The 57,671-nt window shown below is 70.8% G+C and carries 49 protein-coding genes, 2 tRNA genes, 1 pseudogene and 1 riboswitch (2 of these 53 running past the window's edge); of the genes and pseudogenes, 34 read left to right on the forward strand and 18 right to left on the reverse strand.

The window, feature by feature from the left end; genetic code table 11:
- The 7 genes from ACIGYR_RS27095 to ACIGYR_RS27125 all read left to right on the forward strand — a co-directional run.
- Positions 1–231, forward strand: the 3' portion of a protein-coding gene (locus tag ACIGYR_RS27095; protein ID WP_399603814.1) for a hypothetical protein. 129 nt of this gene lie to the left of the window's left edge; 231 of the gene's 360 nt are visible here — the last part of the coding sequence; its start codon lies off the left edge, out of view; its stop codon occupies positions 229–231.
- 187 nt (positions 232–418) lie between these two features.
- Complete coding sequence (locus ACIGYR_RS27100) at positions 419–1,834, forward strand: cell division protein FtsK (RefSeq protein ID WP_399603811.1); 1,416 nt, start codon at positions 419–421, stop codon at positions 1,832–1,834.
- Positions 1,835–1,875: 41 nt separating this feature from the next.
- A complete protein-coding gene (locus ACIGYR_RS27105) occupies positions 1,876–2,613 on the forward strand; it encodes a DUF2637 domain-containing protein (RefSeq protein WP_399603808.1) in 738 nt (245 codons plus the stop codon).
- A gap of 154 nt (positions 2,614–2,767) precedes the next feature.
- On the forward strand, positions 2,768–4,225 hold the full coding sequence (locus ACIGYR_RS27110; protein ID WP_399603806.1) for a replication initiator: 1,458 nt from the start codon (positions 2,768–2,770) through the stop codon (positions 4,223–4,225).
- Positions 4,222–4,428, forward strand: coding sequence for a helix-turn-helix domain-containing protein (locus ACIGYR_RS27115; protein WP_266499569.1), 207 nt, complete (start codon positions 4,222–4,224; stop codon positions 4,426–4,428). The genes ACIGYR_RS27110 and ACIGYR_RS27115 overlap by 4 nt, the downstream gene beginning before the upstream one ends.
- Positions 4,422–5,810 carry a tyrosine-type recombinase/integrase gene (locus tag ACIGYR_RS27120; protein WP_399603802.1) on the forward strand — a complete coding sequence of 463 codons (1,389 nt, stop codon included), beginning with the start codon at positions 4,422–4,424 and terminating at the stop codon, positions 5,808–5,810. The genes ACIGYR_RS27115 and ACIGYR_RS27120 overlap by 7 nt, the downstream gene beginning before the upstream one ends.
- A gap of 162 nt (positions 5,811–5,972) precedes the next feature.
- Positions 5,973–6,356, forward strand: coding sequence for an STAS domain-containing protein (locus tag ACIGYR_RS27125; protein ID WP_399603799.1), 384 nt, complete (start codon positions 5,973–5,975; stop codon positions 6,354–6,356).
- Between the two features lie 170 nt (positions 6,357–6,526).
- Here ACIGYR_RS27125 and ACIGYR_RS27130 read toward each other — a convergent pair.
- Positions 6,527–6,615: transfer RNA gene (locus tag ACIGYR_RS27130), tRNA-Ser, on the reverse strand.
- A gap of 180 nt (positions 6,616–6,795) precedes the next feature.
- On the opposite strand from ACIGYR_RS27130, the gene ACIGYR_RS27135 reads away from it, so the two are divergent.
- Positions 6,796–7,242: a hypothetical protein gene (locus ACIGYR_RS27135; protein WP_399603798.1), complete on the forward strand. Its 447-nt coding sequence runs from the start codon at positions 6,796–6,798 to the stop codon at positions 7,240–7,242.
- A 72-nt stretch (positions 7,243–7,314) separates the two neighbouring features.
- Here the strand turns inward: ACIGYR_RS27135 and ACIGYR_RS27140 are convergent, their stop codons facing one another.
- Positions 7,315–8,841, reverse strand: a complete 1,527-nt coding sequence (locus tag ACIGYR_RS27140) for a S1C family serine protease (RefSeq protein WP_399603795.1) — start codon at positions 8,839–8,841, stop codon at positions 7,315–7,317.
- A gap of 239 nt (positions 8,842–9,080) precedes the next feature.
- Between ACIGYR_RS27140 and ACIGYR_RS27145 the strand changes: the two genes are divergently transcribed.
- The 3 genes and pseudogenes from ACIGYR_RS27145 (at position 9,081) to ACIGYR_RS27155 (ending at position 11,890) form a co-directional block, all read left to right on the forward strand.
- Positions 9,081–9,908, forward strand: coding sequence for a glycerophosphodiester phosphodiesterase (locus ACIGYR_RS27145; RefSeq protein WP_399603793.1), 828 nt, complete (start codon positions 9,081–9,083; stop codon positions 9,906–9,908).
- A gap of 107 nt (positions 9,909–10,015) precedes the next feature.
- Positions 10,016–10,630 (forward strand): annotated as a pseudogene (locus ACIGYR_RS27150) (ATP-binding protein); the annotation flags it as partial.
- Between the two features lie 297 nt (positions 10,631–10,927).
- A complete protein-coding gene (locus ACIGYR_RS27155; RefSeq protein WP_399604144.1) occupies positions 10,928–11,890 on the forward strand; it encodes a DUF5926 family protein in 963 nt (320 codons plus the stop codon).
- Positions 11,891–12,152: 262 nt separating this feature from the next.
- On the opposite strand, the gene ACIGYR_RS27160 is transcribed toward ACIGYR_RS27155, so the two are convergent.
- On the reverse strand, positions 12,153–12,719 hold the full coding sequence (locus tag ACIGYR_RS27160; protein WP_399603790.1) for a hypothetical protein: 567 nt from the start codon (positions 12,717–12,719) through the stop codon (positions 12,153–12,155).
- A gap of 55 nt (positions 12,720–12,774) precedes the next feature.
- Complete coding sequence (locus tag ACIGYR_RS27165) at positions 12,775–13,440, reverse strand: bifunctional DNA primase/polymerase (RefSeq protein WP_391845822.1); 666 nt, start codon at positions 13,438–13,440, stop codon at positions 12,775–12,777.
- 611 nt (positions 13,441–14,051) lie between these two features.
- Here ACIGYR_RS27165 and ACIGYR_RS27170 point away from each other — a divergent pair.
- The 3 genes from ACIGYR_RS27170 to ACIGYR_RS27180 all read left to right on the forward strand — a co-directional run bounded on the left by ACIGYR_RS27170 (position 14,052) and on the right by ACIGYR_RS27180 (position 18,785).
- Positions 14,052–15,488, forward strand: coding sequence for a PP2C family protein-serine/threonine phosphatase (locus ACIGYR_RS27170; RefSeq protein ID WP_399603787.1), 1,437 nt, complete (start codon positions 14,052–14,054; stop codon positions 15,486–15,488).
- A 293-nt stretch (positions 15,489–15,781) separates the two neighbouring features.
- Positions 15,782–17,266 carry an aminopeptidase P family protein gene (locus ACIGYR_RS27175; RefSeq protein WP_399603784.1) on the forward strand — a complete coding sequence of 495 codons (1,485 nt, stop codon included), beginning with the start codon at positions 15,782–15,784 and terminating at the stop codon, positions 17,264–17,266.
- 148 nt (positions 17,267–17,414) lie between these two features.
- Positions 17,415–18,785: a PLP-dependent aminotransferase family protein gene (locus ACIGYR_RS27180; RefSeq protein ID WP_399603783.1), complete on the forward strand. Its 1,371-nt coding sequence runs from the start codon at positions 17,415–17,417 to the stop codon at positions 18,783–18,785.
- Between the two features lie 173 nt (positions 18,786–18,958).
- On the opposite strand, the gene ACIGYR_RS27185 is transcribed toward ACIGYR_RS27180, so the two are convergent.
- Positions 18,959–19,402, reverse strand: coding sequence for an ATP-binding protein (locus ACIGYR_RS27185; RefSeq protein ID WP_399603780.1), 444 nt, complete (start codon positions 19,400–19,402; stop codon positions 18,959–18,961).
- Positions 19,403–19,588: 186 nt separating this feature from the next.
- On the opposite strand from ACIGYR_RS27185, the gene ACIGYR_RS27190 reads away from it, so the two are divergent.
- From ACIGYR_RS27190 to ACIGYR_RS27230, 9 genes are all read left to right on the forward strand, one after another.
- Entirely contained in the window at positions 19,589–20,446 is an 858-nt protein-coding gene (locus tag ACIGYR_RS27190) for a hypothetical protein (RefSeq protein WP_391845832.1), read from the forward strand.
- Between the two features lie 174 nt (positions 20,447–20,620).
- Entirely contained in the window at positions 20,621–21,349 is a 729-nt protein-coding gene (locus tag ACIGYR_RS27195; protein WP_399603778.1) for a YcnI family protein, read from the forward strand.
- A gap of 104 nt (positions 21,350–21,453) precedes the next feature.
- Entirely contained in the window at positions 21,454–22,107 is a 654-nt protein-coding gene (locus tag ACIGYR_RS27200) for an SCO family protein (protein ID WP_399603775.1), read from the forward strand.
- Positions 22,104–22,571, forward strand: coding sequence for a copper chaperone PCu(A)C (locus ACIGYR_RS27205; RefSeq protein ID WP_391845838.1), 468 nt, complete (start codon positions 22,104–22,106; stop codon positions 22,569–22,571). Before ACIGYR_RS27200 ends, ACIGYR_RS27205 begins: the two co-directional genes overlap by 4 nt.
- Positions 22,572–22,584: 13 nt before the next feature.
- Positions 22,585–24,669, forward strand: a complete 2,085-nt coding sequence (locus tag ACIGYR_RS27210) for a copper resistance CopC/CopD family protein (RefSeq protein WP_399603773.1) — start codon at positions 22,585–22,587, stop codon at positions 24,667–24,669.
- Between the two features lie 8 nt (positions 24,670–24,677).
- Positions 24,678–25,958 carry an iron uptake transporter deferrochelatase/peroxidase subunit gene (gene efeB, locus ACIGYR_RS27215; protein WP_399603770.1) on the forward strand — a complete coding sequence of 427 codons (1,281 nt, stop codon included), beginning with the start codon at positions 24,678–24,680 and terminating at the stop codon, positions 25,956–25,958.
- 240 nt (positions 25,959–26,198) lie between these two features.
- Positions 26,199–27,131 carry a prephenate dehydratase gene (pheA, locus tag ACIGYR_RS27220; RefSeq protein ID WP_391845843.1) on the forward strand — a complete coding sequence of 311 codons (933 nt, stop codon included), beginning with the start codon at positions 26,199–26,201 and terminating at the stop codon, positions 27,129–27,131.
- A 539-nt stretch (positions 27,132–27,670) separates the two neighbouring features.
- A complete protein-coding gene (gene serS, locus ACIGYR_RS27225; protein ID WP_391845845.1) occupies positions 27,671–28,948 on the forward strand; it encodes a serine--tRNA ligase in 1,278 nt (425 codons plus the stop codon).
- On the forward strand, positions 28,945–29,763 hold the full coding sequence (locus ACIGYR_RS27230) for an HAD family hydrolase (RefSeq protein ID WP_399603768.1): 819 nt from the start codon (positions 28,945–28,947) through the stop codon (positions 29,761–29,763). Before serS ends, ACIGYR_RS27230 begins: the two co-directional genes overlap by 4 nt.
- A 401-nt stretch (positions 29,764–30,164) precedes the next feature.
- On the opposite strand, the gene ACIGYR_RS27235 is transcribed toward ACIGYR_RS27230, so the two are convergent.
- The 6 genes from ACIGYR_RS27235 to ACIGYR_RS27260 all read right to left on the reverse strand — a co-directional run bounded on the left by ACIGYR_RS27235 (position 30,165) and on the right by ACIGYR_RS27260 (position 34,325).
- Positions 30,165–30,252 (reverse strand) — tRNA-Ser (locus ACIGYR_RS27235).
- A gap of 275 nt (positions 30,253–30,527) precedes the next feature.
- Entirely contained in the window at positions 30,528–30,746 is a 219-nt protein-coding gene (locus tag ACIGYR_RS27240) for a hypothetical protein (RefSeq protein ID WP_391845849.1), read from the reverse strand.
- A gap of 77 nt (positions 30,747–30,823) precedes the next feature.
- Entirely contained in the window at positions 30,824–31,543 is a 720-nt protein-coding gene (locus ACIGYR_RS27245; protein ID WP_399603765.1) for an ABC transporter permease, read from the reverse strand.
- Positions 31,544–31,553: 10 nt separating this feature from the next.
- Positions 31,554–32,465 (reverse strand): ABC transporter ATP-binding protein, encoded by a 912-nt coding sequence (locus ACIGYR_RS27250; protein ID WP_391845853.1) that lies wholly within the window; start codon positions 32,463–32,465, stop codon positions 31,554–31,556.
- Entirely contained in the window at positions 32,462–33,370 is a 909-nt protein-coding gene (locus ACIGYR_RS27255) for an ABC transporter permease (protein WP_399603763.1), read from the reverse strand. Before ACIGYR_RS27255 ends, ACIGYR_RS27250 begins: the two co-directional genes overlap by 4 nt.
- The gene (locus ACIGYR_RS27260; protein ID WP_391846282.1) at positions 33,360–34,325 is read right to left on the reverse strand and encodes an ABC transporter ATP-binding protein; all 966 of its coding nucleotides are present in this window, start codon (positions 34,323–34,325) and stop codon (positions 33,360–33,362) included. Before ACIGYR_RS27260 ends, ACIGYR_RS27255 begins: the two co-directional genes overlap by 11 nt.
- A 292-nt stretch (positions 34,326–34,617) precedes the next feature.
- Between ACIGYR_RS27260 and ACIGYR_RS27265 the strand changes: the two genes are divergently transcribed.
- The 6 genes from ACIGYR_RS27265 to ACIGYR_RS27290 all read left to right on the forward strand — a co-directional run bounded on the left by ACIGYR_RS27265 (position 34,618) and on the right by ACIGYR_RS27290 (position 41,259).
- On the forward strand, positions 34,618–35,460 hold the full coding sequence (locus ACIGYR_RS27265) for a M24 family metallopeptidase (RefSeq protein ID WP_399603762.1): 843 nt from the start codon (positions 34,618–34,620) through the stop codon (positions 35,458–35,460).
- On the forward strand, positions 35,457–37,211 hold the full coding sequence (locus ACIGYR_RS27270) for an SDR family oxidoreductase (protein WP_399603760.1): 1,755 nt from the start codon (positions 35,457–35,459) through the stop codon (positions 37,209–37,211). Before ACIGYR_RS27265 ends, ACIGYR_RS27270 begins: the two co-directional genes overlap by 4 nt.
- 86 nt (positions 37,212–37,297) lie before the next feature.
- Positions 37,298–38,251 carry a MerR family transcriptional regulator gene (locus tag ACIGYR_RS27275; RefSeq protein WP_399603759.1) on the forward strand — a complete coding sequence of 318 codons (954 nt, stop codon included), beginning with the start codon at positions 37,298–37,300 and terminating at the stop codon, positions 38,249–38,251.
- 121 nt (positions 38,252–38,372) lie between these two features.
- On the forward strand, positions 38,373–38,921 hold the full coding sequence (locus ACIGYR_RS27280) for an RNA 2'-phosphotransferase (protein ID WP_399603758.1): 549 nt from the start codon (positions 38,373–38,375) through the stop codon (positions 38,919–38,921).
- Positions 38,922–39,206: 285 nt separating this feature from the next.
- Complete coding sequence (locus ACIGYR_RS27285) at positions 39,207–40,109, forward strand: LLM class flavin-dependent oxidoreductase (protein ID WP_399603756.1); 903 nt, start codon at positions 39,207–39,209, stop codon at positions 40,107–40,109.
- A gap of 277 nt (positions 40,110–40,386) precedes the next feature.
- Positions 40,387–41,259 carry an HAD-IIB family hydrolase gene (locus ACIGYR_RS27290; RefSeq protein ID WP_391845867.1) on the forward strand — a complete coding sequence of 291 codons (873 nt, stop codon included), beginning with the start codon at positions 40,387–40,389 and terminating at the stop codon, positions 41,257–41,259.
- Positions 41,260–41,370: 111 nt separating this feature from the next.
- On the opposite strand, the gene cydD is transcribed toward ACIGYR_RS27290, so the two are convergent.
- Genes cydD through ACIGYR_RS27305 form a run of 3 tightly spaced genes read right to left on the reverse strand, consistent with a single transcriptional unit; the run spans position 41,371 to position 47,507 of the window.
- Entirely contained in the window at positions 41,371–44,913 is a 3,543-nt protein-coding gene (gene cydD, locus ACIGYR_RS27295) for a thiol reductant ABC exporter subunit CydD (protein ID WP_399603754.1), read from the reverse strand.
- Between the two features lie 50 nt (positions 44,914–44,963).
- Positions 44,964–45,983, reverse strand: a complete 1,020-nt coding sequence (cydB, locus tag ACIGYR_RS27300; RefSeq protein WP_399603753.1) for a cytochrome d ubiquinol oxidase subunit II — start codon at positions 45,981–45,983, stop codon at positions 44,964–44,966.
- A gap of 15 nt (positions 45,984–45,998) precedes the next feature.
- Complete coding sequence (locus ACIGYR_RS27305; protein ID WP_391845873.1) at positions 45,999–47,507, reverse strand: cytochrome ubiquinol oxidase subunit I; 1,509 nt, start codon at positions 47,505–47,507, stop codon at positions 45,999–46,001.
- A 210-nt stretch (positions 47,508–47,717) separates the two neighbouring features.
- Here ACIGYR_RS27305 and ACIGYR_RS27310 point away from each other — a divergent pair, with 210 nt between their 5' ends.
- Complete coding sequence (locus ACIGYR_RS27310; protein ID WP_399603752.1) at positions 47,718–48,095, forward strand: cyclophilin-like fold protein; 378 nt, start codon at positions 47,718–47,720, stop codon at positions 48,093–48,095.
- 13 nt (positions 48,096–48,108) lie between these two features.
- Here the strand turns inward: ACIGYR_RS27310 and hisC are convergent, their stop codons facing one another.
- Complete coding sequence (gene hisC, locus ACIGYR_RS27315; RefSeq protein WP_391845877.1) at positions 48,109–49,188, reverse strand: histidinol-phosphate transaminase; 1,080 nt, start codon at positions 49,186–49,188, stop codon at positions 48,109–48,111.
- A 454-nt stretch (positions 49,189–49,642) separates the two neighbouring features.
- On the opposite strand from hisC, the gene ACIGYR_RS27320 reads away from it, so the two are divergent.
- The 3 genes from ACIGYR_RS27320 (at position 49,643) to ACIGYR_RS27330 (ending at position 53,143) form a co-directional block, all read left to right on the forward strand.
- Positions 49,643–50,755 (forward strand): LacI family DNA-binding transcriptional regulator, encoded by a 1,113-nt coding sequence (locus ACIGYR_RS27320; RefSeq protein ID WP_399603751.1) that lies wholly within the window; start codon positions 49,643–49,645, stop codon positions 50,753–50,755.
- 264 nt (positions 50,756–51,019) lie between these two features.
- Positions 51,020–52,099 (forward strand): metallophosphoesterase, encoded by a 1,080-nt coding sequence (locus tag ACIGYR_RS27325; protein ID WP_399603749.1) that lies wholly within the window; start codon positions 51,020–51,022, stop codon positions 52,097–52,099.
- A 180-nt stretch (positions 52,100–52,279) separates the two neighbouring features.
- On the forward strand, positions 52,280–53,143 hold the full coding sequence (locus ACIGYR_RS27330; RefSeq protein ID WP_399603747.1) for a hypothetical protein: 864 nt from the start codon (positions 52,280–52,282) through the stop codon (positions 53,141–53,143).
- A 202-nt stretch (positions 53,144–53,345) separates the two neighbouring features.
- Here the strand turns inward: ACIGYR_RS27330 and thiC are convergent, their stop codons facing one another.
- Positions 53,346–55,130: a phosphomethylpyrimidine synthase ThiC gene (thiC, locus tag ACIGYR_RS27335; RefSeq protein WP_399603746.1), complete on the reverse strand. Its 1,785-nt coding sequence runs from the start codon at positions 55,128–55,130 to the stop codon at positions 53,346–53,348.
- Positions 55,123–55,300: riboswitch (TPP riboswitch) on the reverse strand. Its footprint overlaps the gene before it by 8 nt.
- 80 nt (positions 55,301–55,380) lie before the next feature.
- Here thiC and ACIGYR_RS27340 point away from each other — a divergent pair.
- Positions 55,381–56,802, forward strand: coding sequence for a YibE/F family protein (locus tag ACIGYR_RS27340; protein ID WP_399604142.1), 1,422 nt, complete (start codon positions 55,381–55,383; stop codon positions 56,800–56,802).
- A gap of 91 nt (positions 56,803–56,893) precedes the next feature.
- On the opposite strand, the gene ACIGYR_RS27345 is transcribed toward ACIGYR_RS27340, so the two are convergent.
- Together ACIGYR_RS27345 and ACIGYR_RS27350 are read right to left on the reverse strand one after the other, a co-directional pair.
- On the reverse strand, positions 56,894–57,331 hold the full coding sequence (locus ACIGYR_RS27345) for an SsgA family sporulation/cell division regulator (protein WP_399603744.1): 438 nt from the start codon (positions 57,329–57,331) through the stop codon (positions 56,894–56,896).
- A 99-nt stretch (positions 57,332–57,430) separates the two neighbouring features.
- Positions 57,431–57,671: the end of an IclR family transcriptional regulator gene (locus tag ACIGYR_RS27350; RefSeq protein WP_399603741.1), read on the reverse strand. It continues 512 nt past the right edge of the window; only the last 241 of its 753 coding nucleotides appear in the window; its start codon lies off the right edge, out of view — the gene reads right to left on this strand; it ends in the stop codon at positions 57,431–57,433.

Genomic DNA, 57,671 nt, shown 5'->3' on the forward strand with positions numbered 1-57,671 from the left:
ACGGTCACCCTCTTCTTCATGGAAGACGACCGCGCCGAGGCCATGAAGATCACCGTCCCGGAGAACGGTCTCCCCAACGGCCTCAAGCCGGGCATGCCGGTCATGCCGGTGGAGCTGTTCGCCACCCCGTGGGCCCGGATCTTCAACGGTCAGCTCTCGGACGGCATCGCCTACCGCGCCGAGCGCCTGGACCTGATCGGCGGCGCCGCTCCGGCCGCTGACGCGGCGTGAGCGTTCTCGACTCCTCCCACAACCGCCGCGACGACAGGCTTCGGCACGTTGCGGCGGTGTGGGAGCACGGAGGCTACTCGCCCGGTGAAGCGCTCTTCCGCGCACAGATCTGCCTTCTCATCGCCGGGCCCCCTGTCCCCTGGGCCGCTCGCATGGCCGCGATCCGCAAACGAAGGAAGGAAGCAAAGTGACCCTGAACGACGTGGGTGAAGCCATGGGCTACGCCCCGGTGCTGGTGGGCGTGATCCTGGCCTGCTTCGCGGTGTGGGGGGTGGTCTGGGTGGTGCGCTACCTGCTGGCCGACTCCATGATGCGGGCCAGCATCCGCCAGGCCGTACGGGTCCACCGGAGGTGGAAGCGGTTCGCCCCCATGGCGGGACTGTCCGTGACGGACAAGACCCCGGCCCCGCTGGCGTCCTTGAATACGGATGGCAAACCGCCCAAGCCCCGGGTGCTTATCCCGGCCCTGAAGGTGAAGCCCGACCGGTTCGGCGTCGTGGTCCGGGCGAACTGCCTGCCCAAGGTGGGCCTGGAAGAGTTCCAGAAGGCAGCGCCCTACATCGCGGACGCCTGGCGGTGCACGCGCGTGTCCGTCTTGCAGGACGAGCCCGGCCACGTGCTCATTCGCGGGGTGCGCGTGGATCCCCTGATCACGAAGACCACGCACACGCCGAGCGGGAAAGTGCCGGATGAGCTGGCTACCTGGCACCTGGGGGTGGACGAGTACGCCCAGGCGGTCAGCGTCGACCTGACGGAGGTGCCGGGCGTGACCGTGGCCGGCCTTCCCGGCTTCGGGAAGACCTCCCTGATCAACCGGTTCATCTGCGACACCGCGCCCTCCCCGGCGGTGCAGTTCGCGGTGGCGGACGGCAAGGTGATGGCCGCCCACGAGGGTGACTACGCCGACCTCATGGGCCGACTGTTCGCCTTCGCCGGAAGCGACCTCAAGGACGCAAACGCCCTGTTCTGGAAGGTGGTCAGGCTGCGCCGTGCCCGCTCCACCGCCATCAAGACCGTCCTCGGCCGCAAGGACATGTGGCACGGGGGCCCGTCCGTCGCCTGGCCGTGGGTCGTGCTGATCATCGATGAAGCGCACACCTACTTCCGCGACCACAAGGGCTCGGACAAGGAGTCCAAGGCGCTCGCCGCGCTGGCCGCGCAGAACGCCCGGCTGGTGGAAGAGCTGGTCAAGATGGGCCGCAGCGTCGGCATCCTCGTCATCCTCGCCACACAGAAGAGCACGGGCGACGCCATCCCCACCTTCATCCGCGACGTGTGCCCGGTCGGCCTGTCCTTCGCGCAGAAGACCGCTGACGCGGCCGTGGCCGCCCTGGGCGACGACATCCGCGAATGGCCCGACGCCAGCCCGACCCTGTTGCAGGAACCGGCGTACGTCGGCGTCGCGGTGATGAAGACCAACGGGCGGGCAGGTTTCACCCGCCTGCGCACCCCGTACGTCAGCGAGGAAGACTCCGCCCACGTCGCCGCACGGACCGCCCACCTCACCGCCGACCCGGCAGACCTGCTGACCGCGCAGCTCCCCGGCATCGACCTCACCAAGGACGACCCGAACGACAGCACCATTCCGCCGTTGGCGGCCTGACCGACCACAGCCTGAGCACTCGGAAAGGAGGTGAACCCCCAATGTCTGAGGACCGGATCACACAGCGCACGGTGACTGTGGTCATGGGCATCATCGCCGCCTTGGCGTTCGTCTTCTCCTTCGGCAACGTCTGGGCGCTGGCCCTGCGCCTGGGCGTCCCCGCCCCCATCGCACCCCTGATCGCCCCCATGGTCGACCTGTCGGTTGTCGGGCTTCTGGTCGCCCTGCGCTACCTCTCCCTGCGGGGCGTCCCGCCCGAGCAGATGAAGGCGGCAACCCGCCTCATGCACGTCTCCGGTCTGCTGACCCTGGCCCTCAACATCGCCGAACCCATCGTCGCCGAGCACTACGGCCGCGCCGCCGTGGACGCCGTGGCCCCGGTGCTGCTCCTCGGCTGGGGAGCGGTCGGCCCGCAGCTCCTGCGCTCCTTTCACGCGGTCACCACCGACGCAGCCGACCTGGCCCCGGCTGTCGAGACTGAACCGGCCGAAGAGCCTGCCCCCATCTCTGCCGAGCAGGAACCCGCCCCGACGCCAGCACCGCCCGTCGTGCCGGAAACCACCCCGGCCCCGCAACCGGCCCCGGTTGCTCCGCTCGCTGGTGCCCCGGCCCCCATCCCTGTGCCTGCGGTCAAGGTGCCTGAGCCGCTGCTTGCCGAGGCACGCTCCATCGCCGCATCCCACCACGCCGAGCACGGCGAACCCATCACAGCGGCACAGCTCAAGCGGCGACTCGGCATCGGCCTGCCCATGGCTACCGCGCTCCACGCCGCCCTGTAGAGCCGCGCTCTCCCCGCCGGCCTCCCGGCACCACCCCACCCCCGCGCCCGTCCCTGGGCCCAGTCCGTCATGCCTGCGGGCAGCAGCCCGAGCGCACTGAATCGCTGCTGCCCGCAGGTCCCACCCTCGCGCCAGGAAGGAGACCCCGCCACTCATGAGCCGCCCCCTCGACCTGCGGCACGTCATCAGCCCCGGCCTGCGGGACCTGATCGAACTGGCCAACACCCACGACTTCGACCGCGTACAGCAGCAGGTCCGCAACCTGCGCGGCTGCTCCCGCCCGGTCAACCTGCACGGCTGGACGATCACCACCGATGCGGCCACCAAGGAAGTGATCCGCTCCTACCGCTCCGAAGACGAACCCACCGGACGCCTGTTGACCACCTGCGGCAACCGCCGCGCCTCCCGCTGCCCCGCCTGCTCCCGCGTCTACGCCGCCGACACCTACCACCTGATCAAGGCCGGACTCTCCGGCGGCAAGAACGTCGCCGAAACCGTCCGCGACCACCCCCGCGCCTTCGTCACCCTCACCGCCCCCTCCTTCGGCCCCGTCCACCGCAACACCGACAGCGCGGGCAAGCCCCGCCGCTGCCGCTGCGGCACCCAGCACGCCGACGACGACCCGGCCCTGAGCACCCCACTGAACCCGGCCACCTACGACTACGCCGGGGCCGTGCTCTGGAACGCCCACGCCGGACAGCTCTGGGCACGCTTCACCACCTACCTGCGCCGCGCCCTGGCCAAGCACTTCGGCATCACGCAGAAGGCGCTGAACTCCGCCCTGCGCGTCTCCTTCGCCAAGGTCGCCGAGTACCAAAAGCGCGGCCTGGTCCACTTCCACGCCGTGATCCGCTTCGACGGACCCGACGGCCACACCACCCCGCCCCCGGCCTGGGCCACCTTCGACGCCCTCAAGGCCGCCGTGGGCCTGGCCGTCGAACGCGCCCGGCTCACCATCGAATCCGACTCCATCGGCGAACGCGTCATCGCCTGGGGCAAGCGGTACAAGGTCGACCCCATCACCGCCCTGGGCAACGGCGAACTCACAGACTCCAAGGTCGCCGGATACGTCGCCAAGTACGCCACCAAGAACGCTGAGGGCGCGGGCACCGTGGATCGCACCCTGATGTGCCGCCCATGCGCTGGACGCGGCTACACACGCGGGCCCGACGGCTTCCACGACCGGTGCCCCGACTGCGACGGCACCGGACAGGCGGAACCCATCAAAGACCTGCCCATCCAGCAGCACGTACGCCAGATGATCCGTACGGCCTGGGACCTCGGCCACCTGCCGGAGTTCGCCGAACTCAAGCTCTGGAAGTGGGCTCACATGCTCGGCTTCCGCGGCCACTTCTCCAGCAAATCCCGCGCCTACTCCACGACCCTCGGCGCACTCCGCGACGTGCGCCGCGCCTGGCGCCTCGCCCAGGCCGAAGCAGCACGCGCCCGCGCCGGCCTCCCCACCACCGACGAGACCACCCTCGTCACCGCCTCCTCCTGGACCTACCTGAGCAGCGGCTACCGCCCCGGCGAAGAACTCCTCGCCGCTCAGGTCCGCCACGACCTCAACGAAGCCGACCGCACCAAGACCGAAGGAGAGCCCTGGCTGTGACCACTCCGACCAAGGCCGATAGGCAGACGCTGAAGCTGGGGGAAGCGCTGGCTGAGATCGGGGTGTCCCGTGCCGCCTTCTACCGCATGCGTGCTCGGGGCCAGGCTCCGAGGCACCTGAAGCTTCCCAACGGGCAGATCCGCATACGCCGGGCCGACCTCGACGCCTGGTTCGACTCCTGCGAGGTGCGGGAAGCGTGCTGACATACGACGTGCAGATCTGGGGCATCCGCAAGCGGCCCAACCGTGTGGCGGCCTATCAGCTCCGCTGGCGGGTCGGCCCCCGGCCCTTCTCCAAGAGCTACAAGATCAAGGCCCAGGCCGACGGTCGGCGCTCGGAACTGCTGGCCGCACTGCGCAACCGTGAGCAGTTCGACACGGAAACCGGCCTGCCTGCCTCGGAGGTTCAGGCGCTCAACTCCACCACGTGGTACGCCCATACGCGCGCGTACGCGGAGATGAAGTGGCCCGGCGCCTCGGCCAAGCACCGTGCGAGCATCGCTGACACGCTGGCCACCATCACGCCGAAGCTGGTCAGGGACAACCGAGGGGCCCCGGCCCCCAAGGTGCTCCGTATCGCCCTCTACTCGTGGGTCTACCGGTTCGTCCTCGGCGGCGACGGGACGCTGAAGCCCCGTATCGACGTAGAAGAGCCCCCTGCCGAGATCGTGGCGGCGTTGGACTGGATCAGCCGCAAGTCCGTGGACATCACTGATCTGGACACGCCTTCTGTGGTGCGTACGGCGCTCGACGCGCTGAAGCTGAAGCAGAACGGCACGCCTGCTGCGGAGAACACGGTGAACCGCAAGCGGACGGTCTTCAGCAACTGCCTTCGATACGCCGTTGAGCGGGAGCTGCTGAAGACTCTGCCCCTCGACAAGGTCGACTGGACCCCGCCCGAGACCGATGACGAGATCGACTTCCGGTTCGTCCCCGGCCCCAAGCTGGCGAAGGCTCTGATCGACGCGGTGGGGGAACAGGGCGAGCGCGGGCGTCACCTAAAGGCGTTCTTCGGCTGCCTCTACTACGCGGCCAACCGACCCGGCGAGGCGGCCGGCCTGCGTGAAGACGACTTCACCCTTCCCGAAGAGGGCTGGGGGGAAGTGCTCCTGTCCACGAGCATGCCCCGCGTCGGCTCCGGTTGGACCGACACGGGCGAGTCTTTCGACACGCGCGGCCTGAAGAAACGGGCCCGTAAGGCGACCCGGCCGGTACCGATTCCTCCCGTCCTCGTTCGCCTGCTCAGGGAGCACATCAAGGAATTCGGTACCGCTGAAGACGGCCGGCTGTTCCGCGCGGCCCAGGGCGGCCACCTGCTGTCCAAGGAGTACGGGGAGGTATGGAAGGCGGCTCGACTCGCCGTGCTGACCGAAGCGGAGGCGGCCTCACCCCTGGCTGACGTGCCGTACTCCCTGCGGCACGCGGGCGTCTCGCTCTGGCTTGAGTCCGGTGTCTCCCCCGCAGAAGTCGCACGCCGAGCGGGCCACAGCATCGCTGTCCTGTTCCGCTTCTACGCCAAGGCAATCCACCGCAACCAGCAGCGCGCAAACGAGCAGATCGAACGCGCCCTCGAAACAGACGACTGACCTGGCAACGTCTCTCACAGTCCCGCTCACCCGCATCGAGGGTGAGCGGGACTCTGTTTTTTCCTCTCACGCCGTGATTGAGGCGTGGATCTCAGGGAAGTCGCCCTACGGGCGTTGGGACCACAGCGCCCCCTTCGCCTGCCCGAAGAACGGTGAACCGTTGTGACCGGTACTCCCTCGATCGAGAGAACTTTGCTGGGCGGCTGTCTTGTAGGCAGGGTCAGCGGCGAGATGGATTACCTGACCAGGATTGACTTCCTGGCACTCTTTGAGAGCCTGGTCGACACGCGGCCCAGGTCCTTGGTCCTTGATCTCTCAGGAGTGGCCTTCTGCGACTCAGCAGGACTTGGCGCCCTCCTGGGTGCGCAACGGATCGCACAGGCCAGAGACACAGTCCTCGCCCTGGCCTGTGTGCCACCGCCGCTGCGCAGGATGCTTGACATAACGGGCGCTGATCAAGTTCTGGCCGTCTACGACACCGTCACAGAGGCTGTGGCGGCACTGGGCGACGGAGACGCCGGCCTCGTGGACCAGGACGCGGTCTAGCTCAGAGCATGAGCCTGAGCTGCGCTTTTCTCTCCAAGTTTGGTCCACGCCTGGTCCACACGCACTGATCCACAACGCGACAGGGCCGGATCAAGGTGAGACAGGCCCCATGCAGAAGGGGCGCCCCCCCATCGAGGGACACCCCTTCTGACCAGCACGTCTCTGACCTGCGGAGGCGGTGGGATTCGAACCCACGGTGACCGTTCAAGGTCACTACGGTTTTCAAGACCGTTCCCTTAGGCCGCTCGGGCACGCCTCCCCGCGTCGCCGGTGACCGGCGACGCGGGTACACATTACCGGCCCGCCGCCCGGGCGCGGGGCCGTGGTTGGTCTACTGGTACCCGGCCGGACGTCGACGAGGGGCTGGGGCGTGGGAATTCGGAACTGGTGGGGGCGCTACCGGGACAGACGGGCCGGAACCAGGTACCCCGCTCCCGGGGTGGCTCCGCTTCCCGTCGCGGAGGTACGGGAGGCGTTGCTGGCGCTCAACGGGACGGGGGTGCCGTTCCGGGTGCACGCCTTCGACGGGGAGACGGTCGATCTGGTGGCGCAGTGGCAGGTCGTCCTGCCGGCCATGGGCGACCATGGCGCCGCGGACCGGGTCGAACGGACCATGAAAGCCCGGATGCGGCTGGTGTCCGCCCTGCGCGAGGTGCGGGTGCTGGACGAGGTGCGGGAAGTGGCGCTGGTCGGGAACCCGCCACGGCGTGGTGCCGCACGCCGATGGAGCCGCGGACCGTCGGTCCAGCGGCAGTGGACGTACGAGCGGGGCCCGGACGGCCGCTGGCACAAGGTGGTCCTGTTCGACTCGCGGGCCATGCGGGATCCCCTGCGGAACACCGTCCTCGACGCCGGGTGGACCTGGCGGGGAGTCTTGCGGCTCTGATCCGCCACCCGGGGGAACGGTGAAGGGGCACCTCTTCCACGAGAGGCGCCCCTTCGCCGTGCCGCCGGTGCGTCAGCCGTCGCCCTCCCGCGCGCCCAGCGTCAGCTGCACCGTGTGTTCCTGACCGCCCCGCTTGTAGGTGATCGTGACCTTGTCACCCGGCTTGTGGGTCCAGATCTCGCCGATCAGGGTGGGGCCGCTGTCGATCACGTGGTCGTCGAGCTTGCTGATGACGTCACCGGGCTTGAGGCCGGCCCGGGCCGCCGGGCCGCCGGACTCGACCGCCGCGGCACCGGCCGTGCCCTGGTCGGTGATCTTCGCGCCGTCGCTGGAGTCCTCCAGGGAGACGGAGGCGCCGATCTTGGCGTACACCGGCTTGCCGGTCTTGATCAGCTGCTGGGCGACGTACTTCGCCTGGTTGATCGGGATGGCGAAGCCCAGGCCGATCGAGCCGGACTGGCCGGAGCCGAAGCCGCCGCTGCTGCTGGACTGGATCGCGGAGTTGATGCCGATGACCGCGCCGGAGGCGTCCAGCAGCGGGCCGCCGGAGTTGCCGGGGTTGATGGACGCGTCGGTCTGCAGGGCGCTCATGTACGACGCCTTGCTGGTGGAGCTGCCGTCGCTGGAGGCCACCGGGCGGTCCTTGGCGCTGATGATGCCCGTCGTCACCGTGTTGGACAGGCCGAAGGGGGCGCCGATGGCGATGGTCTCGTCGCCGACGGCCACCTTGTCGGAGTCGCCGAGGGCGAGCGGCTTGAGGTCGGAGGGGGCGTTCTTGAGCTTGATGACCGCCACGTCGTAGCCCTGCGCGTGACCGACGATCTCGGCGTCGTACTTCTTGCCGTCGGGGAACGTGGCCGTGAGCTTGCCGCCGTCGACCGCGTCCGCCACCACGTGGTTGTTGGTGACGATGTGGCCCTGGGTGTCGAAGACGAAGCCGGTGCCGGTACCGCCCTCGCCGTTGCTGCTCTCGGCCTGGATGGTCACCGTGCTGGGCAGCGCCTTGGCGGCCGTGTTGGCGATCGTCCCCGGCGCGCGCTTGACCTGCGTGGCGCTGTCGGAGGCGGAGACGGTGGTGGAGCCGCTGCTGTCGTTGTCCTTGGCCAGGGTGTAGCCGAGGCCGCCGCCCAGGCCGCCCGCGACCAGCGCGGCCACCAGGACCGCCGCCACCAGCCCGCCGCGTCCGTTGCGCGGCTTCGGGGCGGGCTGCTGGTACGACGCGCCCCAGCCGGCACCCGGGGCCCCCGGGCCGCCGTAGGCCGGGCCCGCCGGGCCGCCGCCGTAGGCCGGGGTGGCGGGGCCGTCGCCGTACGCCGGGGTGGCGGGGCCGTCGCCGTAGGCCGGGGTGGCCGGCGGCGGGGGCGGCCAGGAGCCGTCGGGGGCCGGGCCGGCGGCCGGGCCCGGCGGGTAGGCCGGCCCCTGGTCGGGTGCGGTGGCGGCCGGGGCCGCCGGGCTCTCCTGCGGCACGGGCGGAAGCGGTGCCGTCGGCGCGTGCCCCTCGGGCGCCGGGCCCTGCGGGGCAGCGGCGGGAGAGGCCGTCGGCACGGGAGGTGCGGACGGCGCCGGGGGTACCGTGTTGCCCTCGTTCTCGGTGCTCACAGCTCTTCTCCTCGGTCCACGCCTGTTGTCATCGGTCGCACTGGTCAGCAGTCAGCTTTTCCCATGGGCCGTCAGAGCACCATAAGCGGTGACTGTGGGTCTGGTGATCCTCTTTATATAGGATCTATTACGACCTATCAGGCAAAAGTTACATAAACGATCAGGGTGTGTGGCACCGTTCGTCGCCCGGACGCAGCCGTGCCGCCCCATGTACCCGGCAACGATGGCACCATGACGCGGTGACCCACGCACCACAGCACGCCATCCAGGTCGTCGCCCACCGGGGCGCCTCCGAGGACGCTCCCGAGCACACCCTCGCCGCCTACCGTAAGGCGATGGAGGACGGCGCCGACGCCTTGGAGTGCGACGTTCGGCTGACCGCCGACGGCCATCTGGTCTGCGTCCACGACCGCCGGGTGAACCGGACCTCCAACGGCCGCGGCGCGGTCTCCGCCCTGGAACTGGCCGACCTGGCCGCCCTCGACTTCGGTTCCTGGAAGACGGGCGACATCTGGCGCGGACGGGACGAGGAGCCCGACTGGGAGCACCGCCCGGAGGACCGCGAGGAGACCTCCGTGCTCACTCTGGAGCGGCTGCTGGAGCTGGTCGCGGACGCGGGGCGGCGGGTGGAACTGGCCATCGAGACCAAGCACCCCACGCGCTGGGCGGGCCAGGTCGAGGAACGGCTGCTGACGCTGCTGAAGCGGTTCGGCCTGGACGCGCCGGCCTCGGCCGCCGAGTCGCCGGTGCGGATCATGAGTTTCTCGGCCCGGTCACTGCACCGCGTGCGTGCCGCGGCGCCGACGCTGCCCACGGTCTGTCTGATGCAGTTCGTCTCCCCCCGGCTGCGCGACGGGCGGCTGCCCGCGGGCGTGCACATCGCGGGTCCCTCGATCCGCATCGTGCGCAACCATCCCTCCTATGTGGAGCGCCTGAAGCGGGCCGGCCACCAGGTCCACGTGTGGACCGTGAACGAGCCCGAGGACGTCGACCTCTGCCTCGAGCTGGGCATCGACGCCATCATCACCAACCGTCCGCGCGCGGTTCTGCAGCAACTGGGCCGCTGAGCCGGCGCCGGTTCCGACCCTCCGAATCCAGCCATAACGGCCGCTGTCGGGCAGGCTCCGTCACGGGGAGTGCTCCGGCGCGTTCGCTGTGTGTACCGCCGGTTCGAATGCGTCACCGGAAGGGGATTGGCCGGTTTCCGGTACAGGCCAAGAGGGCATCCACTCCGTGGCGTGGGGCGAAGGAGGTCTCGGGGGTGGCGTTGGTGGTGGCACAGGAAGTGCCGACGTCGTCGAGCATGGCCGTACCCCACGGCCCTGCGGGCGTGGGGAAGGCGCGGCACCGGATGCGGGCACAGCTGCGCAGCGGTGGCGTATCGGAACCGGTCATCGACGATGCCGTACTGATCCTTTCCGAACTGTTGAGCAATGCCTGCAAACACGGGCGTCCTTTGGGGAACGCGCCGGCCGGGGACGGCGACGTCCGCGCCGCATGGCGGGTCGACGCCCGCGGGCGGCTCGTCGTGGAGGTCACGGACGGCGGCGGCCCGACCCGCCCGGCACCGGCCACCCCGTCGGTGACCGCGCACGGCGGCCGCGGGCTGAACATCATCACGGCCCTCGCCGACGACTGGGGCGTCCGGGACGACGTCCGGGGCGAGGTGACGGTCTGGGTGCTGGTCCACGAGGACGTCCACGATCCCGACGCCGGGTGCCGCCGCGAGGCTTTCGCTACGCGCGTCACCCGTCCAGTGGCATCCGGGCTGCCGCTCACGGACCTGGCGGTGCCAGGCATGACGGCCGCGGACCTGCCGCTGTCGGGCATGACGGGCGTGTCGGCCTCGGACCTGACGCTGCCGGGCATGCCGGCCTCGGACCTGACGCTGCCGGACCTGTCCGGCCTGGACTTCGCGGACGTGTTCGAGGATCTGGACTGACCTCGGTCGGCCCAAGGACGTCGCCCATCGGCTCACACCAACGGCGTCGAGCGCGCGTGCGTTGTCCACAGGTTCGCGTCGGCCATGGCTCGAACGGCTAGGCTCCCGCCGTACGAGAAGAGCCGTAACCGGGAGACGCCCACCATGGCCAAGAAGCGACCCCAGACGAAGGCCAAGCCGCAGCTGATCGACGGGGAGATCCCGGTGGTCGGTGCCCGCGAACCCTGCCCCTGCGGCAGCGGCCGGCGCTACAAGGCCTGCCACGGCCGGACCGCGGCGCACGCCGCGACCGAGCTGGTGCAGCGCCCGTTCGAGGGACTGCCCGGCGAGTGCGACTGGGTCGCGCTGCGGGAGCTGGTCCCCGCCGCGACAGCAGAACTGCCCCTGAAAGACGGCCTGCCCGAGGGCGTCCCCTCGGTCACGCTGGCCACGGTGCTGCCGATGGCCTGGCCCGCGCTGCGCCGGGACGACGGCTCGGTCCTGCTCGGCCTGCAGAACGACACGGCGTCGGGCGACATCAGCCGCGACCTCGCCGACACGCTGCTGCGCGCGCTGGAGGCCGAGCCCGGCACCCCGGTGCAGGGCCGCCGCGCTCCCGCCGACGGTCCGCGGCTGCAGGACCTGCTGGACCCGGAGGGCGCCTTCGAACCGGTCGTGCACAGCGGCTTCGAGTTCTGGGTGCCGGACGCGGAGAACGCCACCGCGGAGGTCACCGCCTCCCTGGAGCGGGCCAACGCCGCGGCCATCCCGACCGTGAAGCTGTCCGGTGTGGACGCCGCGTACTGGTGCGAGACCCCGGAGAAGAACCACCTGCGCTGGGTCATGCCGCATCCGGAGGAGCAGCTTCTGGACGCTCTCGCGCGGCTGCACGCGGCGGGCCGCTCCAGCCTCGGCGAGGGCACCCGGCTCGTGGGCTCCTTCCGTGCTCACGGCCTCACCGTGCCGGTGTGGGACCTGCCGAGCGGGGTCTCGGCGGAGGACGTGGAGAAGCCGGCCGCCGAGTTCGCCGAGCGCCTCGCCGCCGCCCGCGCCGCTCAGGAGCCGCTCACGGTGGAGGAGCGCCGGGCGCGCGGCGGGCTGACCAACCGGCAGGTCACACTCAGCTGACGCGCCCCGCGGCCTGTGTCACGGCTGAACGGTCGGTCAGCCGTGACACCAGGCCGCACGGCAGGTGACTCCTGTCACAACTCGCGGTTTCGACAGGGAATTCGGTGTCCGAATCACCAAGACCGAATTTGCGAACCGCCGATCTCTTGTTACCGTTCCAGTAGCCCGGTTGCTGGTGCATCCCCCGTCGCCAGCAACCGGGTCTTTCCATGTCCGCGTACGGTGGACAGCGTGCCGCGGCTCGTCAACTCCGCTGCCTCATCTAGGAGTTGCTGCCCGCGCGGAGCATCAGCTTCCCCTGCGCACCGCGCGATGCGAACTCGGTGACGGCCGTGTAGGCGTCCGGTACGCCGCGGCTGCGCTCACGTGGCGTCTCACAGGTGGCGGGCTCGTCGTCGGATCCGGTGACGCAGTGCGTCTGGACGGTCCTGCCGCCCGGACCCATCAGGCTCAGCACGGAGTCCAGCGACTCGCCGGTGGCGTTGCGGTAGTAGGTGCGCGCCCAGGTGTCCTCGCCCTGCGTCAGCACACAGGTCTGTGCCTCGATGCCGTCCGGTGAGGTGAGTTCGGGGCCGCAGCGGGCGGCCGTGGCGAGTCCGAGACCGAGCAGGAAGGGGCCGCGGCGAACGGTACCCGTGCCGGTCTTGGCGTCACCCCGGGAAGCGGCCGGGGCCCGGCCGGCGTCCCCGACCTGTCCGGCGGCCACGGTCAGCGGCAGCGCGACCACGCCCGCCACGACGCCCACGAGGGCGAGCAGACGGAGCTTTCGGGCGTCCCGCCCGCCGCGGAACGGCTGTGGGGCTCTATGGCCGCCGGTATGACGCAGCATGCCCGGAAGGTTACGAGCCGGCGCGGCCCGTTCGGCCCGTCCGCGCCCGACACCCTCACAACTCGGGCGCGCTCACACCCGTACGAGTGAGGGCGTCCACCACGGCGTCCACCACGGCCTCCACGCCGGGCACCCAGGGCGAGGCCGAGCCGGGCAGCGGGGCACGCTCCCAGCGGACGGCGCCCTGGCCGGTCTCAGAGGGAGGCAGGGCGACGTAGCCGCCCGTGCCGTGGAAGCGCAGGGAACCGGGGACGAAGTCCTTGGCGTAGAGCAGCTCGCCGAGCTGCTCCATGGAGTACGGCTGCACGAGCAGCGCCCAGCGGGTCGGCGAGGCGATCACCGGACCCAGCCGCATGCCGCGCCGGTCGAGCAGGGCCAGCGCACGGGAGGCGGCGAGTGCCGGCAGGCTCACCGCGCAGGGCGCCTTGCCGCCCGTGGCCAGGATGATCGGGGCACTCGGCCGGTTGGTCCACCACCAGCGCACCATGTGAGGGTCGGTGGTGGCCGCGAGCAGGCCGGGGTCGAAGGGGTGCGCTCCGGGCACCGTGCACTCCGGGTCGGGGCAGGCGCAGCGGGCCCGGCCCTGCGGGTCCGGTGCCACGCCGGGGAGTACCGGCCACTGCCATTCCGTCGCAAAGGTCAGCGCCGCGCCGATCAGCTCAGGCCTCCCGCCGTTTCGCCTGGACAGAAGCCTGCGTCGCCTTCCGAGGATCTCGCGCATGAGCGCTCGTTCCTTTCCGTTGCACCGCTGGCAACACCGTGGGCCACATCACACCATGAGTCGATCACTTCACTGTGCGTATCTAATGGCGCATCACACCCCTGTGCACGGCATGGGGAACCCCAAGGGGCGAGCGTCGGCCGCGTCCGCGTCCATAGTGCGTCTATCTGAAGCACGGACGCGGCGCGGGGGTGGCGAAGTCTGGCGTTTTGCCGTCGCGCGTGGTTCTCTCCGCCTCCGCCACGGGAGGATGGGGCTCGGCCGTCGGTGGCTATGACGCCCGGGTCCGTCGCCAGGTTCCGGGTGGCCCCCAACCACCCCTGGCCCTCTCCGAGTACGTACCCATCACGACCGCTGTGACGCTCCGTCGAGCAAGGCCAGTCGACCGCAATGGACCGATACCTAAGGCAGTTTTGAGCCAACTTGGCGGTAAGGCAAGGGGTTCGGGAAAAACACTCGCCCGCCCCCTGGACACCAGGAATCCCCGCAGGACAATGCTGGACATCCCCTCACGAGTGCGTGTACATGTGGAGACACTGCTAGCGGCGCAGAATGACATGGGGGTTTGCGATGCTTCTGAGCAATACGCACCGGTCTGAGAGCCGGACGCCATGAACGCCCCGCACCCTCCGAAAGTGGCCGGAATCGATCCCACAGTCCCCACTCCCGCACACACTGTCGCGCCCGCCCCTCCCGCCCCCGGCTCCGGTCCCTCCCCGGACACCGCCTCCGTCCCCGCCCCGGGCGCCCCCGCTCCCAGCGCCCTCCTCCAGGACCGGCTGGCCGGCTGGGTCTCCGATCTCACGACCCTGCACGAACTCACCGAGCGCCTCTCCCGCACCAACGCCCTCGACCCCGCCCTGCACGAGTTGCTGCGCGCCGGAGCCGCCCTGGTCGGCGCCCGCCGCGGCCTGGTGGTCCTGGAGCCCGCCGACGGCCTCGGCCCCCGCACCACCCTCGGCCTCGGCCTCGGCCGCGCCGACCTCGGCCACATCGAGACCGTGCCGCGCGGTGCCCTGCCGTACGACACCGGCGCCGCGGCCGAGATCGTCCACTCCGACCTGCTCGCCGAGGACGGCCTCGACCCGCGCCATCGCGAGGTCGCCGCCCGCCTCGGCTACGCCGCCAGCTACGCCCTCCCCCTCGCCGGCGAGTCCGCCGGCCGCCTGGGTGCCGCCGTCTGGCTCTACGACGAACCGGCCGAACCCGACGAGCGGCAGCGCCACCTCGCCGGTCTCTACATCCGGCACGCGGGCGAGCACCTCGCGCGGCTGGTGGAGGTGGAACGCACGCGAGCGTGCGTGGCGACCATCACCGAGGAACTGCTGCCCTCCCGGCTGCCCCGGGTGGCCGGCGTCCAGCTCGCCGCCCGGCACCGCGCGGGCGCGCGCGGCGGCGGCGACTGGTACGACGCCCTGCCCCTGCCGGACGCGGCCCTCGGCCTCTCCGTCGGGTCCGTCACCGGCTCCGGCCCCAGCGCGGTGGCCGCCATGGGCCGGCTGCGCGCCTCCCTGCGCGCCTACGCGGTGATGGAGGGCGAGGACCCGGTCGCCGTCCTGTCCGACCTGGAGCTGCTGCTGCGGCTGACCGAGCCCGCCCGCTCGGCCACCGCCCTGTTCGCCTACTGCGAGCCCGCCCTGCGCAAGATCACCCTGGCCGGTGCCGGACACAGCCCGCCGCTGCTGATCGGCGAGCGGCGGACCGAGTTCGCCGAGACCTCCGTCTCCGCGCCGCTCGGCATGCTCGCCTGCTGGGAGGCGCCCAGCGTGGAGATCCAGGCGGAGGCCGGGGAGACGGTGCTGCTCTACACCGACGGGCTGCTGCACCGTACCGGCGATCCGATGGACCGGGCCTTCGCCCGGCTGCACGCCGCCGCCGCGAGCACCCCGCGCGCGGTGCGGCACGATCCGGGAGCCGTCGCCGACCATGTCCTGCGCGCGGTCCTGCCGGACGGCCCGGACGTGGGGGCACCTCCCGGTCGAGCGAAGTCGAGACCGGGGGACGACTGCGAGGAGGACGTGGTACTGCTGGCGGCCCGCTTCGACTGAGCACGGGGCGCCGCGCCCGGCACGACCCGGCCGCGCGCGGAGCGCCGTGCCCAGCGCGACTCCGCTGCGCGCGGGGGCCTCGTGACCAGCGCGACGCGGCTGCACGCGGGGCGTCCCCGCCCGGCTCGACTCGCCCGCGCGCGGGGCGCCGGCGGCTGGCATGACCGGGCATAACAGGTCATCCGGCCCCGCCCGCTCCCGGTACGACCGTACGATGATGGAGGTCCCCGCTCGGCCACAAGCAGGAGCGCGCGGGCCCCGGGGGAGATCAATGGCGTATCGAGGAGGATCACGTGTCCGACGAGCTCAACCCGGCTGTGCCCGACTCCGCTACCGCGGAGGGCCCGGAGACCGAGTCCGAGGAGACCGTCAAGCAGCGGAAGAACGGCCTGTACCCGGGCGTCTCCGACGAGCTGGCCGAGAACATGAAGTCCGGCTGGGCCGACACGGAGCTGCGTGACCTGAAGCCGATCGAGCAGGCCGGGCACACCGCGCGCCGCCGTGCCGCGCTCTCCGCCCGCTTCCCGGGCGAGCGCCTGGTCATCCCGGCGGGCAACCTGAAGACCCGCTCGAACGACACCGAGTACCCCTTCCGCGCGTCCGTGGAGTACGCGTACCTCACCGGAAACCAGACCGAGGACGGCGTCCTGGTGCTGGAGCCGAAGGGTGACGGCCACGAGGCGACGATCTACCTCCTGCCCCGCTCGGACCGGGAGAACGGCGAGTTCTGGCTCTCCGGCCAGGGCGAGCTGTGGGTCGGCCGCCGCCACTCCCTCACCGAGTCCGAGGCGCTGTACGGCATCCCGGCCTCCGACGTGCGCGAGCTGGCCGACACCCTCCGCGAGGCCACCGGCCCGGTCCGCGTGGTGCGCGGCTACGACGCCGGTCTCGAGGCGGCCCTGACCGACAAGGTCACCGCCGAGCGCGACGAGGAACTGCGCGTCTTCCTCTCCGAGGCCCGCCTGGTCAAGGATGAGTTCGAGATCGGCGAACTGCAGAAGGCCGTCGACTCCACGGTCCGCGGCTTCGAGGACGTCGTGAAGGTCCTCGACAAGGCCGAGGCGACGAGCGAGCGCTACATCGAGGGCACGTTCTTCCTCCGCGCACGCGTGGAGGGCAACGACGTCGGTTACGGCTCCATCTGCGCCGCCGGCCCGCACGCCTGCACCCTGCACTGGGTCCGCAACGACGGCCCGGTCCGCTCCGGCGACCTGCTCCTGCTCGACGCCGGCGTGGAGACGCACACGCTCTACACGGCCGACATCACGCGCACGCTGCCGATCGACGGCACGTACAGCGAGATCCAGAGGAAGATCTACGACGCCGTGTACGAGGCCCAGGAGGCCGGTATCGCGGCGGTGAAGCCGGGCGCCAAGTACCGCGACTTCCACGACGCCGCGCAGCGCGTGCTGGCCGAGAAGCTCGTCGAGTGGGGCCTGGTCGAGGGCCCGGTCGAGCGCGTCCTGGACCTGGGCCTGCAGCGCCGCTGGACGCTGCACGGCACCGGGCACATGCTCGGCATGGACGTCCACGACTGCGCCGCCGCGCGCACCGAGTCGTACGTGGACGGTGTCCTGGAGCCCGGGATGGTGCTGACGGTCGAGCCCGGTCTGTACTTCCAGGCCGACGATCTGACGGTCCCGGAGGAGTACCGGGGCATCGGCGTCCGGATCGAGGACGACATCCTCGTCACGGAGGACGGCAACCGCAATCTCTCCGACGGGCTGCCGAGGCGCTCCGCCGACGTGGAGGCGTGGATGGCCTCGTTGAAGGGCTGATCCGAGTTCGAATGGCCGGGTACCGGGGAGGTGCCCGGCCATTTCGTCTGCCGGTGGTCCGTGGCCGGTCGCGCCCACCCGGGCGGAGTCGCATATCGGCTAAGACTCGCGTCCCTTCGGGGGCGCGTGCAGTGACGGGGGTGGAAACGTGGACGACTTCTGGTCCGGTGTCGGTGTGGACCCGCGCCTCGAACCCGACGCGGCGGACGGGCGCCGGGTCGGGCTGGAGCGGGCGTTGCGGGACGCCGTGCGGGACGGGCGGCTCACGCCCGGCACCCGGTTGCCGGCCACCCGCCGCCTCGCGAGCGACCTCGGTATCTCGCGCGGCACCGCCAAGGCCGCCTACGACCAGCTCGTCGCCGAGGGGTACCTGACGGCACGACAGGGCTCAGGCACCCGGGTCGCCGAGCTGCCGGCCCTGCGGACGGAGGAACCGGGAACGGCCGCACACGCGCGTGCGCCGCGTTTCGACCTGCGCCCCGGCAGCCCGGACGTCAGCGCGTTCCCGGCGGCGGCCTGGCTGCGGGCGCTGCGCCGCGCCATGACGACGGCCCCCTCACCGGCGTACGACTACGGCGACCCGCGCGGCCGGATCGAGCTGCGCACCGCGCTCTCCGGCTACCTGGGCCGCACGCGCGGGGTGCTCGCGCCACCGGAACGGATCGTCGTGACCTCCGGGTACGTGCAGGGCCTCGCGCTGCTCACGCGCGTGCTGGGCGGCGCCGCCGTCGCCATGGAGGACCCGGGGCTGCCCTTCCACCGGGAGGTGGTCCGGTACAACGGCGGAACGGTACTGCCGGTCCCGGTCGACACCCGCGGGGTACGCCCCGCGGAGCTGGGCGAGGCGGCGGCCGTGGTGGTCACACCGGCCCACCAGTACCCGACCGGGGTGACCCTGCGCCCCGAGCGGCGCCGGGCACTCACCGACTGGGCACGCGCGCGGGACGGGCTGATCATCGAGGACGACTACGACGGCGAGTTCCGTTACGACCGGCAGCCGGTCGGCGCCCTGCAGGGCATGACACCGAGCCACGTCGCCTATCTGGGCACCGCCTCCAAGACGCTCGGCCCCGCACTGCGCCTCGGCTGGATGGTGCTGCCGCCGCACCTGGCCGAAGCGGTCGCCGAGGCCAAGCTGCACAGCGACCACCACACCGAGACCATCGGCCAGCTCGCGCTCGCCGAACTGATCGACAGCCACACCTACGACCGCCACGTGCGCGCGTGCAGGCTGCGCTACCGGCGGCGCCGGGACCAGTTGCTGGACCGGCTCGGAGCGGGGCGGAGCGTGCGCGGGATCGCGGCCGGGCTGCACGCGCTGGTGGAGGTGCCGGACGAGGCCGAGGTCCTGGCCCGCGCGGAGGCGGAGGGCCTGGCGCTCGGCGCCCTCGGCGAGCACTGGCACACCCCGGGCCCCGGCCGCCCGCAGGGCCTGGTCGTCGGCTACGGCACACCCCGGGAACGCGCTTATCCGGAGGCGCTGGAAGTGCTGGCGAAGGTGCTCGGGACGGGCGGGTGAGGGTCTGCGGGTGAGCCGACCGGCGGGTGAGCCGACCGGCGGGTGAGGGGAGTCGGCGGGTGAGGGGCTGCGGGTGAGCGACCGGCGGACGCAGGACCTCGCCGGTCCCACCGGACCTCGCCGTACGAGCCGGACCGCACCGGACCTCGCCGGACCGAGCCGGTCCGCGCTCGCTACGCCGTGAGCAGCGAAGGATCCTTCTTCCACTTGAGGATCTTGTCGAAGCTGACCACCGTCCCGCCCCGCCCGGGCTTGGCCCCGATGTGGACGTGGTCGGCGAGTTCCCGGATCAGACACAGGCCGCGCCCGTGCTCGGCGTCCGGCCGGGCGGGCCGCAGATCCTGGGTGCGGGTGAAGCCGCACCCGGAATCGGACACTTCGATACGGCACTTCTCACCGTCGAGGTACGCGGTCACCCGGTACGCCTCCGCCGCGCCGGACGCACGGTTCCCACCGTGCTCGACGGCGTTCGCGCAGGCCTCGCTCAGGGCCACGGACAGGTCGTACGAGATCTCCGGGTCGACGCCCGCCGTCTCCATCGTGCCGATCAGCAGCCGGCGGGCGAGCGGCACGCTCGCAGCCTCGCGCCGCAGATGGAGTGACCACCAGATGCTCATGCTCCAGCCTCCCGGCCGCGGCTCGACATACCGTTACCTATTGCCGCCCGTAGGTGGTCGTAAGCACTCAGTTGACGTGACTCCGCCCATACGGCCGATGCGCCGAGGGAGGAATCGGTGTATGAGGGACGGCTCAGGCGACCTGCCGTATGCCGCCGGTAAGGGCAGTGGGATGATGAGCCCGCCATGACTGCCCCCCACCCGCGCACGGCGCGTCCCGGAGCCGGACTCCGGATTCTGCGGGCCGCGGTGTTCGCCGCGGTCTGCGTCGCGCTGGCCGCGTGCGGGCACACCCTGGCCTCCTGCGCGCGCGTGCCGCTGTGGACGCTCGGCGCCGGGTTCCTCGGATCCCTGCTGTTCGTGGCACCGCTCGCCGGGCGGGCCCGCTCGCTACCGGGCATCGCCGCGCTTCTCGCCGTCGGCCAGATCGTGCTGCACACCCTGTTCGGGCTGGGCCAGCATGGGGCGATGGCCTCCGGCGGCATGGCGACGGGGTCCATGACCGCCACCGGAACCGGCGGGCTCACGGGCGCGTTGAGCGACAGCGCGCTGGTCGAGCAGGCCACCCGGCTCGTGTGCGGGTCGACGCCGGCGTCCCTGACCCCGGGGCACGCCTTCCGCCTGCTGCTCGACGCGCATCTCATAGACCGCTCCGGCCGGCCGGCCTCCGTCCTGGGCACCATGGAGCACATGCACGACGCCGCCGGCGCCTCGGCGGGTCTGCTGCCCTCGCTGCCGATGCTGCTCGGCCATGTGCTCGCGGCAGGCGCCGCCGGCTGGCTGTTGCGCCGCGGGGACCTGGCCGTGCTGCGGCTCATCGAGCTGTCGGCGCATGGAGTCACGGAGGGGGCGCTCGTCCGTTCCCTGCGCGCCGCACTCGCACTGGCGCGCGCCCTGTGCGCCGGTCTGCTGCCCGCCGCCGGGCCCGGTCCGCGCGGCCGCCGCCGCGACAGGGACGACGCCCCGGCCCCGCACACCGCCGTACTCCAGCACACGGTGATCCGGCGCGGCCCGCCCGCCGCCGCGTACCTCCTCGCCGCCTGACACGACGCGACCACCACTCCAGCGGAACCGGAAACGGAGAGCCGGACGGGAGGGCCGCCGTCGTGCGGCACGCGCGCGTGCGCGGATCGATCCGGGCCACCACGAGTGGTACGGCCATGCGCACGCGTACTCCTGATCACAACGGAACTCACTCGGAGTGGAGTACTCCCTGCCATGAAGGCTTCTCGTATCGCCGCCGCCACCGTCGTCGCCGGCTCGGCCGTCCTCGCCCTGTCCGCCCCCGCGTTCGCGCATGTCACCGTGCAGCCGGAAGGCACCGCCGCCAAGGGCGGTTACGCGGTCGTCGACTTCAAGGTCCCGAACGAGCGAGACGACGCCGCGACCACCAAGCTCGAGGTCAGCCTCCCGGCCGACCACCCGATCGCCTCGGTGATGCCGCAGCCGCTCCCCGGCTGGAAGGTCGTCGTCACCAAGTCCAAGCTGGACAAGCCGCTGACCATGCACGGCGAGAAGATCGACGAGGCCGTCACCAAGGTCACCTGGACCGCCGACGGCAAGGGCATCGAGCCCGGCTACTTCCAGAAGTTCCCGCTCTCCCTGGGCGCGCTGCCCGAGAACGCCGACCAGCTGGCGTTCAAGGCGATCCAGACCTACTCCGACAAGGAGGTCGTGCGCTGGATCGAGGTGCAGCAGGAGGGCCAGGAGGAGCCGGAGAACCCCGCCCCCGTCCTTGAGCTGTCCGCCGCCACCGACGACCACCACGGCTCCGCGAGCCCGGCCGCCGACGACAAGGCCGACAAGACCGAGAAGACGGCCGCCGCCGAGGACTCCGACGGCGGCAGCGACACCACCGCGCGCGTGCTCGGCGTGGCCGGCATCGTGATCGGCATCGCGGGCGTCGCCTACGGCGTCCTCGCGGGCCGCCGCCGGACCGCCGCCTGAGCCCTCGTTCCGCAGCGCGCACCGGGCGTCGTCCGGGGCCGTCCCACGACGCCCTCGTACGACCCCGGTGCGCGCCGGAGTTCACACATCTGGGACATTTTCCTATGCGCAACAAGACGTTCGCCGCGGCCGCGCTGCTCGCCGCCGCCACGCTGACCCTCTCCGGCTGCGGCACCGGGGACGACGACAAGTCGCCGGTCGCCGTGGTCTCGGGCGGGTCCGGCTCGGGCAAGGCCGCCACCGTCCTCGACCAGCCGTTCGCCAAGCCGGACCTGGTCCTCACCGACACCCACGGCAAGAAGTACGACCTCCGCAAGGAGACGAAGGGCCGTCCGACCCTGGTCTACTTCGGCTACACGCACTGCCCCGACATCTGCCCGGCGACGATGAGCAACATCGCCGTCGCCAAGAAGGCGCTGCCCAAGGCCGAGCAGAACGACCTCCGGGTGGTGTTCGTCACCACCGACCCCGGCCGTGACACGCCCGCCGAGCTGGGCAAGTGGCTCAAGGGCATCGACTCCGAATTCATCGGTCTGACCGGCGACTTCGCCAAGATCCAGGCCGGTGCCCGGTCGGTCGGCATCTCCGTGGAGCCGACGGCGAAGGACAAGAACGGCAAGCTCGTCTCGGTGCACGGCACCCAGGTCATCGCCTTCTCGCCGAAGACCGACGCCGGTTACGTCCTCTACGGCGAGTCCGCCACGGTCGACGACTACACCAAGGACCTGCCCAAGCTCGTCGAGGGAGCCAAGCCGTGAGGCGTCTCGCCCTCCTGACCGCCGGTGCGCTCGCCGGTGCCCTGGCCCTCACCGGCTGCTCCGGGTCCGGCTCCGGGCCGGGTCCGGACAAGGCCGAGCTGTCCGTCAGCTCCTCCTACATGCCCCAGCCCGTCTCCGCCGACATGGCGGCCGGCTTCCTGACGATCACCAACAACGGCGGGACCGGCGACGAACTGACCTCGGTCACCAGTGACGCCGCCGGCCAGGTCACCATGCACAGCACCGTCGGCGGTGCCATGGCGGAGAAGTCCTCCTTCGCCATACCGGCCCACAGCCGGCTCGTGTTCAAAAGCGGCGGCAACCACCTGATGTTCGAGGGACTGAAGCATGCGCCGAAACAGGGCCAGACGGTCGCCGTGAAGCTCACCTTCGCCAAGTCCGGGCCCCTCACCGTCGAGATGCCGGTGAAGTCCGCGACGTACAACCCGTCGACCGGCCACTGAGGGAGGGACCACCGTGACCCGGACCATCGCCCCCCGCCTGCGGATCCTGCTGCTGCTGTGCCTCGCCGTCACCGGCGCGCTGCTGGCGGGCGCCGGACCGGCCGCCGCCCATGCGGCACTGACCGGCAGCGACCCCGCGCAGGGGGTGGTGGTCGACAAGGCGCCCACCCAGGTGTCGCTCACCTTCTCCGAGAAGGTGGCGCTGAGCGACGACTCCCTGCGCGTCCTCGACCCCCGGGGCAAGCCGGTCCAGACGGGCAGCCCCGCCAACGTGAGCGGCACGACGTACGCGGTGCAGCTCAAGAGCGGCCTGGCCAAGGGCACCTACACCGTCACCTTCCAGGTCGTCTCGGCGGACAGCCACCCCGTCGCCGGTGCCTACACCTTCTCCATCGGGGCGCCCTCGCCGACCGTCGTCTCCGGCGGCGTACCGGCCGCGGGCGGCGGAGTCGTGGGCTGGCTCTACGCCTTCGGACGGTATGTGTCGTACGCCGGCTTCATCGTGCTCGCCGGCGGCGCGGCCTTCGTGCTCGCCTGCTGGCAGCGCGGCGCCGGGGTCCGGGCCCTGCAACGGCTGGTCGTCGGCGGCTGGGTCGCGCTGACCGCGGCCACCCTGTGGCTGCTGCTCCTGCGCGGCTCGTACACCGGCTCGGGCAAGCTCGCCGACGTCTTCGACCTCGACCTGCTCGGCCAGGTGCTCCAGACCAAGACCGGTGCCGCGCTGGTCTCCCGGCTGCTGCTGCTCGCCGCCGCCGCGCTGTTCGTCGCCGTCCTCTTCGGTACCTACACCCGGCGTGAGGAGGGCGCCGAGAAGCGCGACCTGACCTTCGGGCTCGCGGTCGGCGGAGTGGTCGTCGCGGCCGGGCTCGCGACCAGCTGGGCCATGGCCGAGCACGCCTCCACCGGGCTCCAGCCGGGCATCGCCATGCCGGTGGACGTCGTCCATCTGCTGTCCGTCGCCACCTGGCTGGGCGGCCTCACCGCCCTGCTGGTCGCGTTGTACCGGGCGCCCGCCGAGACCCAGGTGGAGACCGCCGCCGTACACCGCTTCTCCCGGCTGGCCTTCGGCTCCGTCCTCGCGCTCGTCAGCACCGGTGTCTACCAGTCCTGGCGGCAGCTCGGCTCCTGGTCGGCGTTCACCGAGACCCGTTACGGCCAGCTGCTGCTGGTAAAGATCGGACTGGTGGCCGTGCTGGTCGGCGTCGCGGCGGCGTCCCGGCGCTGGACGGCACGGCTCACGGACCAGGTCGTCGGCGCCGGGAAGGCGAAGAAGGCCCAGGCCCGGGCCCAGCAGGAACAGGTGGCGGCCTCGAAGTCGACCGGCACGGGCAGCGCCGGAACGGGCAAGAGCAGCGGCGGGACCGGCAAGGTCAGCGGCGGGACCGGCAAGGCCACGGGCACGGGCAGTGGCGGGACCGGCAAGGGCACGGGCAGTGGCGGGGCCGGCAAGGGCACGGGCAGTGGCGGGGCCGGCAAGGGCAGCGGCGGCACCGGCAAGGGCTCCGGCACCGGTGACTCCCAGCGTGCCGCCCAGCTCGCCCGGCAGCGCGCGGCCGTCGACGCCGCCCGGCAGAAGCGGCTGCGGAACGCCGACCCGAACCGTTTCGGGCTGCGCCGCTCGGTGCTCGCCGAGGCCGGTGTCGCCGTCGTCCTGCTCGCCGTCACCACCGCGCTCACCCAGACCGAGCCGGGCCGCACCGAGCAGGAGGCCAAGGCGGCCACCTCCGCGCCGGCCGGCTCCGGAACGGCGGCGTCCGGCGCGCTCACCCTGGACATGCCGTTCGACACCGGCGGCACCGACGGCAAGGGCGTCGTCAGCATCGACCTCGACCCCGCACGCGTGGGCGGCAACGAGATGCACGTGTACGTCCAGCGGCCCAACGGCCGGGCCTTCGACGTCCCCGAGGTGAAGGTCTCCTTCACCCTGGAGGCGAGGAAGATCGGCCCGCTGCCCGTGAACCCCGACCACATCACCACCGGTCACTGGTCGGCGAACGGAGTGCAGATCCCCATGGCCGGCGACTGGAAGATCGCCGTCACGGTGCGCACCTCCGACATCGACCAGGCGACCGTCTCCAAGAACGCGCAGATCGGCTGAACCACACCATGGCTGACCAGTCCATCCAGGAGGCCCGTACGCCCGACGCGCCGACGGCGCGGCCCGCGTCCGGCGCGAACGGCATCTCCCGGCGTGCCCTGCTCGGCACCGCCGGTGCCACCGGGCTCGTGCTCGGCGCGGCCGGCGGGGCCGTGGGGTACACCGCCGCGCCCGCCGGGGCCACACCGCTGACCGCGGTGGGCTCCGGCCGCGCGATGTTTCACGGGAAACATCAGCCCGGTATCACCGAGGGCCTCCAGGCGCGCGGCCATCTCGTCGCCTTCGACCTGGTGGCGGGCGCTGGTCGCAAGGAGGCGGCGGCCCTGCTGCGCCGCTGGTCGGTGACGGCCGAGCGGCTCATGGCAGGTGAGACCGCCCCGCACGACGACACCGGTGTGGCCCGGGACGCGGGGCCGTCCTCGCTGACGATCACCTTCGGCTTCGGGCACAGCTTCTTCGGCCGGACCGGCCTGGAGAAGCAGCGGCCCGCCGCCCTCGAACCGCTGCCGGACTTCTCCTCCGACCGGCTCGACAAGGCCCGCAGCGACGGCGACCTGTGGGTGCAGATCGGGGCGGACGACGCCCTGGTCGCCTTCCACGCGCTGCGCGCGATCCAGAAGGACGCCGGCTCGGCCGCGCGGGTGCGCTGGCAGATGAACGGCTTCAACCGCACTCCGGGCGCCACCGCCCGCCCCATGACGGCCCGCAACCTCATGGGCCAGCTCGACGGCACCCGCAATCCCACACCGGCCGACGCCGACTTCGACCAGCGGATCTTCGTGCCCGCGGCGGGCGAACCCGCGTGGATGGCGAACGGCTCCTACGCCGTCGTCCGCCGCATCCGCATGCTCCTGGACGACTGGGAGAAACTGGCGCTCTCCGCCCAGGAGCAGGTCATAGGGCGCCGCAAGGCCGACGGGGCGCCGCTGTCCGGCGGTGACGAGACGACCCCGATGGACCTGGACAAGGCGGACGCCAAGGGTGACTACGTCGTCCCGCTCAACGCGCACGCCCGCATCACCCGACCCGACCGCAACGGCGGCGCGGCCATGCTGCGGCGTCCCTTCTCCTATCACGACGGCATCGACGTGGACGGCACCCCCGACGCCGGTCTCCTCTTCATCTGCTGGCAGGCGGACCCACTGCGCGGCTTCGTACCGGTCCAGCGCAAGCTCGACCGGGGGGACGCGCTCTCGGCGTACATCCGGCACGAGGCGAGCGGCCTGTTCGCGGTGCCGGGCGGGGCGGCGGAGGGGGAGTACGTGGGGCAACGGCTGCTGGAGGGGTGAACGGCCGATACGCCGGACACCGGCCGCCGCACGGGTGAAGGGCCATGACGCCGGACACCGGCTCCCGCACGGGTGAAGGGCGGATACGCCGGACACCGGACAACGGCTGCCTCACGACTGAAGGGCCATTACGCCGGACTACGGCCGCTGGTGGGGTGAACCCGGGTTCAAACCACACGGTCGAGTGGCATTCATGAGACACCTGCTACGGCTCCCCCTGCGGCCATTAGGGTGAGGGACATGCCAGCTAGCTATGCCTATCTCGGCCCGGAGGGCACCTTCACGGAGGTCGCCCTGCGCACGCTCCCGGAGGCGGCCACCCGGGAGCTGAACCCGTATGTGTCGGTGCAGTCCGCGCTGGACGCGGTCCGGGCCGGCGAGGCCGAGGCCGCGTTCGTACCGATCGAGAACTCCGTCGAGGGCGGCATCACCACGACCCTGGACGAGCTGGTCGCGGGCGAACCGCTGATGATCTACCGCGAGGTGCTGCTGTCGATCACCTTCGCGCTGCTGGTCCGCCCCGGCACGAAGCTCGCGGACATCAAGACGGTCTCGGCCCACCCCGCGGCCCAGCCGCAGGTGCGCAACTGGCTGCGCACGCACCTCCCGGACGCCCTCTGGGAGTCGGCCGCCTCCAACGCGGACGCCGCCCGCCTGGTCCAGGAGGGCCGCTACGACGCCGCCTTCGCGGGCGAGTTCGCCGCCGCCCGGTACGGCCTCGAAGCGCTGGAGACCGGGATCCACGACGCGGAGAACGCGCAGACCCGGTTCGTGCTCGTCGGCCGCCCGGCCCGGCCGGCCGCGCCCACCGGGGCCGACAAGACCTCGGTGGTGCTGTGGCAGCGGGACGACCATCCCGGCGCCCTGCGCGATCTGCTCGGCGAGTTCGCCTCCCGCGGCATCAACCTCATGCTGCTCCAGTCCCGGCCGACCGGCGCCGGTATCGGCAATTACTGCTTCTGCATCGATGCCGAGGGCCATATCGCCGATCGGCGAATGGCGGAGACGCTGATGGGGCTGCGGCGGATCTGTCTGCAGGTGCGCTTCCTCGGTTCTTATCCGCGCGCGGACATCACCCCGGGCGAAGCCCGGCCGACCCTGCCGGGGACATCGGACGAGGTGTTCATGGCGGCGGCCGACTGGGTGGCACGCTGCCAGGACGGCCGGTTCTAGCCGGTCGCACCTGCATACGAACGTTATCCACAGAAGTTATCCACAGGTGCCCTTCTCGACCTGGGGACAAGTCGACAGGATCGGGTCATCGGGTCGACAAATCGCCCTACAGGGCCCGACCGAGGTCACCATCCCCCGGGTCACCCTTCGTCCACTCGTTTCCTTTGGTTCATCTTTTGGGGCGACCGTTTTCCACCCGAAAGTGGGTGTCGACGGGGTTTGACCGGGGAATTCATCAGCCTGTTCAAGGTTTCCGGAGTGATCAATTCCGAAATCCACAGGTCTTCCACACAGCCTGTGGATAACTCTTCGGGGGGCGCGGTCCTCTGTGGACAACCAGTTCGCCAAATCCCGTTCTTCCCAAGGGAATCCGGTCAACCGGGCGCCGGAACCTGCTTCGTCCCAGGGAGTGAGACACTTTTCCCTTGACGCGTGGAGCACACTCGGCATTTACCGCATAACGGAACGTAGGCCACGAATCCGAACTCCCCGCACTAGTGATTCGTGAGCCGCGACCCGGCACCGGTAGCCTTGGCCACGTGATTGACCTTCGCCTGCTCCGTGAGGACCCCGACCGTGTGCGCGCGTCCCAGCGCGCCCGTGGAGAGGACGTCGCGCTCGTCGACTCCCTCCTGTCCGCCGACGAGCGGCGCAGGTCCTCCGGCGTCCGATTCGACGAGCTGCGCGCCGAACAGAAGCAGCTCGGCAAGCTGATCCCCAAGGCCACCGCCGACGAGAAGGCCGAGCTGCTCAAGCGTGCCGAGCAGCTCAAGGCCGACGTGAAGGCCGCCGACGCCGAGCGCGACGCGGCCGACACCGAGACCCAGGAGCTGCTGCTCCAGCTCGGCAACCTCGTCCACCCCGACGTACCCGTCGGCGGCGAGGAGGACTTCGTCACGCTGGAGACGCACGGCACGATCCGCGACTTCGCCGCCGCCGGCTTCGAACCCAGGGACCACCTGGAACTCGGCCAGCTGCTCGGCGCGATCGACGTCGAGCGTGGCGCCAAGGTCTCCGGCTCCCGCTTCTACTTCCTCACCGGTGTCGGCGCCCTGCTGGAGCTGGCCCTGGTGAACGCGGCGATCGCCCAGGCCACCGCGGCCGGCTTCACGCCGATGCTCACCCCGGCGCTGGTCCGCCCGGGGTCCATGGCCGGCACCGGCTTCCTCGGCCAGGCCGCCCAGGACGTCTACCACCTCGACAAGGACGACCTGTACCTGGTCGGCACCTCCGAGGTCCCGCTGGCGGCCTACCACATGGACGAGATCATCGACGCGGACAAGCTGCCGCTGCGCTACGCGGGCTTCTCCCCGTGCTTCCGCCGCGAGGCCGGCTCCCACGGCAAGGACACGCGGGGCATCTTCCGCGTGCACCAGTTCGACAAGGTCGAGATGTTCTCGTACGTCGCTCCCGAGGACTCCCAGGCCGAGCACCAGCGCCTGCTGGAGTGGGAGAAGCAGTGGCTGACCTCGCTGGAGCTGCCGTTCCGCGTGATCGACGTCGCCTCCGGTGACCTCGGCGCCTCGGCCGCCCGCAAGTACGACTGCGAGGCGTGGATCCCGACGCAGGGCAAGTACCGCGAGCTGACCTCGACCTCGGACTGCACCGAGTTCCAGTCCCGCCGGCTGTCCATCCGGCTCCGCGACGGCAAGCAGGTCAAGCCGCTGGCCACCCTCAACGGCACGCTGTGCGCCGTACCGCGCACGATCGTGGCGATCCTGGAGAACCACCAGCAGGCCGACGGCTCCGTGCGGGTCCCCGAGGTGCTGCGCCCGTACCTGGGCGGTCGTGAGGTCCTGGAGCCGATCGCCAAGTGACCGGTTTCCCCTACCGGCTGATCGCCACCGACCTCGACGGAACGCTGCTGCGCTCCGACGAGTCGGTCTCGCGGCGCACTCGTGACGCGCTCGCCGTGGCCACCGCGGCGGGCGCGGCCCACATCGTCGTCACCGGCCGTGCGGTCCCGTGGACCCGGCACATCCTGGACGACCTCGGCTACGACGGCCTCGCCGTCTGCGGCCAGGGCGCCCAGGTCTACGACGCCGGCAGCCACCGCCTGCTGACCTCGGTCACACTCGACCGGCAGTTGGCGGGCGTCGCCCTGGCCAAGATCGAGGCCGCGGTGGGCCCGCTGTACCTGGCGGCCAGCCGGGACGGCCTCGACGGCGAGGTGCTGGTGGGGCCGGGCTACGCGGTCACCGGCAGGCTGCCCGCGACGCCGTTCACGGACGCCTCCGACCTGTGGAGCGCGCCCCTCAACAAGATCTACGTCCAGCATCCGACGATGGGCGACGACGAGCTGGCGGAGGCGGCCCGGCAGGCCGCCGGCGGTTTCGTGACGGTGGCCATGGCGGGCGAGGGCATCGTGGAGCTGCTCCCGCTCGGCCTGTCCAAGGCAACGGGTCTGTCCCTGGCGGCCCGCCGCCTGGGCCTGAAGGCCGCCGACACGATCGCCTTCGGCGACATGCCCAACGACATCCCGATGTTCGGCTGGGCCGCTCGCGGCGTGGCCATGGCCAACGCTCACGAGGAACTCCGCGCGGTGGCCGACGAGGTGACGTCCTCCAACGAGGAGGACGGCATCGCGCTGGTACTTGAGCGGCTGCTGGAGAGCCCCGGGATCACACCGTAGAGACTTCGGTCCGCCACCGGGCACCAGGCCCGCCATGACGACCGCGCGGTTCCCCGGGGGCCCACCGCAAAGTCGCGGTCCGGCGCCGGGCGCCAAGCCCGCCAGACGACCGCGCGGTTTCCCGGCAGCCCACCGTAGAGACTTTGCGTGCGGCGCCGGGTGACAGGACCGTCATGCCCGTCGTGACCGATCGCGCGGGTCCCCGCGCCCCCAGGGGTTGCGGTCGTCGTCCGCTCGTCGCTCGCCCCAGCTGCGGGCATCGGGCCGCTGGGGCGGCACGGGTGGGCGCAGCGGTACCTCGCAGCGCCGAGTCGCTCAGACCTCGCCGAGCCACGGCACCGGCCGTCGACTCCATGTGCTCTCAGTCGGCCGGTCGGCCAAGCACCGGTGGCAACGTCTCGCGGAGGATGCACGGATCGAACGTGCGCGGGCTTTCCAGGCCCGACCATGGCTTAGCAAGCCAGTGCCTTACCACTCGGCCAATCCTCCGGGTGGGCGGCCCACGCGAGAGCGACATCGCGTGCTCGAAGCGGCCGCCCCGGGCAGCTCCCGTGGCTACACGGAGGTGTGGCGAATCACTCCGGAGCCGGCCTCGGGCTGCCCTGTCGGGAGCTGGGCGTACTGCCGTGCATCGACATCGCCCACCTCCACTCCCGGTACACGGCGCCGGGACGATCCCGGCGGACGGGGCACAACCACTCTGCCCCGCCGCGGAGTTGGCCGCCACCGAATAAGGGGTGCCGCCACCGGCCACCAGGGTGCCGCTACCGGCGGCGCCACCGGCGCCTGCGCGCCTTGCTGAAGAACCAGCCCGCCGGCGGCTCGTCGGAGCGCCAGGGCTCCGGCTGAGGCTCCTCGGCCCGCCAGCGGGCGGCGAGCATCCGGGCCCGGGCGGACGGCTCGGAGGTCCCGGCGGAGCGTATGAACTCCTCGCCCAGGACGACCCCGTCCCACTCGTCGGAGGGCAGCGCCTCGTCAGCCATGTCCATGCCTCCCAGCAGTGCGTCCCTGGACCCAGGGTGCCGTGACGGGGGTGAAGCCCCCGTCAAGGCGGCGTCGGCTACTCCTCGCCCGCCAACGTCAGCGACCGCAGCTTCTGACCGGCGTACCAGGTGGACAGGACGGTGACCACCACCAGCAGGACGGTGGCCGTCGGCAGGCCCACGTCCGAGGTCACCAGATCCCCGCCGGCGACCTTGTGAGCGACGGCCAGCGACCACTGCTGGACGCTCAGCGTGCGCGCGCCCGGCACCAGGGAGCCGAACAGCGCCTCCCAGACCAGGGCGTAGACGAGCCCGAAGACCACCGCGTGCCGGGAGACGGTGCCCAGCAGCAGGAAGAGCGCCGAGTAGGCGATGGAGGAGATCAGCGCGGCGACCGTGTAGGCGACCGCGATCTGCTGGCCGTTGCCGTTCAGGATCAGGCCCGCGATCAGGGTCGGCACCGCCGAGAAGACCATGGTCACGGCGACGGCGACGATCAGCTTGGTGAAGATGATCGCGGGCCGCTTGAGCGGCTTGGACAGCAGGTAGACGACGGAGCCGTCGTCGATCTCCGGGCCGATCGCGCCGGTGCCGGCGATGACACCGATGATCGGCACCATGGTGGCGAGCGCGAAGCCGCCGAGGACGTCTGCCGCCGTCTGGTCGTCGGCTCCGGTCAGGCCGCGCACGGCCACGGAGATCACGATCAGCAGCAGCGGCAGCGCGCCGAGGATGAGGGCCCGGCGGCGGCCGAGCAGGGCTCGATAAGTGAGCCGGGCGACGGTGGGGTCGTACATCTTCGGCCTCCTACGCCGCGACCAGATAAGAGAAGACGGACTCCAGGGACTCGTCGGACGGCGAGACCGTGAGCAGTCGGATGCCGTGGTCCCGGGCGACCTTCGGCAGCAGGGCGGTGAAGCGGCCGAAGTCCACGGCCTGGATGCGCAGCGCGCCCTCGGCGTGGTCGACCTCGATGCCGGCCGTCGACGAATCGGCGATCAGCGCCGCCGCGAGGGTGCGGTCGTCGCTGGAGCGCACCAGGTAGCGGTGCGGACGGTCGGTCATCAGGCGGCGGATCTTGCGGAAGTCACCGCTGGCCGCGTGCCGTCCGGCGACGACGACCTCGATGTGCCGGGCGAGTTGCTCGACCTCTTCGAGGATGTGCGAGGAGAACAGCACCGTGCGGCCCTCGTCGCCCATCTTCCGCAGCAGGTCCATCAGTTGCATGCGCTGGCGCGGGTCCATGCCGTTGAACGGCTCGTCGAGCAGGAGCAGTGACGGGTCGTGTACGAGGGCGCTCGCCATCTTCACGCGCTGCCGCATGCCCTTGGAGTATGTGGCGATCTTCCGGTCCTGCGCGTACTCCATCTCCACCGTGGCGAGGGCACGCTGGGCGGCCTTGTCCCCGAGACCGTGCAACTCGGCGTTGGCGACGACGAACTCGCGGCCGGTGAGGAAGTCGTACATCGCCTCCCGCTCGGGGACGATGCCGATGTGCCGGTAGATCTTCTCGTTGCGCCACACCGGCTGTCCGTCGAGGGTGACGGTGCCGGTGGAGGGGGCGAGGAAGCCGCCCATCATGTTGATCAGGGTGGACTTCCCGGCGCCGTTGGGGCCGAGCAGACCGGTGACGCCGGGGCCGATCGTCATGGTGATGTCGTTGACGGCGACCACGTTGCCGAACCAGCGCGATACGTGGTCGATGCTGAGCGTGGTCACAGTCCCACCTTCTGGTAGCGGCGGATCAGGAGGCCGTAGCAGGCGGCGATCACGCCCAGGACGAACACGACGTAGACCGCGCCCTCACCGTTGGACGGGCCGACCCCGCCGGGGAAGGAGGAGCTGCCGCCGAGGAAGGCGGACTGCACGCCGTCGATCAGTGTGATCGGCGAGAACAGGCCGATCCACGGGACGGCGTTGCTGCTGCCCTGGACGTCGGCGATGGCCTGAAGGGTGGAGACCGCGCCGTAGGAGATGGTCATCACGGCGATCACGGCGGCGATGCCGAAGCCGCGGCGCGGGGTGACCGCTGCGATGACGAGGCCGATCCCGGCGAAGAGCAGTGAGAGCAAGGCCACGGAGACCAGTCCCTGTGCGAATTCCTCGCTCTGATGGGCGAAGCCCATCTTCGACAGCAGCGCGCCCAGGTACATCACGAGCAGCGGCGCCGCGGTGAGGACGAACAGCGCCGAGGCGAGCGCCGCGAACTTGGCGCGGACGTAGTCGGCGGTCTCGATGGGCCGCGAGAAGTACAGCGGCACCGTCTTGAAGCGCAGGTCGCGGGAGACGGCCTGGGGCGCCTGCGAGGCGACGTACAGGCTGATCACGGCCTGCATGATGATCGCGTACCGGGTGTAGGACACCGGCAGCTCGTGCGCCTTGGTGGCGACGGCTACGGCCACCATGATGGCGGCCGGCACGCAGATCACCGCGAACAGCAGCATCGGCAGCACCTTGGACTTCACCGAGCGGCCGAGGCCGTAGGCGCCGCGCAGGGACTGCGAGTACAGCGAGCGGCGGGCGTAGGCGCGGCCGAGGCGGGGGCCGTCGTAGCCGCGGTAGCCGATGTCGTGGATGCGGGACCGGTCGCCGGTGGGCGCTGCCAGGGGATGTTCAACCGCCATGGCCGACGGCCTCCTTCCGCTCTTCGTCGCTGCTGGTGAACACCTCGGAGATGTGGTGCCGGCGCTGTTCCATGCGCACCAGGCCGAGGCCGAGGTCGGCGACCACGTCCCGGACGAGGTCGTACGTCTCGTCGCCCGTGGCGGTCAGCAGCAGGATGTGTCCGGCGCCGGGCAGTCCGCCGGCCTCCGCGTGCGTGGTCGCCCCGCGCGCGTGGAGCGCCTCACGGACCGCGTGGGTGCCGTCGGGGTGTGCGTCGCTGTCGGTGACCTCGATCGCGAGGGTGGTCGTGGTCTGGGTGAAGTCGGTGGTGGAGCTGGAGCGCAGGAGCGTGCCGCCGTCGATGACGACGACGTGGTCACAGGTGCGCTCCAGCTCGCCCAGCAGATGGGAGGTGACCAGGACCGAGATGCCGAAGTCGCTGTGGATGCGGCGGATCAGACCGAGCATCTCGTCGCGTCCGACCGGGTCGAGGCCGTTGGTCGGCTCGTCCAGGAAGACCAGTTGCGGGTCGTGCACCAGGGCCTGGGCGAGCTTCACGCGCTGCTTCATGCCGGTCGAGTAGCCGCCGATGGGGCGGTAGCGCTCCTCGTACAGACCCACATGGCGCAGGGTGTCGGCGGTCCGCTCGCGGGCGGCGGTGGGCGGCAGGCCGGACATACGGGCCATGTGGACGACGAACTCGGTGGCCGAGACGTCGGGCGGCAGGCAGTCGTGCTCCGGCATGTACCCGACCCGCTCGCGGATGGCGGCGCCCTTGGTGGCGACGTCGAGGCCGAGCACCTCGGCCCGGCCCTCCGTCGCGGGGGACAGGCCCAGCAAGATCTTGATCAGGGTGGACTTGCCGGCGCCGTTGGCTCCGACGAGTCCGGTCACACCGGGCCCGATGTCCACGGACAGCCGGTCGAGCGCGGTCACCCGGGGGAACCGCTTGCTCAGGCTTTCGGTCGCGATCACAGTCACGCCTTCGAAGGTAGTGATCCGGACCACGCCCGTCGTCAGACCTCAGAGCCGTTTCCTCGTCAGACCCAGGTATTACGGGACCCTAGGGGGCGCCCGTCCCAGGGTGGGCCGGGGGTGTCGCCCGGCCGTCGTCCACAGCCCGTGATCCCGACTATTGACGCCGCCTCTAACAACTGTCACATTCACCAGTGTCACGTTACGGACGCGTACCGCGGTCGACGGGGCGAGTCGACGGAACAAGTGGCCGGACGACGGACGAGTCGTCGAGGCGACGGGACGGGGCGGCATGACGACGGCAGTGAGCAGCGAACTCTCCGTAGAGCTGCGGGGATTCAGGCGGGTGCAGCGCCTCGCCTACGAGTGCGCGGAGGCGGTCGCGGCCCGCCTCGAGCCCGGTGTGACCGAGCGCGAGGCGGCGCGGATGCAGCGGGAGTGGCTGCGCGAGCGCGGGGTGCGGGACTGGTTCCATCTCCCCTTCGCCTGGTTCGGCGACCGCACGGCGTTCGTGAACTTCCGCGTGCCACTCCAGTTCTTCCCGACCGACCGCGCCCTGGAGCCGGGGATGCCGTTCATCCTGGACATGGCGCCGGTGTACGAGGGATACACGGCGGACATCGGTTACTCGGGCTCGCTGGGTGTGAACCCGGTGCAGGACCGGCTGATGGCCGACCTGGAGGCACACCGGGAACTGATCCTGCGCGAGGTGCGCGAGCGGCGCCCGCTGCGGGAGATCTACCAGGACGTGGACCGGCTGATGGTCCGCCAGGGGTACGCCAACCGGCACCGGGCATACCCGTTCGGGGTGATCGCCCACAAGGTGGACCGGGTGCGGGAGCGCCGCTGGTCGCCCCACCTGTTCGGATTCGGCACGCAGTCCCTGAAGGGCCTGGCCGCCGACGCGCTGCGCGGCCACCGCGAGGGCTGGTCGCCGCTGTGGTCGCCGTACCGCTTCTCGGACCACCCGCCGCAGCCGGGCCTGTGGGCGGTCGAACCGCACCTCGGCTTCCGGGGTACGGGCGCGAAGTTCGAGGAGATCCTGGTGGTCACCGACTCCCGGGACCCCGGGGAGAGCGCGTTCTGGCTGGACGACGATCTGCCGCACGTGCGGCGCTGGGCGGAGGAGAAGTGACACTGAAAGGCGCGCGTGAGCGCTGGGTGCGGACCGGCGGGGTCGAGTTGTGCGTGGCCGAGCTGGGCGATCCGGAACAGCCGACGGTCGTCCTGGTGCACGGCTACCCGGACAGCAAGGAGGTCTGGTCGCAGGTCGCGACCCGGCTCGCCGACCGTTTCCACGTGGTCCTCTACGACGTCCGGGGCCACGGCCGTTCCACGGCCCCGCAGCCGCTGCGCGGGGGATTCACGCTCGCCAAGCTCACGGACGACTTCCTGGCCGTCGTGGACGCGGTCAGCCCGGACCGTCCGGTGCATATCGTCGGCCACGACTGGGGCTCGGTGCAGTCCTGGGAGTTCGTCACGGTGGGCCGCACGGAGGGCCGTATCGCCTCGTTCACCTCGATCTCCGGGCCGTCCCTGGACCACTTCGGGCACTGGATCAACGCACGCGTGAAGCGCCCGACGCCCCGCCGGGTGGGCCAGCTCCTCGGCCAGGGCGCCAAGTCCTGGTACGTCTACCTGCTGCACACACCGGCCCTGCCGGAACTCGCCTGGCGCGGACCGCTCGGCAAGCGCTGGCCGAAGATCCTGGAACGGGTCGAGCGGGTTCCCGGCGGGGACTACCCGACCGGCTCCCTCCCCTCCGACGCGGCACACGGTGCCTGGCTGTACCGGGACAACGTCCGCGCGCGCCTGCGCAGGCCGCGCCCCGACGCGTACGCGCACGCGCCCGTGCAGCTCATCACGCCCCAGGGGGACGTCTTCCTCTCGGAGCGGCTGTACGACGACCTGGACCAGTGGGTGCCCCAGCTGACCCGCCGCACGCTTCCGGCGAAGCACTGGATCCCCCGCACCCGGCCCGACCAGGTCGCCTCCTGGATCGGGGAGTTCATCACGTCCGTGGCCGGCGGCCGGCCCGCCCCGACGCCCACCGGCCGCCATGCCGACCGGTTCGCCGGGCAGCTGGTGCTGGTCACCGGCGCGGGCAGCGGCATCGGACGGGCGACGGCGTTCGCCTTCGCGGAGGCCGGAGCGCGCGTGATCGCCGTCGACCGCGACGCCGAGGCCGCGGCCCGCACCGCCGAGCTGTCCCGGCTGGTCGGCGCGCCCGGGGCCTGGGCCGAGCCGGCCGACGTCTCCGACGAACAGGCCATGGAGAAGCTCGCGGAGAAGGTCCACCGCGAGCACGGCGTGCTGGACGTGCTGGTCAACAACGCGGGTATCGGCCTGTCGGGCTCCTTCTTCACCACGACGACCGACGACTGGCGCAAGGTCCTGGACGTCAACCTGTGGGGTGTGATCCACGGCTGCCGGCTCTTCGGGGCGCGCATGGCCGAGCGCGGCCAGGGCGGCCACATCGTCAACACGGCCTCGGCGGCGGCGTACCAGCCGTCCCGCGCCCTGCCGGCCTACAGCACCTCCAAGGCGGCCGTGCTGATGCTGTCCGAGTGCCTGCGCGCCGAACTGGCCTCCCAGGGCATCGGCGTCACGGCGGTCTGCCCGGGCTTCGTCAACACCAGCATCACCTCCACGGCCCGCTTCACCGGCGTCGACGAGGCGGAAGAGCGCCGTCGCCGGCAACGGACCGCCCGCCTGTACGGGCTGCGCAATTTTCCGCCGGAGAAGGTGGCCGACGCGATCCTGGACGCGGTGGTCCAGAACAGGGCGGTGGCCCCGGTGACCGCGGAGGCCCGGGGCGCCCATCTGCTGTCCCGCTTCGCGCCGGGGGTGTTGCGGCGGATCGCCCGGGTCGAGCCCAGGTTGTGAGGCGGCGGGTGGGGGCGCACCGGCACGGGCGGGCACGGCGCCCCCTGCCCGCCGGCGACCACGGCACCAGACAAGGGAACACCACCATGCCCGACCCCGACCTCCCGGCGCGGCACACCTACCGCATCGAGGATCTCGCCCACCACACCGGCACCACGGTCAGGACCATCCGCGCCTACCAGGACCGCGGCCTGCTCCCCCGCCCCGAACGCCAGGGCCGGGCCAATCTCTATTTTGACGTCCACGTCACCCGGCTGCACCAGATCGCCCACCTCCTCGACCGTGGCTACACCCTGGCCTCGATCAAGGAGGTCCTGGACGCCTGGGACACCGGCCGCGGCCTGGCCGGCATCCTCGGTCTGGTCACCGAGGTGGAGGGCCCGTGGACGGACGAACAGCCCGAGTGTGTCACCCGCGCCGAGCTGGAGGCCCGCTTCGGCGGCACGCCCGACGACGACGCCGTGGCCGAGGCGGTCGACCTCGGCGTGCTGCAACCGGTCACCGGCGACCCGGACACGTTCCTGGTGCCGAGCCCCCAAGAGCTGGCCGTGGCAGCGGAGTTGCACGCAGCGGGTGTCCCGCTGTCGGCGATCTCCGTCCATCTCAGGGAGTTGAGGGGCCAGGTCGAGCACATCGCGGCCCGTTTCCTGGAGTTCACCACTGAATACGTCTTCGCGCGCTACCTGGCCGACCCGGACAGTCGCACGGACGCCCACGCTGCCGAGGCGGCCGAGCTGGTTCGCCGCCTGCGTCCCCTCGCCCAGCAGACGGTGGACGCCGAACTGGCGCGTGCCATGCACGCGTTGGCCACCCGGCACCTGCGCACCCAACTCGTCGCACAGCGACCACACCGACCGCCCGCCGGCACTCGGAACGTGTCGCTGCCCGCGGACACGATCGACGCTGTGGAAAGGCTGGTTGGGCGGGAGCGTGTTTCGGACTTCTTCACGCTGGCGGCCGAACGGGAGGTACGGGCAAGAGCCCTGGACGCTCTTGCTGAACCACCCCGTAAGCGCACAGGTGTTCATGAAACGCCTTAGAAGACAGGCCCATTGTCCACAACTTCGCCAAGTGCCCTGTGGATAACCACACTTGGTTGTGGACCAAACCTCCGGTCGAAAACAAGCTGCGTGATCCGCGTCTCTCCCGCACGCTGGTCCCATGGATGAACGACGTACCGTGAAGGTGTCCAAATATCTTTCCAGACACCTGCGCCACCAGCCCGAGCGCATCGGGCTCACACCGGACTCCGGCGGCTGGGTGGAGATCGACACGCTGATCACCGCGGCCACTGCCCATGGCTTCCGGTTCACGCGCGAGGAGCTGGACCACGTCGTCGCCACGAACGACAAACAGCGCTTCGTGATCGACGGCAACAGGATCCGGGCCAGCCAGGGGCACAGCATCGAGGTCGACCTCGGCCTGCCCCCGGCGACCCCACCGCCGTACCTCTACCACGGGACGGTCGCCCCTCACCTGGCCGCGATCCACGCGGAGGGCCTGCGCCCCATGGCCCGGCACGCCGTCCACCTCTCCGCGGACCGGGAGACCGCCACCCGCGTCGGCGCCCGCCGGGGCCGCCCGGTGGTGCTGGGCGTCGACTCCGGCGCCATGCACCGCGACGGACACGTGTTCCACGTCAGCGCCAACGGCGTCTGGCTGACAGCCGCGGTCCCCCCGCACTACCTGCGCTTTCCCGGCCCCCGCTGAAAGGGCACGCCGACGACCCGCCGCTCAGAAGGCGCACCGACGACTCACCTCTGAAAGGGCGCACCGGCGACCCGTCGCGCAGAGGGCACACCGATGACCCGCCGCTCAGAAGGCGCACCGGCGACTCACCGCTGAGAAGACACACCGATGTCCCGCCGGTGAGAAGCGCACGTCGATACGTGCCCCTCCGTCCCGCGCCCCCTCCCGCACTCACTCCGCGGCTCCGGTCGGCCGCGTTCGGTGACCGTTTCGTCCGTTGTCAGCCGGGCGCTTACGCTCGGACGCATGAGTCTGCGTCTGAGCACCGTGATCCTTCCGTACCGCCGCTGGCATGAAGGCGCCCGTTCGGCCTGGGTGCGCGCCGAGCAGCTCGGCTTCCACACGGCGTACACCTACGACCACCTCTCCTGGCGCAGCTTCCGTGACGGCCCCTGGTTCGGCGCGATACCGACGCTGACGGCAGCTGCGGCGGCCACCGACCGGCTGCGCCTCGGCACGCTGGTCACCTCGCCGAACTTCCGCCACCCGGTGACCCTGGCCAAGGAACTGATCTCCCTGGACGACATCTCCGGCGGCCGGATCACCCTCGGCATCGGCGCCGGCGGCACCGGTTTCGACGCGACCGCCCTCGGCCAGGAGCCCTGGACCCCCCGTGAGCGCGCCGACCGCCTCGCCGAGTTCGTGCCCCTGCTCGACCGGCTGCTCAGCGAGGACACGGTGACGCACGAGGGGCGGTACTACTCGGCGCACGAGGCCCGCAACATACCGGGCTGTGTACAGCGTCCCCGGCTTCCGTTCGCGGTGGCGGCGACCGGCCCGCGCGGCCTGAAGCTCGCCGCGCGGTACGGCCAGGCATGGGTGACCACCGGCGACCCGAAGCTGTACGAGACCGGCACGCCGGAGCAGTCCGTCGAAGCCCTGCGGGGGCAGATCGGCAAGCTGTCCGAGGCGTGCGAAGCCGCCGGGCGGGACACGGCCGAGCTGGACAAGGTCCTGCTCACCGGCTTCACCCCGGACCGCGGCCGACCGCTGACGTCCCTGGACGCCTTCGTGGAGTTCGCCGGCCGCCACCGCGAGCTGGGCTTCACGGAGATCGTCATCCACTGGCCCATCCCGGACTCCGACTTCGCCGCGGACGAGAAGGTGTTCGAGCGGATCGCCATGGAGGCCGTCGCCCAGCTGGGCTGAACCCCTGAGCCAGAGCGGCACCGCGGCGTGTCTGTCGCCGGGTGCCGCATCTCACGTGTCGCGGGCGCCGCGTTCCGGGTACCGGCGGCGCCGCGTTCCGTGTCCCGGTCAGCGCGTCACCTGCGTCGCACGTGCTGTGCACCACCCGCGGGATCACCTCTGTGGCCGGCGCCGTGGCCCACCCCTGAGGTCACCTGTGTCCCATCTGTCCGTCAGCTGCACCTCATCTGTGCGGACCGCCGCACGGTCGTGCGGACGCCTGCGCGAGAATGACCGGGTGACCTCTGCGACCAGACAGCCCGGGACCCCTGCCGCCGCCCTGCCCGCGCGGCTGATCGCCACCGACCTGGACGGCACTCTGCTGCGCGACGACAAGTCCGTCTCCGCGCGGACCGTCGCCGCGTTGGCCGCCGCCGAGGAGGCCGGGATCGAGGTCTTCTTCGTCACCGGCCGGCCGGCCCGCTGGATGGACGTGGTCAGCGACCACGTCCACGGCCACGGCCTGGCGATCTGCGGTAACGGCGCCGCGGTGGTCGACCTGCACGGCGGCCCCGGCGCCCACCGGTTCGTGAAGGTCCGCGAGCTGGCCCGGGGGAACGCCCTCGACTCCGTACACCTGCTGCGCGAGGCGGCACCCGGCACGGTGTTCGCGGTGGAGCAGACGTACGGCTTCCACCAGGAGCCGGACTATCCCAAGCTGCACATGGAGATACCCGACAACCGCCTGCCCGCCGAGGAACTGCTCGCGCCCGACGGTCCGGACGCCGACCAGCCCGTGCTCAAGATCCTCGCCTACCACCCCTCCCTCGACCCCGACGCCTTCCTCACCCTGGCCCGCCTCGCGATCGGCGGCCACGCCAACGTCACGCGCTCCAGCCCCAGCGCCCTGCTGGAGCTCAGTGGCCCGGACGTCTCCAAGGCCAGCACCCTCGCCCTGTGCTGCGCCGAGCGCGGCATCTCCCATGAGGAGGTCGTGGCCTTCGGTGACATGCCCAACGACGTCGAGATGCTGACCTGGGCCGGCCAGTCGTACGCGATGGGCAACGCCCATCCGGACGTCATCGCCGCCGCGTCCGGCCGTACGGTCGCCAACAACGACGACGGTGTGGCGGTGGTGATCGAACAACTCCTCGCGAACCAGGTGCCGTAGGCGCACCGCTCTCACCGGAGCACGAAGCACCGAGGGGCTGTTGCCCGAAGGCTCACACAAGGGGGTGCCCGGAGGCTTGCACGAGGGGTGGCCCAAAGGCTCGCGCGAGGTTCACCGCACCCCGGCCAGCGACTCCGTCTCGGCCTCCCGCCGCGCCATCTCCCGCAGTGGCCCGTCCTCCGCCATCAACCGCTCGTACGGGCCCCTCTGCACCACTCGGCCCGCGTCGAGCACGATCACCTCGTCCACCGCGTCGAGCCCGGCGAGCCGGTGGGTGATCAGCAGCGTCGTCCGGCCCCGCGTGGCGGCCAGCAGATCGGCGGTCAGCGCGTCCGCCGTCGGCAGGTCCAGGTGCTCGGCGGGCTCGTCCAGGACCAGCACGGGGAAGCCGGCCAGCAACGCGCGGGCCAGCGCCAGCCGTTGCCGCTGCCCACCGGACAGCCGTGCTCCGTGCTCGCCGACGAGCGTGTCCAGGCCGTCGGGCAGCGAGTCCACCCAGTCCAGCAGCCGGGCCTGGGCCAACGCGTCGCGCAGAGCGCCCTCGGTGGCGTCCTTCCTGGCCAACAGCAGGTTCTCGCGCACCGAGCTGTCGAAGAGATGCGCGTCCTGGGCGCACAGCCCCATGAGCCGCCGCACGTCGTCCCCCGCCAGGGCGCAGGCGTCCACACCGGCGAGCGTGTAGGTGCCCGCCTCCGGATCCAGGAACCGCAGCAGCACCTGCGCGAGGGTCGTCTTGCCGGAACCGGACGTCCCCACCACGGCGATGCGGCGTCCCTGCTCCAGCGTCAGGTCCAGCCCGTCGAGCGCATCCTGCCGCTGCCCCGCGTAGCGCGCGACCACGCCCTTGACGACCACCGGGAACGGCGAGGCCGGTGCCCGCCGGGGGGACTCGGGCTCGCGCACGGGCTCGGGAGCGTCCAGGATCTCGTACACGCGCTCCGCGCTGCGCCGCACCCGCTGCCGGTGCCGCACGGCCAGCGGCAACCCCAGTACGGCCTCGAAGGCGGCCAGCGGAGTCAGCACGACGACGGCCATCGCCACGCCGTCCAGCCGGCCGGCCGCCACCGCCTGGGCCCCGATCAGCGCGGTGACCGTGACGGTCAGCCCGGAGATCAGCGCGGTCAGCCCGTCCCCGAGCCCGGTGACGGCGGCGGAGCGGGCGGCGATCCGGGTGAGGGTGCCGTCGGCCCGCCGGGCCGCGTCCGTACGGGCCGGCAGCGCACCGGCGACGGTCAGCTCGGCGGTGCCGGTGAGCAGGTCGGTCACGCGGGTCGCGAGTACTCCCCGGGCGGGCGCCAGCCGGCGCTCGGTCCGCCGGGCCGCGGTCGCGGTCAGCAGGGGGACACCGACACCCGCCGCCAGCAGGCCCGCGGCGAGGGCGGTACCGGCCTCGGGCAGCAGCCAGGCCGTGAAACCGACGGATGCGGCGGAGACGGCGAGGGCGGCTCCGGCGGGCAACAGCCAGCGCAGCCAGTAGTCCTGGAAGGCGTCCACGTCCGCGACCAGCCGGGTGAGCAGATCGCCGCGCCGGGCACCGCGCAGTCCCGCGGGAGCCAGGCGCTCCAGACGCCGGTACACCGCGACCCGGGTGTCGGCCAGCATCCGCAGGACGGCGTCGTGCGACACCAGCCGTTCGGCATACCGGAAGACGGCCCGCCCGATCCCGAAGGCCCGGGTCGCGGTCACGGCCACCATCAGATAGAGCACCGGCGGCTGCTGCGAGGCCCGCGAGATGAGCCAGCCGGAGGTCGCCATCAGCCCGACAGCGCTCCCCAGCGCCAGACCGCCCAGCACCAGGGCGCCCACCAGCCGCGCACGCGACCCCCCACCAAGCCCCCGGACCCGCCCCAACACGCCCCGCCCCCACACGGCGGACCCACCATCCAGCCCACGGAGCCGCGACCCTGTCGGCCCACCACTCGGCCCACCGAGCCGGGTGACGGCCGGGCGAGGCCGGGGGTCCAGGGGACGCAGCTCCCTGGACGGCCGCCTGTGCACCGGGTACGTCACGGGCTCGGCACCCGCCAGCCGTACCACCCTGTCGGCCACCCCCAACAGCGCAGGCCGGTGCACGACGAGCAACACCGTGCGCCCGGCGGCAAGCCTGCGCACCGCCGCCACGACGTCCCCCTCCGTCGCCCCGTCCAACGCAGCCGTCGGCTCATCCAGCAACAGCACAGGCCGATCCGCGAGAAACGCCCGGGCCAGCGCAAGCCGCTGCCGCTGTCCCGCCGACAGCCCCGCCCCGTCCTCCCCGAGGACGGTCTCGACCCCTTCCGGCAACCCCGCCACGAACTCCAGCGCCCCCGCGTCCCGCAGAGCCCGGCGCACGGCTGCGTCGTCGGCCCCGGGCCGAGCCAGCCGTACGTTCTCCGCAATGCTCCCGGCGTACAGATGCGGCCTCTGCGGCACCCACGCGATCCGCGACCGCCACTCCGCAAGGTCGAGTCCGGCGAGATCGGCTCCCCCGATCCGCACCCGCCCCTCGGTGGGCCGCACGAACCCCAGCAACACGCTCAGCAGCGTCGACTTGCCCGCCCCGCTCGGCCCGACCAGCGCAACGGTCTCACCGGGCTCGACACTGAACGACACCCCGGTCACCGCATCCGAGGAACGCCCCGGATAGCGCACGCTGACCCCTTCGAAGATCACGCCCCCGGCAGGCACCGTGTCCGCACCGGACACCGGCACCGCCGTCTCCAGCACGGTGAAGATCTCCTCCGCCGCGGCAAGTCCCTCCGCCGCCGCGTGGTACTGCGCGCCCACCTGCCGCAGTGGCAGATACGCCTCCGGCGCCAGCACCAGAATCACCAGACCGATGTACAGGTCCATGTCGCCATGGACCAGCCGCATCCCGATCGTCACGGCGACCAGCGCGACCGACAGCGTGGCCAGCAGCTCCAGCGCGAACGACGAGAGAAAGGCGATGCGCAGCGTCCGCAGGGTGGCCTGCCGGTACTCGCCGGTGATCCGGCGGATGGACGCGGCCTGCGCCTTGGCCCGGCCGAACACCTTGAGCGTGGGCAGCCCCGCGACCACGTCCAGGAAGTGGCCGGACAGCCGTGACAGCAGCCGCCACTGACGGTCCATCCGGGACTGGGTCGCCCAGCCGATCAGCATCATGAAGAGCGGAATCAGCGGAAGGGTGCCGACGATGATCGCTGCCGACACCCAGTCCTCGGTGACGATCCGCGCCAGCACCGCCACCGGCACGACGACGGCGAGTCCCAATTGCGGGAGGTAACGCGAGAAGTAGTCGTCCAGGGCATCCACCCCGCGCGTGGCCAGCGTGACCAGCGAACCGGTCCGCTGTCCGCTCAGCCACCCGGGACCGAGCGCCGCCGCCCGGTCCAGAAGCCGCCCACGCAGCTCCGACTTCACGGCCGCGCTCGCGCGGTGCGCGGCACGTTCCGTGAGCCACGCCACAAGCGCTCGCCCCACGGCCACGGCAGCCAACAACGAGAGGGGAGTGCGCAGGTCAGCGGCCGACTGCCCGTGCTGGAACGCTCCGACGACGACCTCGGCGACAAGCATCGCCTGAGCGATGACCAGGCCGGCACCGACGGCCCCCAGGCCGACGACGGCCACGAGGAAGAGACGGGTGGCACGGGCGTATCGCAGAAGGCGGGGATCGATCGGTTTCACGTGAAACATGCCCTTCGGTCCAGAGGGTGTGTTTCACGTGAAACACACCCTCGGCGGACTCAGTGCGCGGCGCCGGCAGCAGCGTCAGGAGCGATGTGCTGCGTCCCGATCCGCTTGCGGAACACCCAGTAGGTCCAGCCCTGGTAGAGCAGGACGAGCGGTGTCGCGATCGCCGCCAACCACGTCATGATCTTCAGGGTGTACGGGCTCGACGAGGCGTTGGTGACCGTCAGACTCCAGTCCCCGTTCAAGGTGGACGGCATGACGTTCGGGAAGAGCGAGAGGAAGAGCATCGCCACCGTGGCCACGATCGTGACGCCGGAGAGGGCGAACGACCATCCCTCCCGCCCTGCCTGGTTCGCCACCAGAGCGGCCACGAGGGCTACGACGGCAGCGACCAGGGCCACCAGGCTCTTGCCGTTGCCCGTGTCGGCCTGTGTCCACCACAGGAACGCGAGCGCCACGACGGCGGCGACCAGGCCGACCCACCGGGCCAGCTGGCGTGCCCGCACCCGGATATCCCCGACCGTCTTCAGCGCCGTGAACACCGCCCCGTGGAAGGTGAACAGGGTGAGTGTCACCAGTCCGCCGAGCAGGGCGTAGGGGTTGAACAGGTCCCCGACGCTGCCGACGTACTCGAAGTTCTGGTCGATCTTCACGCCTCGCACGATGTTCCCGAAGGCCACGCCCCATAGGAACGCCGGAAGCAGCGAGGTCCAGAAGATCGCCGTTTCCCAGTTGCGCTGCCAGTTCTCCTCCGGCCGCTTGGCCCGGTACTCGAAGGCGACGCCCCGGACGATCAGGCAGACCAGGATGACCAGCAACGGCAGGTAGAAGCCGGAGAAGAGGGTGGCGTACCACTCCGGGAAGGCGGCGAAGGTCGCGCCACCCGCGGTGAGCAGCCACACCTCGTTGCCGTCCCAGACCGGGCCGATGGTGTTGATCAGCACCCGGCGCTCGGGCCGGTCGCGGGCCAGCAGCTTGGTGAGGATGCCGACTCCGAAGTCGAAGCCCTCCAGGAAGAAGTAGCCCGTCCACAGGACGGCGATCAGGACGAACCAGACGTCGTGAAGTTCCATGACTGTTCCCCCGGCCTAGTACGAGAAGGCCATCGGCTTGTCGGCGTCACGGGTGTCGCCGCCGATCTTCGTGGGCGGATTGAGGTCGGCCTCGGTCAGCTCGGGCGGACCGGCCTTGACGTACTTCGCGAGCAGCTTGACCTCGACCACGGCGAGGATCGCGTACAGCGCGGTGAAGACGGCCATCGAGGTGAGGACCTCGCCCTGGGAGACACCGGGGGAGACCGCGTCCCGGGTCTGCAGGACGCCATAGACGACCCAGGGCTGGCGGCCCATCTCGGTGAAGATCCAGCCCCAGGAGTTGGCGATCAGCGGGAAGGCCATCGTCCAGGTCGCGATGCGCCAGTACCAAGCAGTGAGCTTCGGGCTGAGCGCCTCGCTCTTGAACAGCACCAGGTGCGGCACCTCGTCGTCGCCGACCCTCAGGTGCTGCGGCAGCATGAACTTCTTCCGGGTCAGCCAGAGGCCGGCCAGCCCGATCGCGAAGGAAGCCATGCCGAAGCCGATCATCCAGCGGAAGCCCCAGAAGGCGACGGGGATGTTGGGCCGGTAGTCGCCCGGTCCGAACTTCTGCTGCTCGGCCTTGTTGACGTCGTTGATGCCGGGGACGTAGGAGCTGAAGTTGTCGTCGGCGAGGAAGGACAGCAGGCCCGGTATCTCGACGGCCACGGTGTTGTGGCCCTTCTCCACGTCGCCGTAGGCGAAGATCGAGAACGGGGCCGGCTTCTGGCCGTCCCACAGTGCCTCTGCGGCGGCCATCTTCATCGGCTGCTGCTTGAACATGACCTTGCCGAGGGTGTCGCCACTGATCGCGGTGAGCATTCCGGCGATGACCACGGTGATCAGGCCGAGCCGCAGCGAGGTCTTCATCTCGCGGATGTGCTTCTTGCGGGCCAGGTGGTAGGCGGAGATGCCCACCATGAAGGCGCCGCCGGTCAGAAAGGCCGCCGAGAGGGTGTGGAAGGCCTGGCTGAGGGCTGTGTTCTGGGTCAGCACGGCCCAGAAGTCGGTCAGCTCGGCCCGCCCCCTGGCCTTGTCGATCTTGTAGCCGACCGGGTGCTGCATCCAGGAGTTGGCCGCGAGGATGAAGTACGCCGACAGGATCGTGCCGATCGAGACCATCCAGATGCAGGCCAGATGGATCTTCTTGGGCAGCTTGTCCCAGCCGAAGATCCACAGACCGATGAACGTGGACTCGAAGAAGAACGCGATCAACGCCTCGAAGGCGAGTGGCGCACCGAAGATGTCACCGACGAAGCGGGAGTAGTCCGACCAGTTCATGCCGAACTGGAACTCCTGCACGATGCCGGTGACCACACCCATCGCGATGTTGATCAGGAAGAGCTTGCCCCAGAACTTCGTCGCCCTGAGGTACTTCTCCTTCTCCGTGCGCACCCAGGCCGTCTGCAGCCCGGCCGTCAGTGCGGCCAGGGAGATCGTCAGCGGGACGAACAGGAAGTGGTAGACGGTGGTGATGCCGAACTGCCAGCGCGCCAGTGTTTCCGGCGCCAAAGCCAGGTCCACGTCGTCACTCTCCTTACTACGCCGTGATACAGCGGCGGTTTGCCCCCTTTATTGCCCACATACAGGGAGCAAACGGTACGCGCTTGTGAACGCGTTCACATTCACAAGCCATTATGACGCACTGACTTTCGGTCGTCGAAGGGGGGTCCCCCCTTCGCCTACACGTCAAGACCTTGGCAGCGACTTCAACATCTTGTTGAATTGCGCGCCATGCAGATACGTATTTCGTGGCCCGCGGGCAACATCACCGCGACGCTCGCCGGAGACACGCAGACCGGGCGGGCCCTCGCCAAGGTACTGCCGCTCACGTCGACCGCGCACACATGGGGTGAGGAGGTGTATTTCGACACAGGTGTCTCCGTTTCACGTGAAACGGACGCCCGTCAGGTCGTGGAACCGGGGACGGTGGCCTTCTGGACGGACGGCGACGCACTCGCCCTGCCCTACGGCCCCACGCCGATCTCGCGTGGGAACGAATGCCGCCTCGCGAGCCCGTGCAACGTGCTCGGCAGCCTGGACGGGGACGCCGGCCTCCTGGCGACCGTACGAGACGGCGACCCCGTCCGGGTGGAACTGATCGAGGAGTAGCACTCCCCCCGGGCTAGAGCTCCTTGCGGAACGCCTCTGTCACCTTCAAGAAGATGTCGTTCGCCTCGTCCTCGCCGACCGTCACCCGCACACCCTCGCCCGGGAACGGCCGGACCACCACACCGTGCTCCTCACAGGCCTGCGCGAACGCGACCGTACGCTCCCCCAGCCGCAGCCACACAAAGTTGGCCTGCGTCTCCGGCACCGTCCAGCCCTGGGCCCGCAGCGTGTCGACCACGCGCTTGCGCTCGCACACCAGCGAGCCGACCCGGCCCAGCAGCTCGTCCTCGGCCCGCAGCGAGGCGACCGCCGCGTCCTGCGCGAGCTGGCTCACCCCGAACGGCACCGCCGTCTTGCGCAGCGCCGCAGCCACCGGCTCATGGGCGATCGCGAATCCGACGCGCAGGCCCGCCAGCCCGTACGCCTTGGAGAAGGTCCGCAGAACGCAGACATTGGGCCGCTGCCGGTACAGCTCGACCCCGTCGGGCACCTCGGGATCGCGGATGAACTCCCGGTACGCCTCGTCCAGCACCACCAGCACATCGCCGGGCACCCGGTCGAGGAACCGCTCCAGCTCGGGCCGCCGCACCACCGTGCCGGTCGGGTTGTTGGGGTTGCAGACGAAGATCAGCCGCGTCCGGTCGGTGATCGCGTCCGCCATCGCGTCCAGGTCGTGCACATCTCCCGGTGTCAGCGGCACCTGCACCGACCGGGCACCGCTGATCCGCGTGATGATCGGGTACGCCTCGAACGACCTCCAGGCGTAGATCACCTCGTCACCGGGACCGCTGGTGGCCTGGATCAGCTGCTGGGCGACACCCACCGAGCCGGTCCCGGTGGCCAGATGGGAGAGCGGCACGCCGAAGCGGTCGGACAGCTCGTTCATCAGCCCGGTGCAGGCCATGTCCGGGTAGCGGTTGACATCGCAGGCCGCCGCGGACACGCTCTCCAGCACGCCCGGCAGCGGCGGGTAGGGGTTCTCGTTGGAGGACAGCTTGTAGGCGACCGGACCGCCTGCCGAGGCCGGCTTGCCCGGCTTGTAGGTGGGGATACTCTCCAGCTCGGCGCGCAGCCTGGGATTCGTCTCGCTCACCGCAGTCCTCCTAGCGACCACCGGCGGACCGTCGACACCGCCGGCTTCCAATGCTTCTCACCTTATGAGGATTCGGCGCCGCTGCGTACAGGTGCGCGACGACCCGGAGCGCGGGGACCGCCCCGAGGAAGAGGCGTATCTCACGTTCCCCATCGGCATCAGGGGCATCGGCGTACGAAGGCGTACGTTTCGGGGGGCGCGCCGTACATATATCTACGCGCCGGTGGCTCGCGCCGTAGCGCGCGTCCCCCGTGAAGGTGAGTTGAGACCTCTTCGAGACATCGGGCACTTGGCAGGTCCCTACGCGTCGACAAGTCACGTCTTACTATTGGATCCGTCAACTTCCTTGTTTTCTAAGGGAGTTGACCCTCCATGACCATGCAGAAACGTGCCTGTCAATGCGTGCATATGCGTCCGCACTACCCCACCGCATGAGCCCTACTATCGGCTCGCCATGACAGCAGCAGGGAAGCACCAGGTGAGCCGCGCGGAAACCTCACGTCGAGGCAGCCGGCCGGGTCGGGCGGGCATCAGGGACGTCGCCGCCGCCGCCGGAGTCTCCATCACGACCGTGTCCGACGCCCTCAACGGTAAGGGCCGGCTCCCGGATGCCACCCGGCGTCACGTCCGCGAGGTCGCGGACCGGCTCGGGTACCGTCCCTCGGCCGCTGCCCGCACGCTCCGTACCGGCAAGTCGGGTCTGATCGGTCTGACCGTAACGACGTACGGGGATGAACCTTTCACCTTCACGGAGTTCGCCTACTTCGCGGAGATGGCCCGGGCCGCCACGTCGGCCGCGCTCGCGCGCGGCTACGCCCTGGTCATCCTGCCCGCGACCTCCCGCCATGACGTCTGGTCCAACGTCGCCCTGGACGGCACGGTCGTCATCGACCCCTCCGACCAGGACCCGGTCGTCAGCGAACTCGTCCGGCAGGGGCTGCCGGTCGTCTCCGACGGCCGCCCGGCCGGCGCCCTCCCCGTCACCGCCTGGGTGGACAACGACCACGAGGCCGCCGTGCTCGGCATTCTCGACCACCTCGCCGACGCCGGCGCCCGCCGCATCGGCCTGCTCACGGGCACGTCGACGGACACGTACACCCACCTGTCGACCACCGCCTACCTGCGCTGGTGCGACAGGGTCGGCCAGGATCCGGTCTACGAGGCGTACCCGGCGCACGACCCGTGCGCCGGTGCCGTCGCCGCCGACCGGCTGCTCGCGCGCCCGGACCGGCCCGACGCCGTCTATGGACTGTTCGACCCCAACGGCACCGACCTGCTCGCCGCCGCCCGCCGCTACGGCCTCCGCGTCCCCGACGACCTGCTGCTGGTGTGCTGCAGCGAGTCCACCGTGTACGCCAGCACCGAGCCGGCCGTCACGACGCTCTCGCTGAAGCCGCGCCGCATCGGCACCGCCGTCGTCCAGCTCCTCATCGACGCCATCGAGGGCGTCGAGTCCGACCAGCCGGTCGAGCAGGTGATACCGACCGAGCTGATCGTGCGCACCTCTTCGCAGCGGCGGCCACCGCGCACGACCGTCAGCCCGCCGCGGACACCGGACGACAAGTAGCTCCCCGTGCCGCACCGGCCGGTGCGGGGCCCGGCCGGCGCGGCACGGGGTCGGCCGGGCGAGGGCCCGTTCGGTCGACAGCTGGTCGAACATCTGCCCAAACGGGGCGAAAGCCGCAGTGAACTGGAGTCTTGTTCCGATTCACTACCCCTGGGTCATCACACGGCGCGACGCGCATTCCTATGATGGGCCCACGACACCGCGGACCGCTGCGACCAGGCAGTCCGAAGCGGTGCAGATGCGGCGCGATGGTGGAGGGGTCTGATGACTCAGGGGGCCGGTCAGGGACCCGAGACGGAGCGGACGGCGACGCTGCGCGACTTCCGGGTACCCGCGTACGTCCACGAGACCGGCCCGTACGTCCGCAGCACCCACCCCGGCGACGCCCTCCCGGCCGCCGACGAGGCGTATCCCGAGGGCTACACCCCCACCCAGCGCGACCTGCCCGTCATCAACCGCGGTGACACCGTGCAGGTCCCCGTCGAGCCGGCCCCCGCCGCCCCGGCCCCGCAGTCCACGGCCGGGCCCGGGCCGCTCTACGTCGTCGGTGACGTCCACGGCTATCTGGACGAGCTGGTGGCCGCCCTGCAGGAGCAGGGCCTGGTCGACGCCGCGGGCCGGTGGTGCGCCGGCACCACCCGGCTGTGGTTCCTCGGCGACTTCACCGACCGCGGCCCGGACGGCATCGGCGTCATCGACCTGGTCATGCGGCTGTCCGCCGAGGCCGCGGCGGCGGGCGGCTACTGCAAGGCCCTCATGGGCAACCACGAGCTGCTGCTGCTCGGCGCCAAGCGGTTCGGCGACACGCCCGTCAACTCGGGCGCGGGCACCGCCACCTTCCAGGCGGCCTGGCTGCTCAACGGCGGCCAGAAGACCGACATGGACCGCCTCCAGGACCACCACCTGCAGTGGATGGCCCGCCTCGACGCCGTCGAGATGGTCGACGGCTATCTGCTCATTCACTCCGACACCACCGCCTACCTCGACTACGGCGACTCTATCGAGGCGGTCAACGACACCGTCCGCGAGGCTCTGACCCGCAATGACGCCGACGAGGTCTGGGACCTGTTCCGCAAGTTCACCAAGCGCTTCTCCTTCCGCGACGAGGGCGGCGCCGAGGCCGTGCGTTCCCTCCTCGATACGTACGGCGGCACCCGGGTCGTTCACGGACACAGCCCCATTCCCTACCTCCTCGGCGAGGTCGGCTCCGAGGACGACGAAGAGAGCACCGACCCGGTCGTCGAGGGCCCGCACGTCTACGCCGACGGGCTCGCCATCGCCATGGACGGCGGAGTGACCATGGCCGGAAAGCTGCTGGTCCAACAACTTCCTCTGGATAACTGACGGTTTGCCGGGCAGACGTCTCCCGGGCTGCGTTCACGCAGGCCGGAACGCAATTTCCGGCAATCCCCTGTCACCGCGCGCCGTCACGGCTCTACCATCGGCTTATCCGTAGCAGGCTCCCCTCCGTTTCTGCCCGACGGCTCGCCGACGTGCGAGCCAAGCCCTACGGAGCATCGGGGGATGCACATGAACAGCGTTCCGCAGCATCTGCAGAGCGAGGACCGCCAGGAATTCGAGCGGCTCCTCGATGAGGCGCTGCGCTCCGCACCACAGCGACCGGAACTGGCCGCTGTCGGACAGCGGCTCAACCCCGAACAACTGCGCACCATGGCGCTCAACGCCTCCGCCCTGATCACCGCAGCCGCGGCGACCGAGTACCAGTACTACGTCGAGATCCGTGACGGACTGCGCCACCCGGCGCTCTCCACTTCGGCGACCATCACCAACTCGGAGGTCCCGGAGTCCGGTTCGGCCGACACCGGTCTCGTCACCGCCCTCGGGGAAGCCGCCGAGAGCACCGGCGCGGGCGCCATCGCGGTCATCGCCGTCCTGGCTCCCGTCCTCTCCGGAACCGCGGCGGCGATCTTCCTGCTCGTCGGCTACATCCTGAAGGTGCTGGACCCCGGGCACACCCTCGCCCGGACCCTGCTCACCACCGGCTGGGTGTTCGGCGTCATGACCGCGGCGGCGATCCTCGTCGCCGCCGTCGGACTGCTGCTCACCGCCCTGCGCAACAGCAGCACGGCGGACGCCCGGGCCCGGGAGACGGCGAACGAAGAGCTGTCCAGAGCCAGAGATGCCTGGCGGGACGCTCTGCTGGAGCGCGGCATCCTGCCCTTCCTCCGGGAGGCACTGGCCGAGCCCGGCACAGCCGTCGTGCGCCCTACGGCCCCGCCCGCCCCGACCGGCCGCATACCGCGACTGGGTTACGACCGGCCCGGCTTCAGCAGCCCCGACAACGGGACCGCGTCCGACCGGCCGAGCTTCACCAGCCCCGACTACACGAGCCCGGACTTCGGCGGCCCGGAGCACCGGCCCGAGTGACCCGGCCGCGCGCCGAGCAGCCTGGCCGCGTCACCGGCGCACGAGGTGAGCCGACCGCACAGGACGTACGCGCGTCCTGCGGCCCCCAGCGGCCAACCGGTGTGGTGCCACCACCCCGGCCGGCCGCGAGCCGCGGCCCAGTGCCTCACCAGCCGCCGCCATCGGAGCCGACGGCTGTACGGCGAGTTCACCGCATGCGGGTTCAGTCGGCGATCGGCAGATACACCCGGTTGCCGGCAGCCGCGAACTCCTCCGACTTCTGGGCCATGCCCGCCTCGATCTCGGTCCGGCTGCCACCGTGCTCACGCCGGATGTCCTGCGAGATCTTCATGCTGCAGAACTTCGGGCCGCACATCGAGCAGAAGTGGGCCGTCTTGGCGGGCTCGGCCGGCAGCGTCTCGTCGTGGAACTCCCGTGCCGTGTCCGGGTCCAGGGCGAGGTTGAACTGGTCCTCCCACCGGAACTCGAAGCGGGCGTCGGACAATGCGTCGTCCCACTCCTGCGCACCGGGGTGCCCCTTGGCGAGGTCCGCCGCATGCGCGGCGATCTTGTAGGTGATGACGCCCGTCTTGACGTCGTCCCGGTTGGGCAGGCCCAGGTGCTCCTTGGGCGTGACGTAGCAGAGCATCGCCGTGCCCCACCAGGCGATCATCGCGGCACCGATGCCGGAGGTGATGTGGTCGTACGCCGGCGCGATGTCCGTGGTCAGCGGGCCGAGCGTATAGAACGGAGCTTCATCACAGATCTCCTGCTGAAGGTCGATGTTCTCCTTGATCTTGTGCATCGGGACGTGACCGGGGCCCTCGATCATCGTCTGTACGTGGAAACGCTTGGCGATCTGGTTGAGTTCCCCGAGCGTGCGCAGTTCCGCGAACTGCGCCTCGTCGTTGGCGTCCGCGATCGATCCCGGCCGCAGGCCGTCGCCCAGCGAGTACGTGACGTCGTAGGCGGCGAGGATCTCGCACAGTTCTTCGAAGTTCTCGTACAGGAACGATTCCTTGTGGTGCGCCAGGCACCACGCGGCCATGATCGAGCCGCCGCGCGAGACGATGCCCGTCTTGCGGTTGGCGGTGAGCGGGACGTACGGCAGCCGGACGCCCGCGTGGACGGTCATGTAGTCCACGCCCTGCTCGGCCTGTTCGATGACGGTGTCCTTGTAGATCTCCCAGGTCAGTTCCTCGGCCTTGCCGTCGACCTTCTCCAGGGCCTGGTAGAGCGGCACCGTGCCGATCGGGACGGGGGAGTTGCGCAGCACCCACTCACGGGTGGTGTGGATGTTGCGGCCGGTGGACAGGTCCATGACCGTGTCGGCGCCCCAGCGGGTCGCCCAGGTCATCTTCTCGACCTCCTCCTCGATGGAGGACGTCACCGCGGAGTTGCCGATGTTGGCGTTGACCTTCACCAGGAACCGCTTGCCGATGATCATCGGCTCGATCTCCGGGTGGTTGACGTTGGCCGGCAGCACGGCCCGTCCCGCCGCGATCTCCTCGCGGACCACCTCGGGCGAAACGTTCTCCCGGAGGGCCACGAACTCCATCTCCGGGGTGATCTCGCCCCTGCGGGCGTACGCGAGCTGCGTCACCGCCTGGCCGCTGCGTCCCCGGCGCGGCTGGCGCGGGCGACCGGGGAAGACCGCGTCCAGGTTCCGCAGCCCGCCGCGCGGTGAGGTGTGCTTGATCCCGTCGTCCTCGGGACGGACCGGACGGCCCGCGTACTCCTCGGTGTCGCCACGGGCAATGATCCAGTTCTCCCGCAGCGGCGACAGGCCCCTGCGGACGTCCGTGTCGACGGATGGATCGGTGTACGGGCCTGACGTGTCGTACAGCGTGACCGACTGCCCGTTGGTGAGGTGCACCTGACGGACCGGCACCCGCAGGTCGGAGCGTGAGCCCCCGACGTATGCCTTGTGCCAGCCGATGGACTTCCCGGCCTCCTGGGGCTTCCCGTCCTGAGCGGAGGCAGGCGTGCGTGCGTCCTTGTTGGTCATGAGACCTACTCCCTACGCCGGCATTACCCGGTAACAGGTTCGGCGGTCGACGCAGCGGTTTCCGTATGTCGACGTTTCCTGTGGAACAGCGCTCGTTCCACGTGAAACATCGCGTCTACGGAGGTCAGCGCCCTCTCAGCCCGGTGCTCCGAGCTCCCGCGTGTGCAAAGGTGCCTCCACGCTAGCGTCATGTGTGGCGCGCTGAACAGTGGGCCCCCACCGTTCTTGGGATGATCGGGCGGTGACCAGGATGGAGCAGCACCCACACCAGCCGCCCGAGGCGCCCCGCCGAGACGGCTCGGAACAGGGCATCGGGCACGGCCACCGTGCCCAGCGGGGCGGCGACAACGGCGGTCCCGGGCACAACCACAGCCACAGCCACAGCCACAGCCACGGTCCCGCCGCTCCCGTCTCCCGGCACCTGCGCAAGGTCATCGCCGCGATCCTGGTCCCTTTCACCGCGGCGGCCCTGGTCGGCCTCGTGGTGCTCTGGCCCGGACAAGCCCCCTCGCACAAGCGCACCGGCGTCGGCTTCGACCGGCAGACCCAGCAGGCCACGGTCAGCCAGGTCGTCGAGGTCAGCTGCAAGTCGGTGAACGCCTCCGGCGTACCCCCGACCGGCGACACCTCCACCGCCGAGGGCACCTCGGCGCAGCAGCAGGCCGACGGCACCTGCAAGAAGGCGACCGTCCGCGTCGACACCGGCAAGGACAAGGGCCGTACGTTCACCGAGATCGTGCAACCGGACCAGACGCGGCAACTGCACGAGGGCGAGAAGGTCGTGGTCGCCTATGAGCCCTCGGCGCCGAAGGAACTGCAGTACTCGGTGACCGACGTGAACCGGAAGTTCCCGATGGCACTGCTCGCGGGGATCTTCGCGGTGGCCGTCGTCGTGGTGGGCCGGCTGCGCGGCGTCATGGCCCTGGTCGCCCTGGCCGTGAGCTTCCTGGTGCTGACGTTCTTCATCCTGCCGGCGATCCTGGAGGGGGCCAATCCGCTGCTGGTGGCGGTGGTCGGGTCCAGCGCCATCATGCTGATCGCCCTGTACATGTGCCACGGTCTGTCGGCCCGTACGTCGGTGGCGGTGCTCGGCACGCTGATCTCCCTCTCGCTGATCGGTGTGCTCGGCTCTCTGTTCATCGGCTGGGCCGCGCTGACCGGAAACACGGACGACAACACCGGCCTCATCCACGGCCTGTATCCGTCGATCGACATGAGCGGTGTGCTGCTGGCCGGGGTCATCATCGGTTCGCTCGGCGTCCTGGACGACGTGACGGTGACCCAGACGTCGGCCGTCTGGGAGCTGCACGAGGCCAACCCGTCGATGGGCTGGCGCGGGCTGTACCGGGCGGGCATCCGTATCGGCCGCGACCACATCGCGTCCGTGGTCAACACCCTGGTGCTCGCCTATGCGGGTGCGGCACTGCCGTTGCTGCTGCTCTTCTCGATCGCGCAGAGCAGCGTCGGGACCGTGGCCAACAGTGAGTTGGTGGCCGAGGAGATCGTGCGCACGCTGGTGGGCTCGATCGGCCTGGTCGCCTCGGTCCCGGTCACCACGGCGCTGGCCGCGCTGGTCGTCTCGGCCGACCGTGCCGGCCCGGATGCCACGGCACCCGCCGGGGCCCAGCCCGCGCCGGCGCGCGGCGGCCGGGGCCGGCGCCGGAAGCGGTGAGTACGGCGGCGGTGGACGGCGCTCCCTGAAGAAGCGTTCCTGCACAGTTCCCGGATGCATGGTGGAGCGCCTGCAGCCCTGCTGTAACGCCTCAGCCGGCGCTCTGTTCCTCGGCCAGGATGCGGTCCAGAGCCTCGTCGAGATCAGCGTCGAAGTCGGCCAGCGCACCCTCCTGACCGAGCGGCACGAGCTTGTCCGTGCGGTCGAGGAACGCCACGAGTGGCGGCGCCGACGAACGGAACAGGGCCTTCTCACCGCCCACCTGAAGCCTGATCAGTACCTCGCCCAGCACCTCGGAATCGGCGGGGGCGATGCGCACATCCCCCTCCCCGCACGGACGGCCGACCCCGTCGATCAGCAGTTCCCGCCCGAAGGCCCAGGTCACCGGGGCGTCGCCGGGGAGATGAAAGGTGAGCCGCACGGCATACGGATCGCGGGTCTCATAGCGCAACTCCACCGGGATGCGGAAGGAGAGCTCCTCCGACACGAGAAAGCTCATCATGACTTCTGCCTGTACGGACTCGCGCATCGCCTACCCCGTCATATGACGTCGACTGGCCGGGATTGATCCCTCTGACCGTGGTCAAATCTTGCTGAACGTGCACAGCAGATCACAAGGAGTAAGTTTTCAGATACTGATAGAGAAGGTGAGCGACCCCAGATGCCGCCCGATCTCCCCCTGCAGCCGACGGGCCGCGGGCAGCAGCCGTTCGGCCTGGTGGGCGGGGAGCGAGATGGCCACGGTGGCCGCGGTGGTGCCGACCGTGATCGGGACCGCCGCGCAGACCGTCCCGACCGCGTACTCCTGACGCTCCACCACCGGCTCCATCCGCCGCGTCCGGGCCAGCCGGCGCAGCAGTGCGTCGTTG

The organism is Streptomyces sp. NPDC053076, assembly GCF_044546845.1.
GTDB lineage: Bacteria > Actinomycetota > Actinomycetes > Streptomycetales > Streptomycetaceae > Streptomyces.

Bases quoted from the DNA above. Each gene is read 5' to 3' on its own strand.
- ACIGYR_RS27155 (WP_399604144.1), top strand. From the start codon at position 10,928: ATGGCCAAGAAGCGACCCCAGACGAAGGCCAAGCCGCAGCTGATCGAC.
- ACIGYR_RS27275 (WP_399603759.1), top strand. From the start codon at position 37,298: ATGCCCGACCCCGACCTCCCGGCGCGGCACACCTACCGCATCGAGGAT.
- efeB (WP_399603770.1), top strand. From the start codon at position 24,678: ATGGCTGACCAGTCCATCCAGGAGGCCCGTACGCCCGACGCGCCGACG.
- ACIGYR_RS27285 (WP_399603756.1), top strand. From the start codon at position 39,207: ATGAGTCTGCGTCTGAGCACCGTGATCCTTCCGTACCGCCGCTGGCAT.
- ACIGYR_RS27255 (WP_399603763.1), bottom strand. From the start codon at position 33,370: ATGGCGGTTGAACATCCCCTGGCAGCGCCCACCGGCGACCGGTCCCGC.
- pheA (WP_391845843.1), top strand. From the start codon at position 26,199: ATGCCAGCTAGCTATGCCTATCTCGGCCCGGAGGGCACCTTCACGGAG.
- thiC (WP_399603746.1), bottom strand. From the start codon at position 55,130: ATGACCAACAAGGACGCACGCACGCCTGCCTCCGCTCAGGACGGGAAG.
- ACIGYR_RS27330 (WP_399603747.1), top strand. From the start codon at position 52,280: ATGCACATGAACAGCGTTCCGCAGCATCTGCAGAGCGAGGACCGCCAG.
- cydB (WP_399603753.1), bottom strand. From the start codon at position 45,983: ATGGAACTTCACGACGTCTGGTTCGTCCTGATCGCCGTCCTGTGGACG.
- ACIGYR_RS27160 (WP_399603790.1), bottom strand. From the start codon at position 12,719: ATGCTGCGTCATACCGGCGGCCATAGAGCCCCACAGCCGTTCCGCGGC.
- ACIGYR_RS27165 (WP_391845822.1), bottom strand. From the start codon at position 13,440: ATGCGCGAGATCCTCGGAAGGCGACGCAGGCTTCTGTCCAGGCGAAAC.
- ACIGYR_RS27325 (WP_399603749.1), top strand. From the start codon at position 51,020: ATGACTCAGGGGGCCGGTCAGGGACCCGAGACGGAGCGGACGGCGACG.
- ACIGYR_RS27110 (WP_399603806.1), top strand. From the start codon at position 2,768: ATGAGCCGCCCCCTCGACCTGCGGCACGTCATCAGCCCCGGCCTGCGG.
- ACIGYR_RS27185 (WP_399603780.1), bottom strand. From the start codon at position 19,402: ATGAGCATCTGGTGGTCACTCCATCTGCGGCGCGAGGCTGCGAGCGTG.
- ACIGYR_RS27200 (WP_399603775.1), top strand. From the start codon at position 21,454: ATGCGCAACAAGACGTTCGCCGCGGCCGCGCTGCTCGCCGCCGCCACG.
- ACIGYR_RS27265 (WP_399603762.1), top strand. From the start codon at position 34,618: ATGACGACGGCAGTGAGCAGCGAACTCTCCGTAGAGCTGCGGGGATTC.
- ACIGYR_RS27105 (WP_399603808.1), top strand. From the start codon at position 1,876: ATGTCTGAGGACCGGATCACACAGCGCACGGTGACTGTGGTCATGGGC.
- ACIGYR_RS27190 (WP_391845832.1), top strand. From the start codon at position 19,589: ATGACTGCCCCCCACCCGCGCACGGCGCGTCCCGGAGCCGGACTCCGG.
- ACIGYR_RS27345 (WP_399603744.1), bottom strand. From the start codon at position 57,331: ATGCGCGAGTCCGTACAGGCAGAAGTCATGATGAGCTTTCTCGTGTCG.
- ACIGYR_RS27280 (WP_399603758.1), top strand. From the start codon at position 38,373: ATGGATGAACGACGTACCGTGAAGGTGTCCAAATATCTTTCCAGACAC.
- ACIGYR_RS27310 (WP_399603752.1), top strand. From the start codon at position 47,718: ATGCAGATACGTATTTCGTGGCCCGCGGGCAACATCACCGCGACGCTC.
- ACIGYR_RS27240 (WP_391845849.1), bottom strand. From the start codon at position 30,746: ATGGCTGACGAGGCGCTGCCCTCCGACGAGTGGGACGGGGTCGTCCTG.
- ACIGYR_RS27320 (WP_399603751.1), top strand. From the start codon at position 49,643: ATGACAGCAGCAGGGAAGCACCAGGTGAGCCGCGCGGAAACCTCACGT.
- ACIGYR_RS27195 (WP_399603778.1), top strand. From the start codon at position 20,621: ATGAAGGCTTCTCGTATCGCCGCCGCCACCGTCGTCGCCGGCTCGGCC.
- ACIGYR_RS27170 (WP_399603787.1), top strand. From the start codon at position 14,052: ATGAACGCCCCGCACCCTCCGAAAGTGGCCGGAATCGATCCCACAGTC.
- ACIGYR_RS27245 (WP_399603765.1), bottom strand. From the start codon at position 31,543: ATGTACGACCCCACCGTCGCCCGGCTCACTTATCGAGCCCTGCTCGGC.
- cydD (WP_399603754.1), bottom strand. From the start codon at position 44,913: ATGTTTCACGTGAAACCGATCGATCCCCGCCTTCTGCGATACGCCCGT.
- ACIGYR_RS27340 (WP_399604142.1), top strand. From the start codon at position 55,381: ATGGAGCAGCACCCACACCAGCCGCCCGAGGCGCCCCGCCGAGACGGC.